The sequence below is a fragment of the Leifsonia sp. PARNA 1/14 genome, assembly GCF_055720965.1.
Window position 1 is genome coordinate 96,973 of sequence record NZ_JBVQSP010000007.1, and the last position, 57,496, is coordinate 154,468.

At 70.1% G+C, this 57,496-nt stretch carries 51 protein-coding genes and 1 pseudogene (1 of these 52 cut by a window edge); 15 read left to right on the plus strand and 37 right to left on the minus strand.

Going from position 1 to position 57,496, the window contains the following annotated elements:
• The first annotated feature begins 97 nt into the window (after positions 1-97).
• Entirely contained in the window at positions 98-595 is a 498-nt protein-coding gene (locus tag AC0HS0_RS17725) for an aminoacyl-tRNA deacylase (RefSeq protein WP_472965463.1), read from the plus strand.
• Between the two features lie 541 nt (positions 596-1,136).
• A complete protein-coding gene (locus tag AC0HS0_RS17730) occupies positions 1,137-1,640 on the plus strand; it encodes an endonuclease domain-containing protein (protein WP_472965464.1) in 504 nt (167 codons plus the stop codon).
• A 131-nt stretch (positions 1,641-1,771) separates the two neighbouring features.
• Here the strand turns inward: AC0HS0_RS17730 and AC0HS0_RS17735 are convergent, their stop codons facing one another.
• The 3 genes from AC0HS0_RS17735 to recO are packed head-to-tail and all read right to left on the minus strand — an operon-like array spanning position 1,772 to position 4,062.
• Positions 1,772-2,473 (minus strand): DsbA family oxidoreductase, encoded by a 702-nt coding sequence (locus AC0HS0_RS17735; protein ID WP_472965465.1) that lies wholly within the window; start codon positions 2,471-2,473, stop codon positions 1,772-1,774.
• 39 nt (positions 2,474-2,512) lie between these two features.
• Positions 2,513-3,325 (minus strand): isoprenyl transferase, encoded by an 813-nt coding sequence (locus AC0HS0_RS17740; protein WP_472965466.1) that lies wholly within the window; start codon positions 3,323-3,325, stop codon positions 2,513-2,515.
• Positions 3,322-4,062 (minus strand): DNA repair protein RecO, encoded by a 741-nt coding sequence (recO, locus tag AC0HS0_RS17745; protein WP_472965467.1) that lies wholly within the window; start codon positions 4,060-4,062, stop codon positions 3,322-3,324. The genes AC0HS0_RS17740 and recO overlap by 4 nt, the downstream gene beginning before the upstream one ends.
• Before the next feature lie 70 nt (positions 4,063-4,132).
• On the opposite strand from recO, the gene AC0HS0_RS17750 reads away from it, so the two are divergent.
• Positions 4,133-4,909 (plus strand): trimeric intracellular cation channel family protein, encoded by a 777-nt coding sequence (locus AC0HS0_RS17750; RefSeq protein ID WP_472965468.1) that lies wholly within the window; start codon positions 4,133-4,135, stop codon positions 4,907-4,909.
• Between the two features lie 66 nt (positions 4,910-4,975).
• Here the strand turns inward: AC0HS0_RS17750 and leuA are convergent, their stop codons facing one another.
• From leuA to hrcA, 15 genes are all read right to left on the minus strand, one after another.
• Positions 4,976-6,751 carry a 2-isopropylmalate synthase gene (leuA, locus tag AC0HS0_RS17755; protein WP_472965469.1) on the minus strand — a complete coding sequence of 592 codons (1,776 nt, stop codon included), beginning with the start codon at positions 6,749-6,751 and terminating at the stop codon, positions 4,976-4,978.
• Positions 6,752-6,888: 137 nt separating this feature from the next.
• On the minus strand, positions 6,889-9,531 hold the full coding sequence (locus tag AC0HS0_RS17760; RefSeq protein WP_472965470.1) for a bifunctional lysylphosphatidylglycerol flippase/synthetase MprF: 2,643 nt from the start codon (positions 9,529-9,531) through the stop codon (positions 6,889-6,891).
• Entirely contained in the window at positions 9,528-10,808 is a 1,281-nt protein-coding gene (locus AC0HS0_RS17765) for an alpha/beta hydrolase (RefSeq protein ID WP_472965471.1), read from the minus strand. Before AC0HS0_RS17765 ends, AC0HS0_RS17760 begins: the two co-directional genes overlap by 4 nt.
• A gap of 144 nt (positions 10,809-10,952) precedes the next feature.
• Positions 10,953-12,389, minus strand: a complete 1,437-nt coding sequence (locus AC0HS0_RS17770; protein ID WP_472965472.1) for an ABC transporter permease — start codon at positions 12,387-12,389, stop codon at positions 10,953-10,955.
• Entirely contained in the window at positions 12,386-13,138 is a 753-nt protein-coding gene (locus AC0HS0_RS17775; protein ID WP_472965473.1) for an ABC transporter ATP-binding protein, read from the minus strand. The genes AC0HS0_RS17770 and AC0HS0_RS17775 overlap by 4 nt, the downstream gene beginning before the upstream one ends.
• A 98-nt stretch (positions 13,139-13,236) precedes the next feature.
• Positions 13,237-13,926, minus strand: a complete 690-nt coding sequence (locus AC0HS0_RS17780; RefSeq protein WP_472965474.1) for a response regulator — start codon at positions 13,924-13,926, stop codon at positions 13,237-13,239.
• Positions 13,923-15,803: a sensor histidine kinase gene (locus tag AC0HS0_RS17785; protein ID WP_472965475.1), complete on the minus strand. Its 1,881-nt coding sequence runs from the start codon at positions 15,801-15,803 to the stop codon at positions 13,923-13,925. Before AC0HS0_RS17785 ends, AC0HS0_RS17780 begins: the two co-directional genes overlap by 4 nt.
• Positions 15,804-15,883: 80 nt before the next feature.
• Positions 15,884-16,777: a GTPase Era gene (gene era, locus AC0HS0_RS17790; RefSeq protein WP_472965476.1), complete on the minus strand. Its 894-nt coding sequence runs from the start codon at positions 16,775-16,777 to the stop codon at positions 15,884-15,886.
• Positions 16,774-18,081, minus strand: a complete 1,308-nt coding sequence (locus AC0HS0_RS17795) for a hemolysin family protein (protein WP_472965477.1) — start codon at positions 18,079-18,081, stop codon at positions 16,774-16,776. The genes era and AC0HS0_RS17795 overlap by 4 nt, the downstream gene beginning before the upstream one ends.
• A gap of 6 nt (positions 18,082-18,087) precedes the next feature.
• The gene (gene ybeY, locus AC0HS0_RS17800; protein ID WP_472965478.1) at positions 18,088-18,549 is read right to left on the minus strand and encodes an rRNA maturation RNase YbeY; all 462 of its coding nucleotides are present in this window, start codon (positions 18,547-18,549) and stop codon (positions 18,088-18,090) included.
• A complete protein-coding gene (locus AC0HS0_RS17805; RefSeq protein ID WP_472965555.1) occupies positions 18,546-19,568 on the minus strand; it encodes a PhoH family protein in 1,023 nt (340 codons plus the stop codon). Before AC0HS0_RS17805 ends, ybeY begins: the two co-directional genes overlap by 4 nt.
• An 88-nt stretch (positions 19,569-19,656) precedes the next feature.
• Positions 19,657-20,022: a histidine triad nucleotide-binding protein gene (locus AC0HS0_RS17810; protein ID WP_472965479.1), complete on the minus strand. Its 366-nt coding sequence runs from the start codon at positions 20,020-20,022 to the stop codon at positions 19,657-19,659.
• Between the two features lie 39 nt (positions 20,023-20,061).
• Positions 20,062-20,790 carry a 16S rRNA (uracil(1498)-N(3))-methyltransferase gene (locus AC0HS0_RS17815; protein WP_472965480.1) on the minus strand — a complete coding sequence of 243 codons (729 nt, stop codon included), beginning with the start codon at positions 20,788-20,790 and terminating at the stop codon, positions 20,062-20,064.
• 16 nt (positions 20,791-20,806) lie between these two features.
• On the minus strand, positions 20,807-21,922 hold the full coding sequence (gene dnaJ / locus AC0HS0_RS17820) for a molecular chaperone DnaJ (RefSeq protein WP_472965481.1): 1,116 nt from the start codon (positions 21,920-21,922) through the stop codon (positions 20,807-20,809).
• Between the two features lie 48 nt (positions 21,923-21,970).
• The gene (hrcA, locus tag AC0HS0_RS17825; RefSeq protein ID WP_472965482.1) at positions 21,971-22,987 is read right to left on the minus strand and encodes a heat-inducible transcriptional repressor HrcA; all 1,017 of its coding nucleotides are present in this window, start codon (positions 22,985-22,987) and stop codon (positions 21,971-21,973) included.
• A gap of 228 nt (positions 22,988-23,215) precedes the next feature.
• Between hrcA and AC0HS0_RS17830 the strand changes: the two genes are divergently transcribed.
• Positions 23,216-23,716 carry a magnetosome magnetite crystal formation protein family gene (locus tag AC0HS0_RS17830; protein WP_472965483.1) on the plus strand — a complete coding sequence of 167 codons (501 nt, stop codon included), beginning with the start codon at positions 23,216-23,218 and terminating at the stop codon, positions 23,714-23,716.
• A 98-nt stretch (positions 23,717-23,814) separates the two neighbouring features.
• A complete protein-coding gene (locus AC0HS0_RS17835; RefSeq protein WP_241701756.1) occupies positions 23,815-24,198 on the plus strand; it encodes a DUF4870 domain-containing protein in 384 nt (127 codons plus the stop codon).
• 20 nt (positions 24,199-24,218) lie between these two features.
• Here the strand turns inward: AC0HS0_RS17835 and hemW are convergent, their stop codons facing one another.
• Genes hemW through AC0HS0_RS17855 form a run of 4 tightly spaced genes read right to left on the minus strand, consistent with a single transcriptional unit; the run spans position 24,219 to position 29,274 of the window.
• Positions 24,219-25,448, minus strand: coding sequence for a radical SAM family heme chaperone HemW (gene hemW, locus AC0HS0_RS17840; RefSeq protein WP_472965484.1), 1,230 nt, complete (start codon positions 25,446-25,448; stop codon positions 24,219-24,221).
• On the minus strand, positions 25,448-26,095 hold the full coding sequence (locus AC0HS0_RS17845) for a DUF1990 family protein (protein ID WP_472965485.1): 648 nt from the start codon (positions 26,093-26,095) through the stop codon (positions 25,448-25,450). The genes hemW and AC0HS0_RS17845 overlap by 1 nt, the downstream gene beginning before the upstream one ends.
• Before the next feature lie 55 nt (positions 26,096-26,150).
• Complete coding sequence (lepA, locus tag AC0HS0_RS17850; RefSeq protein WP_472965486.1) at positions 26,151-28,001, minus strand: translation elongation factor 4; 1,851 nt, start codon at positions 27,999-28,001, stop codon at positions 26,151-26,153.
• Between the two features lie 52 nt (positions 28,002-28,053).
• On the minus strand, positions 28,054-29,274 hold the full coding sequence (locus tag AC0HS0_RS17855) for an amidohydrolase (protein ID WP_472965487.1): 1,221 nt from the start codon (positions 29,272-29,274) through the stop codon (positions 28,054-28,056).
• Between the two features lie 57 nt (positions 29,275-29,331).
• Here AC0HS0_RS17855 and AC0HS0_RS17860 point away from each other — a divergent pair, with 57 nt between their 5' ends.
• A complete protein-coding gene (locus tag AC0HS0_RS17860; protein ID WP_472965488.1) occupies positions 29,332-30,219 on the plus strand; it encodes an NAD-dependent epimerase/dehydratase family protein in 888 nt (295 codons plus the stop codon).
• 171 nt (positions 30,220-30,390) lie between these two features.
• Complete coding sequence (gene rpsT, locus AC0HS0_RS17865) at positions 30,391-30,651, plus strand: 30S ribosomal protein S20 (protein WP_472965489.1); 261 nt, start codon at positions 30,391-30,393, stop codon at positions 30,649-30,651.
• Positions 30,652-30,758: 107 nt separating this feature from the next.
• On the opposite strand, the gene holA is transcribed toward rpsT, so the two are convergent.
• From holA to AC0HS0_RS17890, 5 genes and pseudogenes are all read right to left on the minus strand, one after another.
• On the minus strand, positions 30,759-31,649 hold the full coding sequence (gene holA / locus AC0HS0_RS17870) for a DNA polymerase III subunit delta (protein ID WP_472965490.1): 891 nt from the start codon (positions 31,647-31,649) through the stop codon (positions 30,759-30,761).
• Positions 31,650-32,206: 557 nt separating this feature from the next.
• Positions 32,207-34,351, minus strand: a pseudogene (locus AC0HS0_RS17875) (ComEC/Rec2 family competence protein); the annotation flags it as partial.
• Entirely contained in the window at positions 34,246-34,890 is a 645-nt protein-coding gene (locus AC0HS0_RS17880; RefSeq protein ID WP_472965491.1) for a helix-hairpin-helix domain-containing protein, read from the minus strand. The pseudogene AC0HS0_RS17875 and the gene AC0HS0_RS17880, both read right to left, overlap by 106 nt.
• A gap of 137 nt (positions 34,891-35,027) precedes the next feature.
• Entirely contained in the window at positions 35,028-37,616 is a 2,589-nt protein-coding gene (gene leuS, locus AC0HS0_RS17885; protein WP_472965492.1) for a leucine--tRNA ligase, read from the minus strand.
• 83 nt (positions 37,617-37,699) lie between these two features.
• Positions 37,700-39,106, minus strand: a complete 1,407-nt coding sequence (locus tag AC0HS0_RS17890) for an anthranilate synthase component I family protein (RefSeq protein WP_472965493.1) — start codon at positions 39,104-39,106, stop codon at positions 37,700-37,702.
• Positions 39,107-39,178: 72 nt separating this feature from the next.
• Between AC0HS0_RS17890 and AC0HS0_RS17895 the strand changes: the two genes are divergently transcribed.
• The gene (locus AC0HS0_RS17895; protein WP_472965494.1) at positions 39,179-39,964 is read left to right on the plus strand and encodes an aminotransferase class IV; all 786 of its coding nucleotides are present in this window, start codon (positions 39,179-39,181) and stop codon (positions 39,962-39,964) included.
• A gap of 1 nt (position 39,965) precedes the next feature.
• Here AC0HS0_RS17895 and cydC read toward each other — a convergent pair whose 3' ends face one another.
• From cydC to AC0HS0_RS17915, 4 genes are read right to left on the minus strand one after another with little or no spacing between them, the layout of a single operon-like run.
• Positions 39,966-41,717 (minus strand): thiol reductant ABC exporter subunit CydC, encoded by a 1,752-nt coding sequence (gene cydC / locus AC0HS0_RS17900; protein ID WP_472965495.1) that lies wholly within the window; start codon positions 41,715-41,717, stop codon positions 39,966-39,968.
• A complete protein-coding gene (gene cydD / locus AC0HS0_RS17905) occupies positions 41,704-43,332 on the minus strand; it encodes a thiol reductant ABC exporter subunit CydD (protein WP_472965496.1) in 1,629 nt (542 codons plus the stop codon). Before cydD ends, cydC begins: the two co-directional genes overlap by 14 nt.
• Position 43,333: 1 nt before the next feature.
• A complete protein-coding gene (gene cydB / locus AC0HS0_RS17910) occupies positions 43,334-44,359 on the minus strand; it encodes a cytochrome d ubiquinol oxidase subunit II (protein ID WP_472965497.1) in 1,026 nt (341 codons plus the stop codon).
• Positions 44,360-44,371: 12 nt separating this feature from the next.
• Positions 44,372-45,784, minus strand: coding sequence for a cytochrome ubiquinol oxidase subunit I (locus AC0HS0_RS17915; RefSeq protein ID WP_472965498.1), 1,413 nt, complete (start codon positions 45,782-45,784; stop codon positions 44,372-44,374).
• Positions 45,785-45,879: 95 nt separating this feature from the next.
• Here AC0HS0_RS17915 and AC0HS0_RS17920 point away from each other — a divergent pair, with 95 nt between their 5' ends.
• From AC0HS0_RS17920 to AC0HS0_RS17935, 4 genes are read left to right on the plus strand one after another with little or no spacing between them, the layout of a single operon-like run.
• The gene (locus tag AC0HS0_RS17920) at positions 45,880-46,245 is read left to right on the plus strand and encodes a BlaI/MecI/CopY family transcriptional regulator (protein ID WP_472965499.1); all 366 of its coding nucleotides are present in this window, start codon (positions 45,880-45,882) and stop codon (positions 46,243-46,245) included.
• Positions 46,246-46,250: 5 nt separating this feature from the next.
• On the plus strand, positions 46,251-47,192 hold the full coding sequence (locus AC0HS0_RS17925; protein ID WP_472965500.1) for a M56 family metallopeptidase: 942 nt from the start codon (positions 46,251-46,253) through the stop codon (positions 47,190-47,192).
• Positions 47,193-47,219: 27 nt separating this feature from the next.
• Positions 47,220-47,810 (plus strand): TetR/AcrR family transcriptional regulator, encoded by a 591-nt coding sequence (locus tag AC0HS0_RS17930; protein ID WP_472965501.1) that lies wholly within the window; start codon positions 47,220-47,222, stop codon positions 47,808-47,810.
• Positions 47,807-48,478, plus strand: coding sequence for a DedA family protein (locus AC0HS0_RS17935; RefSeq protein WP_472965502.1), 672 nt, complete (start codon positions 47,807-47,809; stop codon positions 48,476-48,478). The genes AC0HS0_RS17930 and AC0HS0_RS17935 overlap by 4 nt, the downstream gene beginning before the upstream one ends.
• 26 nt (positions 48,479-48,504) lie before the next feature.
• Here AC0HS0_RS17935 and AC0HS0_RS17940 read toward each other — a convergent pair whose 3' ends face one another.
• The 5 genes from AC0HS0_RS17940 to AC0HS0_RS17960 form a co-directional block, all read right to left on the minus strand.
• On the minus strand, positions 48,505-49,437 hold the full coding sequence (locus AC0HS0_RS17940; protein ID WP_472965503.1) for an ABC transporter substrate-binding protein: 933 nt from the start codon (positions 49,435-49,437) through the stop codon (positions 48,505-48,507).
• A gap of 72 nt (positions 49,438-49,509) precedes the next feature.
• Entirely contained in the window at positions 49,510-50,253 is a 744-nt protein-coding gene (locus AC0HS0_RS17945) for an ABC transporter permease (protein WP_472965504.1), read from the minus strand.
• Positions 50,250-50,939, minus strand: a complete 690-nt coding sequence (locus AC0HS0_RS17950; RefSeq protein WP_472965505.1) for an ABC transporter permease — start codon at positions 50,937-50,939, stop codon at positions 50,250-50,252. The genes AC0HS0_RS17945 and AC0HS0_RS17950 overlap by 4 nt, the downstream gene beginning before the upstream one ends.
• Positions 50,936-51,847, minus strand: coding sequence for an ABC transporter ATP-binding protein (locus AC0HS0_RS17955; RefSeq protein ID WP_472965506.1), 912 nt, complete (start codon positions 51,845-51,847; stop codon positions 50,936-50,938). The genes AC0HS0_RS17950 and AC0HS0_RS17955 overlap by 4 nt, the downstream gene beginning before the upstream one ends.
• A 210-nt stretch (positions 51,848-52,057) precedes the next feature.
• Entirely contained in the window at positions 52,058-52,717 is a 660-nt protein-coding gene (locus tag AC0HS0_RS17960; RefSeq protein WP_472965507.1) for a TetR/AcrR family transcriptional regulator, read from the minus strand.
• Positions 52,718-52,923: 206 nt separating this feature from the next.
• On the opposite strand from AC0HS0_RS17960, the gene AC0HS0_RS17965 reads away from it, so the two are divergent.
• Genes AC0HS0_RS17965 through AC0HS0_RS17975 form a run of 3 tightly spaced genes read left to right on the plus strand, consistent with a single transcriptional unit; the run spans position 52,924 to position 56,229 of the window.
• A complete protein-coding gene (locus tag AC0HS0_RS17965; RefSeq protein ID WP_472965508.1) occupies positions 52,924-53,991 on the plus strand; it encodes an App1 family protein in 1,068 nt (355 codons plus the stop codon).
• 55 nt (positions 53,992-54,046) lie between these two features.
• On the plus strand, positions 54,047-55,123 hold the full coding sequence (locus AC0HS0_RS17970) for a winged helix DNA-binding domain-containing protein (RefSeq protein ID WP_472965509.1): 1,077 nt from the start codon (positions 54,047-54,049) through the stop codon (positions 55,121-55,123).
• A gap of 32 nt (positions 55,124-55,155) precedes the next feature.
• Positions 55,156-56,229, plus strand: a complete 1,074-nt coding sequence (locus AC0HS0_RS17975) for an FUSC family protein (RefSeq protein WP_472965510.1) — start codon at positions 55,156-55,158, stop codon at positions 56,227-56,229.
• A gap of 52 nt (positions 56,230-56,281) precedes the next feature.
• Here the strand turns inward: AC0HS0_RS17975 and AC0HS0_RS17980 are convergent, their stop codons facing one another.
• Positions 56,282-57,496, minus strand: partial view of a proline--tRNA ligase gene (locus AC0HS0_RS17980; RefSeq protein ID WP_472965511.1) — the 3' portion only. The gene runs 552 nt beyond the window's last position; 1,215 of the gene's 1,767 nt are visible here — the last part of the coding sequence; its start codon lies beyond the right edge, outside the window; its stop codon occupies positions 56,282-56,284.

Genomic DNA, 57,496 nt, shown 5'->3' on the forward strand with positions numbered 1-57,496 from the left:
GCGGGCCGATGGTCAGGCTCGGGCTCGTCTCCGTGCGGGAGGCTAGGGTTGCGGTAGTAGACATCTGCATCGATTCTCCCAGAAAGCGTGCTGATACATGGCCGAGAGCCCGGAAGCTGTGGAAGATCGCGCCGGACGTCGGCGTGTGGAGGACGATGCCCGCTCCCGCGGCATCCCGGTGCGGATCGTCGAGCGGCCGGCCGCCCGCAGCCTCGAGGAGGCCGCGGGACTGCTCGGCATCGAACCGGCCGACATCGTGAAGACGCTCGTCGTCAAGCGCAGCGACGACACCTTCGTGTTCGCGCTCGTGCCCGGCGGGCGCAAGATCTCCTGGCCCAAGCTGCGCGCCGTCCTCCACGTCAACAAGCTCCAGCTGCCCGACGCCTCGGTCGCGTTCGCCGCCACCGGTTACGAGCGCGGGACGATCACGCCGTTCGGCAGCACGACCGCGTGGCCCGTGATCGCCGACGAGACCGTCGCCGGCCGCACCGTCTCCATGGGCGCGGGCGAGCACGGCTACTCCCTCTTCGTCGACGCCGATGCGCTCCTGGCCGGCTTCGCCGCCACCGTCGCCGACATCACCGACCCCGAGTAACGGCAACCATTCGTCCCGACACGCCGCCCCGGACCCAGCACGGACGGCGTGTTGGGACCACCAGTTCTTCGGGGTTGTGGATAACGGCGAGAGCGCCTCGCGGGTGGGCAAGGGTGTGGGGATGGTGCAACCACGACCGCTTCCGGTTCCGCTCGGGAATCAGCCGTTCTCGACTGGACTCGCCCAGTGCGCAGGGGTGTCGCGCTCACGACTGAGACGCGGAGATCTCTCCGCGCCCTTCCACGGCTCACGGGAGGCGGCCTCCAACACGGCGATCGACGTGGAGTCGCGCTGTCGTGCATACCTTCCCGTGATGCATCCGTGCGCATTGTTCAGCCACTCGACTGCAGCCGAGCTCTACGGACTTCCCCATCCGGTAGCGGACGACTTCGCACTGCACGTCACCACGATCCATCCAGTCCGGGCGCCGAAGGGGCGAGGCGTCGTCGGCCATAGCGTCGTGGGCGAACGCGAGCGATGCGTTCTCCGCGGGCTGCCTGTATCGACACCGGTCGAGGTATGGGTTCAGCTCGCTTCGCTCGTGACGACCGACGAACTCGTCATCATCGGCGATGCGCTTACTCGGCGCACGGCCCCGTACGCCGGGGTCGACGACCTCGAGTCCGCCGTTGCGGACGCGGCAGGACGTCCCGGAGTCGCTCGGTTGCGCGATGCGATCACCTACGTGAGACCGAGAACCGATTCTCCGATGGAGACGCTGCTCAGGCTCGCCATCGTCCGGACAGGCCTGCCGGAGCCATCCGTCAACCATATGATCCGGGGACACGACGGCCGTGTGATCGCCCACGGCGATCTGGTCTTCTTCGCCGAACGCGTCGTCGTCGAGTACGACGGCGACCATCACCGAACAGACCGAGAGCAGTACAGGATAGACATCGACCGGCTGTGGAGAATCGAGTCGCTCGGATGGCGCGTCATCCGCATCAACCGCACCCACATGCGCGACAACGCACGCGAAGCCCTCTACCGAATCCGAACAGCCCTATCCATTCGTCCCAACACGCCGCCTTGGCCGAGGCGCTGACGGCGTGTTGGGACCAATCGTTCAGTGGGACGGGAGGGCGCAGGAGTCGCCGTCGCAGGCGGCGGCGGACGGGTCGCCGAGAGGCGTGAGGAGCGGGCTGGGCGCCGTGGGCGCTGTGGCGGCCTCGGCGTTCATGCGCCGACTCCGGCAGCGCCGGCGACCGCGGTCTCCGCCGCGGCGCGCTCGGACCAGACCTGCTCCAGCGCCTGTGCGAACGTCGCCGACTCCTGTGCGCCCGAGACTCCGTAGCGGCCGTCGATGACGAAGAACGGGACACCGTTGATGCCGAGCTCGGCAGCCGTGCGCTGGTCGTCGCGCACCGCCGCGAGGTACTCGCCCGACTCGAGGGCCGCCCGCGCGGCGTCGCGGTCGAGGCCGACCTCCGCAGCCAGGTCGACGAGGTCGGCGGCGCGGCCGACGTGGCCGCCTTCTACGAAGTACGCGCGGAACAGGCGCTCGGCCAGCTCGAGCTGCATGCCGTTCGCCTTGGCGAAGTGCAGGAGCTCGTGGGCCTTGATCGTATTGGTGTGCTTCAGGGCGTCGAAGTCGTAGTCCAACCCGACGGAGGACGCGATACCGGTCACGCGGTCGAGCATCTGGTGCACCTGCTCGGCCGGCATGCCCTTGTGGCCCGCGAGGAAGTCGACCTCGGTGCCGTCGAAGTCCACCGGGGTGTCAGGCGACAGCTCGAACGAGTGGTACTCGACCTCCACCGCACGGCCGTCGCCGGCCTCCGCGAAAGCGCTGCTCCCGCTCTCGAAGCGGCGCTTTCCGATGTAGCACCACGGGCACGCGATGTCTGACCAGATGTCGATCTTGATGGGTTCGCTCACGACAATGGCCAACGCTGCAGTGCTGCAGTTATTCCGGAGTCAGAGCGCCACGTCGTCCGGCGTGTCCACCGCCCCGCCGAACCGCCGGTTGCGGCGCGCGAAGATGTCGACCGCGTTCCACAGGTCGGTACGCGAGAAGTCGGGCCATAACGTGTCGAGGAACACCATCTCGGCGTAAGCGCTCTGCCAGAGCAGGAAGTTGCTGGTGCGCTGCTCCCCCGAGCTGCGCACGAAAAGGTCCACGTCGGGCATGTCGGGGATGTACAGGTGGCGCCGGATGGTCTTCTCCCCCACCGCGGACGGCTTCAGCCTCCCGGCGGCGACCTCCTCGGCGATCGTGCGCACGGCGTCCGCGATCTCGTTGCGTCCGCCGTAGTTGACGCACATCGTAAGAGTCAGCACGTCGTTGCCGGCCGTCATCCGCTCCGCGAACTGCAGCTCCTTGATCACCGACGACCACAGCCGCGGCCTGCGGCCGGCCCAGCGCACCCGCACGCCCCACTCGTTGAGCTGGTCGCGGCGCCTGTGCAGCACCTCCCGGTTGAACCCCATCAGGAAGCGCACCTCGTCGGGCGATCGTTTCCAGTTCTCGGTCGAGAACGCGTACACGCTCAGGTGCTTGACCCCGACCTGGATCGCGCCCGCGACCACGTCGAGCAGCGCGGCCTCGCCGGCCCGGTGGCCCTCGATGCGCGTCAGGCCTTGGCGGTTCGCCCAGCGGCCGTTGCCGTCCATCACGATGGCGACATGCTCCGGCACCGCCCCGGCGGGGAACGCCGGCGGGTGGATGCCGGTCCAGTCGAGCGGGCGGTACTCGACCGCGTCCGGGTGCGTGTAGGGCTTGGGACTCATCCGCTCGCCTTCTGGTCGTGCTGAACGTGTTGCAGGGAGCGCAGGCCGCGCTCCAGATGCCACTGGGTGTACGCGGCGACGAGGCCGTTCGCCTTCGACCGGGTGCCGTCGTCCGACGCGTCGGCCATCGCCCAGTCGCCGGTGAGCAGTGCTCCGAGCAGGGCGATGGTCGCCGGGTCGATGCGCGGAGCACCCTGAGGCGCGCAGTCGTCGCACACGACACCGCCGAGTTGTACCACCACATGATCGTGCGGTCCCGCGGCGCCGCACCGCGAGCAGTCGAGGAAGCTCGGCGCCCAGCCGGCGAGCGACAGCGCACGCAGCAGGTAGGAGTCGAGTGTGAGCTGGGGGCCGTGCTCGCGACGCGAGAGCGACCGCAGCGCCCCGACCAGCAGGAGGTACTGCTGCAGCGACGCCTCCGCATCCGTCAGCCGGTCGGCGGCCTCTACCATCGCGTTGGCGGCGGTGTAGCTCGCGTAGTCGTCGGCGATGAGGGTGCCGTATGCGCCGATGGTCTCCGCCTGCGTGACGACATCGAGCGAACGGCCCTCGTACAACTGCACGTCGGCGACCATGAACGGCTCCAGCCGCGACCCGAACTTCGACGCCGTGCGGCGCACGCCCTTGGCGACGGCACGGATCTTGCCGTGCTGCCTGCTCAGCATCGTGACGATGCGGTCGGCCTCGCCCAGCTTGTGGGTTCGAAGCACGACGACTTCATCACGATAGACAGGCACCCCTCCAGTATCGCGCCTCATCCGCCCCGCCCTGCTCAGAACGGCCCTTCGGGCGTGATAGAAGTGACGGGTGACGACCGCCGCCTTCTCGATCCCGCTCTGGGGCGACCTGGTCGCCGTCGGCGTCGGCAGCCTCCAGGGCGCGATGTTCGCCTCCGGCTTCCGCGACCGCCGCCTCGACCTGCTCGGCGTCGCGATCATCGGCGTGGCGACGGGCGTGGGCGGCGGCCTCCTGCGCGACCTCCTGCTCAATGTCACCCCGGTCGCTCTGCAGTCGAACTGGTATCTGCCCGCGACCGTCGTGGCCGCCCTGCTCGGGATGCTGCTGGTCCGGCTGTTCCGCCGGCTGGATCCGATCATCACCTTCCTCGATGCGCTGACGATCGGGCTCTTCGGCGCGATCGGCGCCACGAAGGCCCTGTCGCTCGGGCTTCCGGAGGTGCCTGCCGTGTTCGTCGGGGTCGTCTCGGCGGTCGGCGGGTCGATCCTGCGCGACATGCTGCTGAACCTCCCCATCGCGCTGATGCACGTCGGTTCGCTCTACGCGGTCGCGGCGGGCGCTGGGACGATCGTCCTGGTGCTGCTTGTCGATTTCGGGACGCCGTTCACCGTCGCTGCGGTCGTCTGCGTCGTGGTCACCCTCGTCATCCGGCTGCTGGCCGTGCGTTTCGGCTGGAGCCTGCCGGAGCAGCGCGAGCTCGGGAGGCTGCGGGCGCCCCGGTGGATGGCGTTCGGGTTCGGGAGGCGGCCGAGCGTCGAGCACACGAACGAGCGCACCGATACGGGCGCGATCCCGCGTTACCGCATCGAGCGGCCCGCGGACGACGGAGGAGATCCGCCCGCGTGATCGTCTGAAAGGCGGTCAATGGAGGAGATCCCGGCGCACTGCACCGGGACCTCCTGCGTACGCGGCTCAGGCGCCGACGAGCTCGGCCTCTGCAGCGTGGCCGGCCGATGCGCGCACCGCGCGATTGACCGCCGACACGACCGCCTTGAACGACGCGGTCGTCGTGTCGCCGTCGATGCCGACGCCCCACAGGCGCACGCCGTCGACGTCCAGCTCGACGTAGGCCGCGGCCTGCGCCGACTCGCTCGCCGACAGCGTGTGCTGCGAGTAGTCGTAGAGGTGGGCGTTGATGCCGCGGGCGTTCAGGATGTCGAAGAACGCGGCGATCGGGCCGTTGCCCTCCCCCGTCGCCTTCGACACGGTGTCACCGTCGCGCAGAGCGACCGTGAGAGTGACGTGCTCGCCCGTCTCGTTGGTCGTGCTCGTGCTGCCGAGCTCGAACCGGCCCCACTTGGCGTCGGGGTTCGAGTCGGGCGCCGGCAGGTACTCGTCCTGGAAGATCGACCAGATCTCGCCGCTGGTCACCTCGCCGCCCTCGGCGTCGGTCTTGGCCTGCACGACGCCCGAGAACTCGATCTGCAGCTTGCGCGGCAGGTCGAGGGCGTGGTCGCTCTTCAGCAGGTAGGCGACGCCGCCCTTGCCCGACTGCGAGTTCACGCGGATGACGGCCTCGTAGCTGCGGCCCAGGTCCTTCGGGTCGACGGGCAGGTACGGCACCGCCCAGACCAGATCGTCGACCGAGACGCCCTCGCGCTCGGCCTGCGCGGCCATCGACTCGAAGCCCTTCTTGATCGCGTCCTGGTGCGAGCCGCTGAACGCGGTGAAGACCAGGTCGCCGCCCCACGGGCTGCGCTCGCCGACCGGCAGCTGGTTGCAGTGCTCGACGGTCCGCTTGATCTGGTCGATGTCGCTGAAGTCGATCTGCGGGTCGATGCCCTGGGTGAACAGGTTGACGCCCAGCGTGACCAGGTCGACGTTGCCGGTGCGCTCCCCGTTGCCGAACAGGCAGCCCTCGATGCGGTCGGCGCCGGCCATGTAGCCCAGCTCGGCGGCGGCCACGGCGGTGCCGCGGTCGTTGTGCGGGTGCAGCGACAGGATCACGTTCTCGCGGTGGTTCAGGTGGCGCGACATCCACTCGATCGAGTCGGCATAGACGTTGGGGGTCGCCATCTCGACGGTCGCCGGGAGGTTGATGATGACCTTGCGCTCGGCGGTCGGCTCGAAGACCTCCAGCACCTGGTTGCAGATGTCGGCAGCGAACTCCAGCTCGGTGCCGGTGTAGCTCTCGGGTGAGTACTCATAGTAGATCTCGGTGCCCGGGACCAGCGACTCGAACTGTCTGCAGAGCCGCGCGCCCGACAGGGCGATGTCGATGATGCCCTGCTGGTCGGTGCGGAAGACGACGTCGCGCTGCAGGATGCTCGTCGAGTTGTAGAGGTGCACGATGGCCTGCTTGGCGCCGACCAGCGACTCGTAGGTGCGCTTGATGAGATGCTCGCGCGATTGCGTCAGCACCTGGATGGTGACGTCGTCCGGGATGGCGCCCTCTTCGATCAGGCTGCGGACGAAGTCGAAGTCGGTCTGGCTCGCGGACGGGAAGCCGACCTCGATCTCCTTGTAGCCCATGCGTACCAGCAGGTCGAACATGATGCGCTTGCGCTCCGGGCTCATCGGGTCGATGAGGGCCTGGTTGCCGTCGCGCAGGTCGACGGCACACCAGCGCGGCGCGGCCGTGATGCGGTTGGCGGGCCAGGTGCGGTCGGGCAGCTCGACGCGGATCTGCTCGTGGAAGGGCCGGTACTTGTGGATCGGCATGGCGCTCGGCGCCTGGGTGTTCTTCATGGTCTGTCTTCTCCTCGCGGTGTGGTGTGGAGAGCCAACGACGAACTCCGCGACGAGGGAGGCCCGGAACTAGGACTCGTCGCGGCAGCTAAGGAGGAGCAGACCGTACACAGAAACCACGGTACCACGCGCGGCGATCACCCGCGTCCCACCGCCAGCGCGGCCGCTTGCCGCATCGAGAGATCGGGCAGATACGCGCGCACGAGGCCCACGCCGATGGCGGGCAGAGCGACCGGGTCGGGGTAGGCCATGATCAGCGGGTGCAGCTCCGGCTGGAACTTCTGCTTGAACTTGAGCAGTGACCGGAACCCATAGACAGGCTCCAGGGAGGTGCTGAGGTAGCCGAGCACACGGTCCATGCCGCTCTTCGCGTCATCGGGCGTGCCGGCCGTGTGCGCCAGCGGCGCTGCGGAGAGGCTCATGAACTCGATGCCGTCCTCCTTCATGCGCGTCGCGGCCTCGGCGATCAGGAACTCCATGACGCCGTTGATGCTTCCGGGGCGGCGGCGCATGAAGTCGAGCGTCCAGCCGACGACGTGGCCGTCCCGGTAGCTCGGCAGCCAGGAGGTGACGCCCTCCACACGGCCGGCCTCGTCGACCGCGAGCATGAGCCGGACGGCCGGGTCGTGGAGCTCGTCGAGGCCGCCGAGCGTGAAGCCCATCTCGGGGAGGTCCTTCTCGGCGACCCACTGCTCGGAGATGTCCGAGAGCTGCACGGCGGTGCTCAGCGGCAGCGCGGCGAAGGTCGTCCACTCCGAGCGGATGCCCGCGCGCTGGGCGCGGTTGATCGAACTGCGGACGTCCTGCCACTTCTTGCCCGTGGTCGCCCACTGCTGCGGGCGGATCACGGTCTCCTCCGCGACCGTCATCGTCGACCAGCCCATGCGGTCGAAGAGCGGCTGGTACTCGGCATCGACGCTGTAGAAGACGGGGATCCAGCCGCTGTCGTCGCAGAAGCGGGCGAAGCGCTCGATGATCCCGTCGTGCTCGCTCTGCGGCGCGCCGAAAGGCGCTCCGGTGGTCAGGGCCACACGACCGACGACCCGATAGGCCACCGCTCCCCCGCTCGCGGCGTCGAACCAGTAGGTGTTGCCCGGCCAGGTGGCCATGAACGAGATCGCGTCGCCGCCTCCGCGCTCGAGGAGGCCGCGCACCCGGCCGGCGTCGCCGCTCGACCGGCGCCACGCGCCGCGCCCGAACATGAAGGGCACGGCCGCGACGATCACGAGGAGCCAGAACACCGTGCCGATGTTGTGGTAAACGATGGTGGCCAGCGGTGTGGTCGGCAGGTACTGAACAGGCTCGCGGCGGAGGAAGCTCACGGGGATGAACCGCTCGAGTACGTCGTTCAGAAGGTCGCTGACGTCGATCGGCCGCGTGAAGCCCGTGTCCTTCTGCAGCCAGCCGACGAGCACGTAGAGGGCGATCAGTCCGATGCCCGTCAGCGCGACGGTCAGCGCGTATCTCCGCACCGAGCGTGCCGTCGCGAGCACGGTGAAGTGCCGCCGGTACACGACGAGCAGTACCGCCATCACCGCGGGCACCAGGGCCGACAGCGCGAGGATGACCGTGACCTCCCAGTACCGCGGCGAGACCGTCGGTCGCGCGTCGGCGAACGGGAGGATGCCGAAGTACAGCGCGGAAAGCACCGCGAGCAACGTGTTGACCGCGACCGCGAGCCACACCGCGAACCGTCGCCCGCGAAGCAACCCGTAGGCCGCGACGAGCAGAGCCAGCAGCGGGAGAACCGAGATCAGCACCGGCCCGAACCCGTTGATCCGCTCGAGGGTGAGGTCGTGGACGCAGTCGCGGGTGACCGCGAACGCCTGGCAGCGCTCCAGCACGCTGCCCCGGTCGGGCACGTCGTTCGAGAACAGCAGGCCGATCGGCGACAGCATCCCGAAGCGCGACTGGGTCAGGAGGCCGATCACCGGGCCGAGCGCGGTGATCGTCACGGCGGACGCGAGCAGCACCCGGACCTCGTGATGCGAGCTGCGGAGCCAGCCGGCCCTCCGCTCGTGCGGTCGCAGCAGCACCCCGAGCCCGAAGCCCGCGAACACGGCGAGCAGACGGTAGAGGTCGGCCGGCAGCCCGGAATAGAGCAGGTACATGATCGCCACGAGCAACGTGATGACCCGGATACGGCGACGCCAGAGCGTGCCGGCGAACGCGCTGGCGGCCATGATCGTCCCGGCGATGCCGGTGAAGACATCCAGAGCCACCAGGTGGTGCACGTTGCGCGACCACATCTCGCCGGTCTGCGAGCCGAGCAGCTGGAGGCCGACGCCTGCGGCGATGCCGACGGCGGAGGTCGCCACGAACGCGAGGGCCGTGCGCCAGGTGCCCATCAACTGCTCCGCGGCGCCCACCAGCACGACCGTCAGCACGAGCACCACGATCAGTTCTGCGAGGTTGTCCGTGAAGAGGACGGCGGTGATCGGTGACCACCAGTGACCGTCGAGCAGTTGCTGGGGCCCGGCGCCGAACCAGACGCGCAGTGGTCGGTGCGGCCCGTGGATCGGGCCGGTCACCAGTGCGAGCAGGAGGATCAGCACTGTGAGCCCGGTAGTGAACGGGTGGCTCGCGACGAGTCGGCCGAACCGTCGCAGCGTGCCCCGGAAACCCGAGGCCGGGGGCGCGGGAGGCTGTGAAGGAGCGGGAGGCTGTGAAGGCGCGGCATCCTGCTGCGGGCCGGCGTGCTGCCCCGGCCCGGCTTCGTGGCCCATGGGCGCTCCCGCTCCCCCTGTCGGCGTCCCTCCCGCGGTCAGTGCGTCGTTCACGGAGCCAGCCCCATCTGCGCGGCGACCGCAGGGAAGCCGTTCGTGAGTGTGTAGCGCACCGTGTTCCAATCGTGGGCCGTTCCCGGCGAGATCAGGAGTTCGCTGCGGATGCCCGCTGCGAGTGCATCGGTGTGCAGCGTCTTCGCGAAAGCAGTGTACTTGGCGTCGTTCTGGCCGGCTCCGAACACGATCAGCGAGTCGGCGTACGGCGCGTGCGCCTTCATCGCGGCGGCGGGCTGCGCGGCCGCGAACGCGGACGCCGAGTCTCCGAAGGCCGTGGCGATGGTCAGCGCCTCGTTGCCGAGGGTCGGCCCGAGTTCGCTGGAGGACGCGAGCGCCGATCCGAACAGGTCGGGGCGCTGCGTGGCGAACTGAACCGCGCAGGTCGCGCCTTGCGAATAGCCGAACACGCCCCACGCCGCCGGGTCGCTGCTCACCCGCAGGTGCGTGGTGACCCAGTCACGGACGTCCTTCAGCAGGTACGTCGCGGAATTGCCGTAGGCGCGCGAGTCGACGCACATCGGATTGCGGCCGGGGCCGCCGAGCTGGTCGGGTGCCACGACGATCGGTGCGTAGCCGTTGTGCTTGGCGGCGAAGGCGTCGAGGTAGGCGCCGACGCGGCCGGCCGTGAACATGTCGGCGGGCGCACCCGGCTGGCCCGACAGGGCGTAGAGCACCGGCAGCGCGGGCGGGTTCGGTCCGAGCGCGACCGGTGGGAGGTAGATCGCGGCCTTGCGCGCGGGGAACCCGCTGACCGTCGCCGGGATCTTCACCGTCCCGATCTCGCCCTTGGCCGGCGGGTCAGCCTGGTTCGTCGAGGACGACCAGGCTGTGCCGGTGACGACCTCCCCGCGCTCGGCGTGGAGGTCGAGGGCCTTGTACGGCACGACGCCGAGGGCGTCGTTCAGGTTGCGGTACTCGCCGAAGTCCACGTTCACGCCGGCGAAGGCGGTCAGCAGGAACACCGGGATGCTCACGGCGGCGACGACCTTCCGCCACCAGCGCGACCGGAAGAAGTTCGCGATCGCGAGCGCGACGCCGCCGAATCCGAGCGCAACCCACATCGTCGTCACAGGGGTGAGGCCGACGCCGAACAGGTTCAGGACATCGTCGGTCAGCCAGACCAGGAACCAGCCGAGAAGGCCGCCGCCGACGAACGCCAGCACACCCGCCAGCACCCGTCGCCACGTGGGGCGGACGAGCAGATAGAGGGTGAGGAGCGCCGCGATGACGTCGACGGTGATGAGGAACGGCGGTTTGTCGATCCTCAGGGTCATGAGCCAGTTCAGGGCGGTTCCTCTCGGCGGTGCAGGACGAGGTGCGGGACGCGGCGGCGCGGTCGGGGCGCCGGTCACTCAGTATCGGGCACTCAGCCTGCGGAGAGCTGAGGCTTGATGAGCGTTCAGGAAACCTGGAGGCCGTCAGTCGACCGCCAGTGCCTCCACGGGCGTGACGCGGGTCGCCCGCCGGGTCGGCGCGACGGACGCGCCGACGGCCAGTACGGCCGCGGCGATCACGATCGCACCGATGAACGGCCACGGCACGGCGGGCGCGATCAGCCCCGCCCCTGGCAGCTGCCCGAGCAGCGTCTGCGCGCCCACCCACCCGTAGAGCGTGCCCAGCAGCAGGCCGCAGACGACGGCCGCGACGACGAGTTGCGCGCTCTCGGCGAGGATCATCCTGCGCACCTGAACCGCGCTGAGTCCGAGAGCCCGCAGCAACCCGAGCTCCCTGCGCCGCTGGAGAACGGCGAGCGACAGGCTGTTGACCACGCCGACGGCGGCGATCACCGCCGAGAACCCGACCAGGGCGCTGAACACCAGCATCGTGACCGTGAGCACACTCTCAGTGCCCTGATACAGCTCCGGCTCCTGAGCGGCAGCAGCGCGGATGATGACGAGCCAGGTCTGGGTGGCGACGACGAACATGGTGATCAGGGTGACGCCGATGACGAGGCCGATCGCGGTCCGCGAGCTCCGCTCCGGGTTGCGCAGCGCGTTCGCCGCGGCCAGCCGCGTGGCGGCGCCCCGGCCGAGCAGCGAGCCGATACCGCGCAGCACGGCCGGGAGGAACAGCGGCGCCGCGACGATCACACCGGTGAACGACAGCAGGCCGCCGAGCATCGCGATCAGCACGCCGTAGCGGCCGAAGTCGGCGAGCACCGCGTCCGCGCGTGCGAACAGACCGAGGCCGAGCGTGAGCCCGAACCCGAGCAGCGCAGCACCCGGCACGATCAGCAGCAGAGCGGCCGCGACCCTGCCCCTGCTGCGCAGCCCGCTGGACGGCCGTTCCTCCGCGGCGCCGAGAGCCTCCACCGGCGCCACGCCGAGCACCCGCCTGCTGCCGATCCAGGAGGCCGACCACGTCGTGAGCACCACCACGACGGGCGGCGCCAGCAGCGACGGCGTGAGCACCGGGTACAGGGTGTCCGGTAGGACGCCGGCCCACACGAACGCGCGGACAGCGACGAAAGCGAGGACGACGGCGACGACGCCGCCGGAGGCCGCGCCGATCACGCCGACCGTGAAGCCCTCCCCCGCCACCGACCGGCGCTGGGCGCGGGCGGTCGAGCCGAGGAGGCGCAGCAGGGCGATGGTACGGGTGCGGCCGGCGATGACGGTGGCGAAGGTGTTGGTCGTCACGATGGCGCCCACGAAGACCGCGATCACGAAGAACACGCCGGCGACCAGCGCGAGCGCGAACTGGGCGGACCCGTGGCCGCCCACCTCGGTCGTGGCGATGTACGCGCCGAGCACGTTCGTGCACGCCAGCAGGGCGACCCCGAACGCCGAGCTCAGCGCAGCGACCAGGATGCTCGCCCGGTGATCCCGGGCGTTCGCTCGGAACGCGCGGATCACGCGCGCGCCTCCATGCCCAGCATGAACGCAGAGATCTCCTCCGCGGTCGAGCGCTCCCGCTCGGCGATCACGCGCCCATCGGCGAGGAACACGATGCGGTCGGCGTAGCTCGCCGCCACCGGGTCATGGGTGACCATCGCGATGCTCTGCCCGTGGAGGCGGGACGCCACCTGCAGCACGCCGAGCACCTCGCGCCCGGTGCGCGAGTCGAGGTTGCCCGTCGGCTCGTCGGCGAAGATCAGATCGGGCCGGGTCGCCAGAGCGCGCACGATGGCGACGCGCTGCTGCTGGCCTCCCGAGAGCTCGTGCGGGCGGTGGGTCAGGCGGTCCTGCAGCCCGAGCGATTCGATGAGGGCGTCCGTCCACTCGCGCTGCACGAGCGAGGGCCGACGGCCGTCGATCTCGAACGGGAGCTGGATGTTGGCACGGACATCGAGGGTCGGGACGAGGTTGAAAGACTGGAAGACGAAGCCGACGCGACGGCGGCGGAGCACCGTCAGCTCGGCGTCGCCCATCGCGCTGATCTCGGTGTCGCCCAGGAACACCCGGCCGCTCGTCACCGAGTCCAGCCCGGCCATGACGTGCATGAGCGTGGACTTGCCCGAACCGCTCGGTCCCATCACGGCGGTGAACCGGCCGGCCGGGATCCCCACTGTGACGTCATCGAGCGCGATGACCCGGTTCGGGCCGGATCCGTAGGTCTTCGTCGCCGCGTCGACGCGCGCGACCATGGTGGAAGGAGTGTCCATGCCTCCACGTTAGAAATCGACGGGCGGGAGGGGATCCGGCTGCAGGGTCATCCTCTGTCCGACCACAGGATGATTCGGCGGGTGATCCGCGGCGCGATTCAACCGGCGTCGCCGCCCGTAGGCGTGGTGAGCCCGTGCTCGAACGCGTAGACGACCATCTGCACGCGGTCGCGCAGGCCGAGCTTGGACAGGATCCTGCTGATGTGCGTCTTCACCGTCGCCTCGCTGAGGAACTCCGAGCCGGCGATCTCGGAGTTGCTGAGGCCGCGCGCCGCCAGCGCGAAGATCTCCCGCTCCCGGCCGGTGAGGGAGGCGAACTCCGCCGGCTCCTGCTTGGAGCGCTGGCTGTCGGAGAAGTACTCGAACAGCTCGCGGGTGGCGCCCGCCGCGATGACGGCGCTCCCGGCGTGCACGGTGCGGATCGCCGCGAGCAGGAACTCCGGCTCGGCGTCCTTGAGCACGAACCCGCTCGCCCCACCCCGGATGGCGCGGGCGGCCGCCTCGTCGAGGTCGAAGGTGGTGAGCACGATGATGCGCGCGGGCGTCCGGCCCTCACGCTCGGCCTCCTCGACGATGCGGCTGGTCGCCGCGATGCCGTCCATCACCGGCATCCGGATGTCCATGAGCACCACGTCGGGACGAACCTCGCGCACGAGCGCGACGCCCTCCCGGCCGTCGGAGGCCTCCCCCGCGAACTCCAGATCGGGCTGCGAGCCGACCAGCATCCGGATCCCGGCACGGAACAGTGCCTGGTCGTCGACGAGCGCGACCCGGATCGGCGCGCTCACGCGCGGACTCCCGAGACCACGGGCAGGAAAGCCTCCACCAGGAACCCGTCGGCGGCGGGACCCGCGGTGAGCGTGCCTCCCGCCAGCACGGCGCGCTCGCGCATGCCGGGGAGGCCGTGCCCGATGCGGGGCAGTGATCCTGTGGTCGTCGGTTCCGGTGATACTGACTTCATGCTGTTCCTCACGGTGATGGCGATGCCGGGTGCGCCGTCGAGGCGGCCCGCCTGGGCGAGCACGACGGTGACCGGTCTGCTGGTGTCGCCGTGCCGGAGGGCGTTGGTGAGCGCCTCCTGCACGATGCGGTAGGCGGCGATCTGCTGCGCCGAACCGAGCCCGTCGAGCCGGCCGCGTCGTTCCATCGTCACGGGGAGTCCGGCGGCGCGGACCTGTTCGACGGTGTGGTCGACGTCGGCGAGCGACGGCTGCGGTCCCTCCGGCTGGCTCTGCCGCAGCTCCGCGAGCAGCACCCGCACGTCGACGAGAGCAGACCGCGCCGTCGCGGCGATGGTCTCCAGTGCCGTGTCGACGGCGTCGGGGTCGGCGTGGCGTGCGTACCGCGCACCGTCGGCCTGGGCGATGACCACGGCGAGCGAATGCGCCACGACGTCGTGCATGTCGCGGGCGATGCGTGTGCGCTCCTGCTCGACGACCACGACCTCCTCGGCACGGTTGCGGTCGAGCTCGGCGGCGATCTGCGCGTGCCGCGAGGCCCGGGCGTTGCGCCAGGTGCGCACCAGCAGGCCGAGCACCCACGACAGCCCCAGCACCGTTGCGCTCACGACGAACAGGAACGCGAACTGCAGCGCCAGGCCGGTGAGCTGCGTCGACAGCAGGTCGAAGTAACCCTGACCGAGGGCGGACGTCAGGGTCAGGTACAGGGATGCGACCAGCGCGCCGATCCCCGCCGAGATCAACCCCGCGTAGCGCACGACCTTGTCGCCGTAGAGCGCCGTCGCGTACAGCACGATCAGCACTGCGAGGTCGCTCACGAGGATGTTGTGCCCGGTCGTCATCTGCACGACGGCGGCGAGCCATGCAATGGCGAGGGAGACGGCCGGAGACATCCGCCGCAGTGCGACGGCCACCGCGAACACGATCAGCACCAGGAATGTGGACCGGCCGCTGGCGTTCGGCATCAGGCTGGAGGCGAAGTCGGCGATCAGGCAGAAGAAGACGTAGGCGACGGCGCCGCCGATGTCGAAAGTGAGTTGGGGCCGGGTCAGCCGGCGCACGAGCCCGGGCTCGTCGTCGCCCTCCTTCAACGGGGCGGCGCCGGACGAGGCGAGCCAGACCAGCACCGACGGCCTGGCCGAGTTCGACGCCGCCGAGGCCGACGCGGAGGCCACGCGCTGCCGGGCCACCAGGAAGCCGAGCAGCCAGGCCGTGACGAACACCACGGCCAGCAGCAGGCTCATCATCAGCAGCCCGACACCCTGGCTGGTGTAGTAGCCGCCGATCACCGGCCCGAACTGCGGGAACTTCACCTCGCCCCGCACGGTGAGCAGGAAGGCCTCCGCAGGCGCCCAGAGGATCGCCGACGCGAATGCGAACCACCGCGACACCCGGCCTCCGTGCGACGCGATCCCGAAGATCGCGATCACGACGGCCGTGGTGGCGAGCAGGCGGTGCGGCAGCGGGAGCGAACCGCCCTCGGTGAGCTCCGCGATGACCGCGAGCCACGCGATCTCGAGGGCGACGACGGGCAGCACCCGCGACAGGGCGACGGCCGCGCAGTACAGCAGCGCGGCCAGAGCGCCGGCGAGATCGAACGGGAGGCCGGTCAGCAGCCACAACCCGAAGAGCACGACGGCGAGAGCAGGCTCGAGCACCCAGCGGTGTGGGGCGAGCGCGCTCAGGAGCCGCGAGCGATCCGACATGCTTCTACGGTACGGGCAGGCGCCGGTCCGTCCCGCATCCAGCAGGACCAATCATCCTTGCGATGTACGCCCCCAACGCCTCAGAACCCCAGGCGGCCGAGCTGTTTCGGGTCGCGCTGCCAGTCTTTCGCGACCTTCACGCGCAGCGAGAGGAACACCTTGCGGCCGAGCAACTCCTCGATCGGCTTCCTGGCCTCTGCGCCCACATCGCGGATGCGCGAGCCGCCCTTGCCGATCACGATCGCCTTCTGGCTGTCGCGCTCCACGAACAGATTGGCGTAGACCTCCACGAGGTCTTTGTCGTCGCGCTCGATGATGTCGTCGATCGTCACGGCCAGCGAGTGCGGCAGCTCGTCTTCGACGCCCTCGAGCACGGCCTCCCGGATGTATTCCGCGATCCGCTCTTCCAGCCCCTCGTCGGTGATGGCGTCGTCGGGGTAGAGCGGTCCGGGCGATTCCGGCAGCAGCTTGAGCAGCTCGGTCGTGAGCGTGTCGAGCTGGATGCGGCTCGTAGCCGAGATCGGGATGATCGCCTCCCACTCGCGCAACGCGGAGACCGCGAGCAGCTGCTCGGCGACCTGCGTCTTGCCCGCCGCGTCGATCTTGGTCACGATGGCGACCTTCTTCGCGTTCGGGTAGTCGTCGAGCTGCTCGTTGATGAACCGGTCGCCCGGCCCGACCTTCTCGTCGGCGGGCACGCAGAATCCGATCACGTCGACGTCGCCGAGCGTGGACTGCACGAGCGTGTTCAAGCGCTCGCCGAGGAGCGTGCGCGGACGGTGGATGCCCGGCGTGTCGACCAGCACCAGCTGGCCGCCGCGCTGGTGGACGATGCCGCGGATGGCGCGACGGGTGGTCTGCGGCTTGGAGCTCGTGATCGCCACCTTCTCGCCGACCAGGGCGTTGGTGAGCGTCGACTTGCCCACGTTGGGCCGGCCGACGAACGAGACGAATCCGGCGTGGTAATCGGTCACCTGCGGGCCTCCTTGTGTTTGATCTGCTGCGGTTCCGGCTCGGGCAGGAGCGCCGTATCCCGCTCCACCAGCACCGTGCTCACGTGCTTGTGGCGGCCATCGATCCGGTCGACGGTGAACCGGAGGCCGTGCACGGCGACCGTGGACCCGACCTCCGGCAGGCGCCCCAGGGCCTTCGCGACCAGACCGCCGACACTGTCGACGTCCTCGTCTTCGATCTCGAGGTCGAACAGCTCGCCGAGATCGTCGATCCCGAGCCGGGTCGCGACCCGGTAACGGCCCGCGCCGAGCTCCTGCACGAGAGCGACCTCGTGGTCGTATTCATCCGAGATGTCGCCGATGAGCTCCTCGATGAGATCTTCGAGCGTCACCAACCCGGCGATCCCGCCGTATTCGTCGACGACCATCGCGAGATGGTTCTTCTCGCGTTGCATCTGACGCAGCAGGGCGTCGGCCTTCTGCGACTCCGGGACGAACAGGGCCGGTCGCGCCAGCTCGCCCATGGTCAGGGTGTCGGAGGCGAGGGCGCTCTCGAAGCTGAGCTTGGCGACGTCTTTCAAATAGAGCACGCCGGCGACGTCGTCCGGGTCGCCGTCGATGACGGGCATCCGCGAGACGCCGGTCGAGAAGAACAGCCCCATCGCGGTGCCGAGACCCGCCGAAATGTCCACCGTGATCATGTCGGTGCGCGGCACCATGACCTCCCGCACGACCGTGTCGCTGAACTCGAAGATCGAGTGGATGAGCTCGCGGTCGTCCTCCTCGAGCACGTCGAACTCGGTCGCCTCGTCGACGATGCTGAGCAGCTGCTCCTCGCTCGTGACCGGCGCCGAGCGCGCCCGGGAGGGCGTCACCCTGTTGCCGAGCGCGACCAGCCCGCCCGGGATCGGGCCGAGGATCACGCGGATGCCGCGCACGAGCGGCGCGGTCAGCCGCAGCAGCACGGTCGAGTTCGCCCTCCCGACGCTGCGCGGGCTCGCGCCGACCAGCACGAAGGAGACGCCGGTCATGATGGCCGCCGACAGGATCAGCGAGATCCACCACTCTTCGAAGGTCTGCTCGAACGCGAGCGTCACGAGCACGGCGGCGGTGGTCTCCGCGATGATGCGGCTGAAGTTGATCGCGTTGAAGTACGGCCCCGGGTCTTCGGCGATCGCGGCCAGCGACTTCTTGGCGCGAGAGGTCTCCGCAAGGTCGGCGATGTCGCCGCGCGACTGCACGGCGAGTGCCGAGTCGACCGCGGCCATCAGGCCGCCGAACGCCACCAGCACGAAAGCGACGACGAAGAACAGGGTCGCGAGCATGGACGCCTAGCGCTGTCGGTCGTAGCGCGAGAAGCCCACGAGGATGTCGCGCTGGATGCCGAACATCTGGCGCTCCTCGGCCGGCTCGGCGTGGTCGAAGCCCAACAGGTGGAGGATGCCGTGCGTGGTCAGCAGCAACAGCTCATCCATCAGCGAATGGCCGGCGGTCTCGGCCTGCACCTGCGCCACCTGCGGGCACAGCACGACGTCGCCGAGCAGCCCGGCGGGCGCGGGCTCCTCTTCGGTTCCGGGGCGCAGCTCATCCATGGGGAAGCTCAGCACGTCGGTGGGGCCCGGCTCGTCCATCCACTGCACGTGCAGCTGCTCCATGGCCGCCTCGTCCACCAGCACGATCGCGAGCTCGGCGTCGGGGTGCACATGCATGATGTCCAGGGCGTAGCCGGCGAGGCGCTGCAGGGCGGACTCGTCCACCTCGACGGACGACTCGTTGTTGATCTCGATGCTCATCGTGCAGGGCCCTGTCGTTTCGGAAGGTGGTCGCGAGGCGTGCCGGCACGGCGCTCGGCGCGGTTGGCGAACTCGCGCGCCTCTTCGCGCTCGTACTGCCGGGCCTGCTGCCGGGCGTCGAACTCGGTGTACGCGTCGACGATGCGGCCGACGAGGCTGTGACGCACGACGTCCTCACTGGTCAGCCGCGAGAAGTGGATGTCGTCGATGTCTTTGAGCACGCGCGTGACCAGCCGGAGGCCGCTCGCCGCGTTCGGCAGGTCGACCTGGGTGATGTCGCCGGTGACGACCATCTTGGAGTTGAAGCCGAGACGCGTGAGGAACATCTTCATCTGCTCCGGCGTCGTGTTCTGGGCCTCGTCGAGGATGATGAACGAGTCGTTGAGCGTGCGCCCGCGCATGTAGGCGAGCGGCGCCACCTCGATGGTGCCTGCGGCGAGCAGCTTGGGCACGAGGTCGGGGTCGAGCATCTCGTTCAGGGCGTCGTAGAGCGGGCGCAGGTAGGGGTCGATCTTGTCGGTCAGGGTGCCGGGCAGATAGCCCAGCCGCTCGCCGGCCTCCACCGCAGGGCGGGTCAGGATGATCCGGCTGACCTCTTTGCGCTGGAGGGCCTGCACCGCCTTCGCCATCGCGAGGTAGGTCTTGCCGGTACCGGCGGGCCCGATGCCGAAGACGATCGTGTTGTGGTCGATCGCGTCGACGTACTGGCTCTGCCCGAGGGTCTTCGGCCGGATGCTCTTGCCGCGAGCCGTGAGGATGGCCTGGCTCAACACGTCGGACGGGCTGAGGTTCAGGTCGCTGCGCATCATGCGCGCCGAGCTCGCGACCTCCGCCGGACCGAGCTCCTGACCGTTGCGCACCATCTGCAGCAGCTCCTCGAGCAGCGCGCGGGCCGCCGCGACCTGGGTCGGATCGCCGGTCAGGCTGATCTCGTTGCCGCGCACGTGCACGTCGACCAGCGGGTACTGGCGCTCCAGCGTGGTCAGCAGGCGATCCTGCGGTCCGAGCAGTCGGACCATCTGGATTCCGTCGACGCTCAGTCTCGCCTCGGCCGAGCCGGCCGGGGCTACCGGGCCCGACGCGTCCGCAGGCGGGGTCGGCGTCGGTTCACTCGTCGCCAAGGCTTCCTTCCTCGAGCCCGCCCTCGGGCGAGCCCAGAATGTGGGCGTGCACGTGGAACACGGTCTGTCCCGCGCCCGCTCCGGTGTTGAAGATCAATCGGAAATCGCCGTCGGCGTGCTCGTCGGCGAGCTGCTTGGCGGTCGCCACCAGTTCGGCGAGCAGGCCGGGGTCGCCGGCGGCGAGTTCCACGACGTCGCGGTACCGCTCGGTCTTGGGCACCACCAGCAGGTGCACCGGCGCCTTCGGCGCGATGTCGCGGAACGCGATGATCCGCTCGCTGTCGAACACGACGTCGGCCGGGATCTCGCCCGCGATGATGCGCGAGAAGATCGAGCGCTCCCCTGTCTCCATGTCATCCATCCTATTCGTCGGGCCGACAGTCGTCGCGGGCTACCAGCGCCCGAGCGCCGCGTTCAGCACGGCCAGCGCCGCAGGGCCCGCCGTGGAGGTGCGCAGCACCGTGTCGCCGAGTCGTACGATTTCGCCGCCGGCGGCGCGGAAGGCCTCCAGCTCCTGCGGGGAGATCCCGCCCTCCGGACCCACGACGAGCGCCAGCGGGCGGCCGTCGGGGCGGACCGACGTCAGCGCCTGCGTCGCACCGGGCTCGAGCACCAGCAGCCGATGCGTGGCGGCCAGGGCCGCCACCTGCTTCGTCGACGACAGCTCGCCGACCTCCGGCGTCCAAGCGCGGATGGACTGCTTGCTCGCCTCGCGCACGATCGACGCCCAGCGGTCGCGGCCCTTGGCCACCTTCGGCCCCTCCCAGCGCGACACCGAGCGGGAGGCCGACCACGGCACGACCGCGTCCACACCGAGCTCGGTGGCCGCCTGCACCGCGAGCTCGTCGCGGTCGCCCTTGGCGAGCGCCTGCACCAACGTGATGGCCGGATCGGCGCGCGGGACGCGCTCCACGGCCTCCACGTCGATGGTCAGCTCGCTGCTCGTGGCGACCAGCACCTCGCCGGAGGCGACCAGGCCGCGACCGTTGCCGATCAGGACGCTCTCGCCGGGGCGGGTGCGGTTCACGGTCGAGGCGTGCTTGGCCTCCGCACCGGTGAGGGTCAGCCGCGCGCCGACCTCCACGTCGGCGAGGTCTTCACGCAGGTACAGCGAACTCATCGGTCGCGCCGCTCGCTCAGAGGTTGAGGAACCGGTCGCGGAGCTTGGCGAACAGCCCCTGCTGGAACCGCGCGAGCGAGGGCTCGGCGCTGTGGTGGGTCGACGCGAACTTCTTGATCAGTTCCTTCTCTTTGTGGTCGAGCTTGGTGGGCGTGACCACCTGGATGCCGACCCGCAGGTCGCCGCGGCCGCTGCCGCGCAGATGCGTGATCCCGCGATCCTTCACCGAGACGATGTCCGCGCTCTGCGTTCCGGGCTTCAGCTCGAGGCGGATGTCGCCGTCGAGCGCCTTCACCGTCGCCGTGGTGCCGAGGATGGCGTCGGCCATCGACACCTCCAGCGTGCACAGGAGGTCGTCGCCGTCGCGGCTGAAGACCTCGTGGTGCTTCACCTTGATCTCGAGGTAGAGGTCGCCGTTCGGGCCGCCCGCGGGGCCGGCCTCGCCCGAGCCCGGCATCTGCAGGCGCAGACCCGTCTCGACGCCGGCGGGGATGTCGACGGGAACCGTGCGGCGGGCGCGCACGCGGCCCTGACCCTGGCAGGTCACACACGGTGTGGCGATCACCGTTCCGTAGCCGCGGCAGCTGCCGCAGGGGCTGGACGTCATCACATTGCCGAGGAGCGAGCGCACCGAGCGCTGGATGCTGCCTGTGCCATGGCAGATGTCGCAGGTCACCGGCGCCGTGCCGGGCTGGCAGCACGAGCCGTTGCAGGTCTCGCAGACCACAGCCGTGTCGACCTCCAGGTCGCGGTGCGTGCCGAAGACGACCTCGTCGAGTTCGACCTCCACGCGCAGCAGGGCGTCCTGACCGCGCTCGCGACGCGACCGCGGACCGCGCGTCGCCCCGCCACCTCCGCCGAAGAACGTCTCGAAGATGTCGCCGAAGCCGGCGAAGTCGCCCGGGCCTCCTGCACCGCCGAACCCCGTCGGGCCGCCCAGGTCGTACTGCTGACGCTGCTGCGGGTCGCTGAGGACGTCGTAGGCGTGCGTGACGAGCTTGAAGCGCTCCTGCGCCTCGCTGCTGGGGTTGACGTCGGGGTGCAGCTCGCGCGCGAGCCGGCGGTACGCCTTCTTGATTTCGTCGGGGGTGGCGTTGCGGTCAACGCCGAGTACTTCGTAATGGTCGGCCAAAGTAAGGCTGTTCCTTCTGTTCGTCGCGTCGTGTTCGTCAGGTCGGTGTCAGTCGCCGAGGAGGCGGGAGAGGTAGCGGGCCACGGCGCGCACCGCGGCCATGTTGCCCGAGTAGTCCATGCGGAGCGGGCCGAGGAGGCCGACCCGGGCCAGATCGGAGCCGGAACTGTAGGTGCTCGACATGACGGAGGTCTCCGTCAGCCCGATGACCGCGTTCTCGCGCCCGATGCTCACGGCGACGCCGTGCTGGTCGAGCGCCATCTCGTCGAAGAGCCGCAGCAGGACCACCTGCTCCTCGATGGCCTCCAGCACGGGGGTGATGGAGCCGGGGAAGTCGGTCTCGGTGCGTGCCAGGTTCGCCGCGCCCGCCATCACCAGCTTGTCCTGGCGGTTGGCGGCGATCTGGTCGAGCAGCGCTCCGGCGACCGGGGCGACCAGCATACGGGTGCGGTCGCTCAGGTGGTCGGGCAGCTGCCTCAGGCGCGCGGCGGCGTCCACGAGCGACAGCCCGGCGGCCGCGCCGTTGATCGCGCCGCGGATCTCGGCGATCTCGGTGTCGTCGAGCTCCTCCTGCAGCTCGATCACGCGCTGCTCGACCGCGCCCGAGTCGGTGATGAGCACGCTGAGGAGGCGGCGCGGAGCGAGGGAGACCAGCTCGATGTGCCGGATCTTCGAACGCGCGACCGACGGATACTGCACCAGCGCGACCTGGTTCGTGAGCTGCGACAGCAGCCGCACCGTGCGCGAGAGCACGTCGTCGACGTCGACGGACTGCCCGAGGAACGTCTCGATCGCGGTGCGTTGCGCCGCGGACAGCGGACGCGCCTCCGCCAGGTGGTCGACGAACAGCCGGTAGCCCTTGTCGGTGGGCACCCGGCCGGAGGAGGTGTGCGGCGCGGCGATCAGCTGCTCCTCCTCCAGAAGAGCCATGTCGTTGCGGATGGTCGCGGCGGACACACCGAACGAATGCCGCTCCACGATGCTCTTGGAGCCGACCGGCTCCCGGGAGGCGACATAGTCCTGCACGATGACGCGGAGCACTTCGAGACTGCGTTCAGAGACCACGCCAACCGCCTCCTGTCGTCGCTGGGGCTCGAGGTTCGAGCGTACGGATCGAGCACGGGAAGGACCCCGGGCGGGCTGGCACTCGGAGATCCTGAGTGCTAATCATATCGCGTCCGCGTCGGAGAACGCTCAACGCGCGACACCGATGATTTACGCCGCGCCGCCACGGCTGTACGGTATGCGCACCGGCTCGGAAAAGCCCGCAGCCGACCACGAAAGGGTTTCCTCATGACAGACCCGACCCAGCCTCCCGCCGACGGCGACAGCGGACTCCCGCCGCAGCAGCCGTACGGCGCCCCCGCCGGCCAACCCGCCGGTCAGCCCGCCGGCGCGGTGCCTCCGCAGCAGGGGTACGCGGCGGCGCCGGCCGCTCCCCTCGACCCGGCCCAGGACAAGCAGTGGGCCTCCTTCGCCCACCTCGGCGGGATCCTCTGGTTCCTCCCGTCCCTCATCATCTGGCTCGTCTTCAAAGACCGGGGCGCCCTCACCAACCAGGAGGCCAAGGAGGCCCTCAACTGGCAGATCACGTGGATCATCGCGTGGGCCGTGTCCCAGGTGCTCGGGGTCATCATCGGCACGTTCACCTTCGGCATCGGCTACCTGCTGTTCAGCCTGCTCATCCCGTGGGCGCTGTACATCGTGAACCTCGTGTTCTCGATCCTCGGGTTCGTCAAGGTGAACAGCGGCGGCAGCTACCGCTACCCGATCAACTTCCGGTTCATCAAATAGCCGCCAGAAATCGGTCCAAGGCTCTCGGCTGCTTCTCAGGATCGGCCTCCGACCCCTAGGCTGAGACGCGTCATTACCCCATCGGAGGAGACAACACCATGTCCGCAACGCCCCCACCCCCGCCGCCTCAGCAGCCGTACGGAGGTCAGGCGCAGTCGCTGAGCCCGGCCGACGAGAAGCTCTGGGCCACCCTGATCCACATCGGCGGCATCCTGTTCAACTGGATCCCCGCTCTGGTCGGCTACCTCGTGCTCAAAGACCGCGGCCCGTTCATCCGGTCGCACACCGCCACCGCGCTGAACTTCCAGATCACGCTGTTCATCGGCTACGTGGTCGGCTGGATCCTCAGCATCGTCGGTATCGGCCTGATCATTCTGCTCGCCGTCTGGGTTCTCAACATCGTGTTCAGCATCATCGCGGCCATCAAGGCCAACCAGGGGCAGTTCTACACCTACCCCATCGCCATCAAGTTCGTGAGCTGAGACCGGAACCGGTCACTCGATCACTCCTCGGCGAGAAGCCGTCTCACGACGGCGTCCGCCAGCAGCCGCCCTCGCAGGGTCAGCACCACCGACCCGGCGAGGGCGGCTTTCGCGTCGACCAGGCCGTCGGCGATCAGCCCGGCGACGGCGCGACGGCCGGCAGGCTCCAACTCGTCGGTGCTCACGCCCTCCCGGATGCGGGTGAGCAGCAGGACGCGCTCGACGCGGCGGGTCTCGGCGTCGAGGGTCTCCCGGCCCGCGGCGGGCGACTCCCCCGCCAGAACGCGCTGGGCGTAGGCCGCCGGATGCTTCACGTTCCACCAGCGAACACCGCCCACGTGACTGTGCGCGCCGGGGCCCACGCCCCACCAGTCGTGCCCGAGCCAGTAGGCCAGGTTGTGGCGTGACCGGTGCGCGTCGTCGGTGGCCCAGTTGCTGACCTCGTACCAGCCGTAGCCGGCACCGGCGAGCCGCGCCTCGGCCAGCTCGTACATGTCGGCCTCGAGGTCGTCGTCCGGCTCCTGCACCGCGCCCGAGCGGATCTGGCGCGCGAGCTTCGTGCCGGGCTCGACGATGAGGGCGTAGGCGGAGACGTGGTCGGGCTCGCACGCCAGCGCCGCGTCGAGCGAGCGTGACCAGTCGTCGAGTGTCTCCCCGGGCGTGCCGTAGATCAGATCGAGGCTCACCTGGAGGCCGGCCTCCCGTGCCCACCGCACCACGAGAGGGACGCGCTCGGGGTCGTGCGTGCGCTCCAGGGTCGCGAGCACGCTCGGAACGGCGGATTGCATGCCGAACGACACACGCGTGAACCCCGCGTCGGCGAGCCGGCGCAGGTCGTCGGCGTCCACCGAGTCGGGGTTGGCCTCCGTGGTCACCTCGGCCCCGCCGGCGATTCCCCACGCGTCCCGTACGGCCCCGAGCATCGACCCCAGGTCGTCCGGAGGCAGCAGGGTCGGCGTGCCGCCCCCGAAGAAGACGGTCGACACCTCCCGGGCGGGCACACCGCTGCGCTCGAGCGCCTCCGCGGCGAACGCGACCTCCCTGACCGCGTGACCGGCGTACTCCGACTGCGAGACGCCGCGCAGCTCGGTGGCGGTATAGGTGTTGAAGTCGCAGTAGCCGCAGCGCACCCGGCAGAACGGCACGTGCAGGTAGACCCCGAAGTCACGGGCGTCGGCGCCGACGGCCGCGGTGCCGGGCAGGACGCCGTCGGCGGGCGCCGGGTCGCCCAGCGGGAGGGCGCCGGGCATCAGGCCGACCGCGCGGGCAGGAGCGAGCGCAGGTACTTCTTGGTGTACGCGTTCTGGGTGGCGCGCAGCACCGGGTAGCCCAGCCGGTAGAAGCCGTTGGCGGGCCGGGAGAACGCGCGGACGACGAACCAGACGGTCCCGTCGTCGCGCAGCTCGACGAGGAACGCCTCCTCGCCGCTCTCGGGGTGCCCCTTGAGCGTGCCGTAGGCGAAACCGCGACGGTGCGGCTCGTCGATGACGTAGACCACCCGGCACGGCGCCGACACCCTGAACGGCCCGAACGGGATCTTCAGCACGGCGGTCATCCCGTTGCGGATGAACGGCGTGCCGTCGTCGGTGAAGACATCCTCTTCGACGCGGTGCTCCCGCATCCCGCGCGGTGTGCCGTCGTCGTCGAACTCGATGCCCTCGTACTGGACGCCGGTACCCTCCTCGACCTGCGTGACGCGGATGCCGCTGCCGCGCTGCACCCCCCAGCTCATCAGAGCGGCCGTAGCCGACTCGAACCGCTCCTCGCCGCTGCCCAGCCGCACCTCGCGTTCCAGCGGCCGGTAACCCTTCGGCGGGTAGTACAGAAGGTCGGCGGCCTGCGTACCGCCGACGGACCCGTACGTGACGGGCTGGTCGGTGAAGCTCGTGCGGCGCATGGGAACTATCCTCCGTCAATCGGCAGCGGAGCGCGAACCGGAGGCCGCGTCGGCGTTACTTCTTGTCCTTCTTCTCGGTGTCGCCCGACAGCGCCGCGATGAAGGCTTCCTGGGGGACCTCGACGCGGCCGACCATCTTCATGCGCTTCTTGCCCTCCTTCTGCTTCTCGAGCAGCTTGCGCTTGCGGGTGATGTCGCCGCCGTAGCACTTGGCGAGCACGTCTTTGCGCATCGCGCGGATGTTCTCGCGCGCGATGATGCGGGCGCCGATCGCGGCCTGGATGGGGACCTCGAACTGCTGGCGCGGGATGAGCTCGCGCAGGCGGCCGGCCATCATCGTGCCGTAGGCGTAGGCCTTGTCGCGGTGCACGATCGCACTGAACGCGTCGACCGTCTCGCCCTGCAGGAGGATGTCGACCTTCACGAGGTCGGCCTCCTGCTCGCCGAACGGCTCGTAGTCGAGGGAGGCGTACCCGGCGGTGCGGCTCTTCAACTGGTCGAAAAAGTCGAAGACGATCTCGCCGAGCGGCATCGTGTAGCGGATCTCGACGCGGTCCTCGCCGAGGTACTCCATGCCGAGAAGGGTGCCGCGGCGGCCCTGGCAGAGCTCCATGATGACGCCGACGTAGTCCTTCGGCGCGAGGATGGCCGCCTTGACGACCGGCTCCTCCACCTTGTCGACCTTGCCGCCGGGGAACTCGCTCGGGTTCGTGACCGTGACGACCTTCTTGTCCTCCGTGGTGACCTCGTAGATCACGCTGGGAGCGGTGGTGATCAGGTCGAGGCCGAACTCGCGGGAGAGGCGCTCGGTGATGATCTCCAGGTGCAGGAGGCCGAGGAAGCCGCAGCGGAAACCGAAGCCGAGCGCGACCGACGTCTCGGGCTCGTACACGAGCGCCGCATCGGAGAGTTTGAGTTTGTCGAGGGCCTCGCGCAGCTCCGGGTAGTCGCTGCCGTCGATCGGGTACAGACCGGAGAACACCATCGGCTTCGGCTCGGTGTAGCCGGCGAGGGCGTCTTTCGCGGGCTTGACGGCTGTGGTCACCGTGTCGCCGACCTTCGACTGGCGCACGTCCTTCACACCGGTGATGAGGTAGCCGACCTCGCCGACGCCGAGACCCTTCGACGGGGTCGGCTCGGGCGCGGACACGCCGATCTCGAGGATCTCGTGGGTGGCTTTCGTCGACATCATCTGGATGCGCTCGCGCGGTCCCAGCTTGCCGTCGACCATGCGCACGTATGTCACCACGCCGCGGTAGCTGTCGTACACGGAGTCGAAGATCATCGCCCGCGCAGGAGCGTCGGCCACGCCGACCGGCGCGGGGATCTCTTGGACGACCCGGTCGAGCAGTGCCTCCACGCCCATGCCGGTCTTTCCGGAGACGCGCAGCACGTCCTCCGGACGCCCGCCGATGAGGCTGGCGAGCTCGGCCGCGTACTTGTCGGGGTCGGCGGCAGGGAGGTCGATCTTGTTGAGCACGGGGACGATGGTGAGATCGTTCTCGAGCGCGAGATACAGGTTCGCCAGCGTCTGGGCCTCGATGCCCTGCGCGGCGTCGACGAGGAGGATCGCGCCCTCGCACGCGGCCAGCGACCGCGACACCTCGTAGGTGAAGTCGACGTGCCCCGGCGTGTCGATCATGTTCAGCGCGAAGGTCTCGCCCTCGAGCGCCCACGGCATCCGCACGGCCTGGCTCTTGATCGTGATGCCGCGCTCGCGCTCGATGTCCATGCGGTCGAGGTACTGCGCGCGCATGTCCCGGTCGGAGACCACTCCGGTGATCTGCAGCATGCGGTCGGCCAGCGTCGACTTGCCGTGGTCGATGTGCGCGATGATGCAGAAGTTGCGGATGGAGGCCGGGTCGGTCGCGGCGGGCTCGAGGGGCTTCAGGGCTCGTGGTGACATTGTGGGCTCATTCTCCCATGAAGCGACCACCGCGCGCCGCCGTGGCCGGCGCTCAGGCGAAGCGTTCGCCGCGCTCGACGACGTGGCCGGCGCCGTCCTGCCAGCGGTAGACCTCGGTGCCGTCGATGAAGACGCGCTCGGCGCGCGAGTTGACGTCGAGCGGGTCGCCGGACCACACCACGATGTCGCCGTCGCGGCCGGCCTCGAGCGCGCCGACGCGGTCGTCGAGGCCGAGGAATGCGGCGGGGTTCACCGTGAGCGCCTCCAGCGCCGTCTCACGAGGGAGGCCCTCCTTGACGGCGAGCGACGCCTGGTGCACCAGGAAGTTGATCGGCACGACCGGGTGATCCGTCGTGATGGCGACCCGCACGCCGGCGGCGGCGATCAGGGCGAGGTTGCCGATGGCGCGGTCGCGCAGCTCCACCTTGGAACGCGACGTGAACATCGGGCCGAAGATGACCGGGATGTCGCGCTCTGCGAGCACGTCGGCGATCTTGTGCGCCTCGGTGCCGTGGTTGACGACGAGCTTGTAGCCGAACTCGTCGGCGAGACGGATCGCGGTGGCGATGTCGTCGTGACGGTGGGTGTGCTGATCCCAGACCAGCTCGCCGGCGAGCACGCGCGCCAGCGTCTCCTTGGTCAGGTCGCGCGAGAAGGCTTTGCCATCGCGCTCGGCCTCGGCGCGGGCGGCAGCGTAGTTCTGCGCGTCGACGAACGCCTCGCGGATGATCATCGCGACGCCGAGACGGGTGCTCGGCGTCTGGTTCTTGCCGCCGTAGACGCGCTTCGGGTTCTCGCCCAGCGCCGACTTGACGCTCACCGCCTCCTTGATCACCTGCTCGTCGATCGTGCGGCCGCCCCAGCTCTTGATCGCGACGGTCTGACCGCCGATCGGGTTGCCGGATCCCGGCTTGACCACGATGGCGGTGACGCCGCCGGCGAGGGCGTCCCTGAAGCCCTCGTCGTCGATGTTCACGGCGTCGATGGCGCGCACGGCAGCGGTGTTCGGCGTCGTCATCTCGTTGGTGTCGTCACCGGCCGGGCCGTTCGCCTCCTCGTGGATGCCGACGTGACCGTGGGCCTCGACGAACCCGGGGAGGACCCACTTGCCGCTCGCGTCGACGACGCTGACGCCGGACGGCACGGTGATCTCCGACGCGGAGCCGACCGCGGTGATCCGACCGTCTTCGACGATCACCGTGCCCTTCTCGATCGGTTCCCCGGCGACGGGGACGACGTACGCGTTGACGATGGCGATGCTCGATGCGGTCATGGGCTCGAGCCTACGCTCGCCGGGAACGCGGTCGCAGACGTCGTGTTGACTGGAGGTATGACCATTCTTCTGACCGGCGCGACCGGCTACATCGGATCCTCCGTCCTCCCTCGCCTCCTCGACGAGGGGCACGCTGTGACCGCGCTGGTGCGCGACGAGTCGAAGGCGCAGCTCGTGCGCGACGCCGGCGCGACCGCGATCGTGGGCGACGCCACCGACCGAGCGCTCGTGACGCGGCTCGCCCGCGAGAGCGACGGCGTCATACACCTGGCCTCGAGCCGCGACGTGGACCCGGTGTTCATCGCGGCGGTGCTCGACGGGCTCGGGGACAGCGGCAAGCCCTTCGTGCACACCGGCGGCATCTGGACCTACGGCTCGAATGCCGACATCGCCGAGGACTCCCCCGCGGCGCCTCCCGCCCTCACGGCCTGGCGCGGGGAGAACGAGGCCGTCGTGCTCGCCACTCGGGGCGTGCGCGGCTCGGTCGTCGTGCCGTCGATCGTCTACGGGCACGGCAAGGGGCTGGCCCGGCAGATCGTGGACGCCCCGCGCGGTTCGGGGGTCGCTCCCGCGCTGCAGCTCATCGGCGACGGCTCGCAGCACTGGGCGACCGTCCACGTCGACGATCTGGCCGCGCTCTATGTGCTGGCACTCGAGAACGGAGGCGCGGGCGAGGTCTACATCGCCGCGGGCGGCGCCAACCCGACCGTCCGGGACCTCGGCGAGCTTGCGGCGCGTGCGGCGGACGTCGCGGGCGGCGTGGAGGCCGAGACCGTCGAGCAGACATCGGAGCGGCTCGGCGCCGGGCTCGCCGAGGCGCTGCTGCTCGACCAGCAGGCCCGCGGGGCCAAGGCGCGCATCGACCTGGGCTGGGAGCCGAACGGCCCGACGCTGGCGGACGAGATCGCGAGCGGCAGCTACGCTCCGGAGCTGTCGCGCAGCTGAGGCTCCCGCGCTCCGGACCGTTCGCCGGTTCTCCCGCGTTTGGCGTGGAGGCCGCCCGCTGCTAAAGTTGTTTGTTGGCTTGCGTGTGGGTTCGTCCGCACGAACGCCGCGAGGCGCCCTCTCTCGCTGAGCGGCACATCCGTTACTCACTTCGAACGAAAGTACTCATCCGTGGCAAACATCAAGTCGCAGATCAAGCGCAACAAGACCAACAAGAAGGCGCAGGAGCGCAACAAGGCGGTCAAGAGCCAGCTGAAGACGGCCATCCGCGCCACCCGCGAGGCCGTCGTCGCCGGCGACAAGGAGAAGGCGACCGCGGCGCTGCGGCTCGCCGCGAAGAAGATCGACAAGGCGGCCAGCAAGGGCGTCATCCACAAGAACCAGGCGGCGAACCGCAAGTCGGCCATCGCCAAGCAGGTCGCCGCGCTCTAAGCAGCGACCACTCGCGGGACCTGTCCCGCGCCGCGACGAGCCCCCGCCCCGTGAACAACGGGGGCGGGGGCTCGCTGCGTGTGCAGGCCCCTCCCGCGAGGACGCGCTCAGCCGCGGCCGCGGGCGCTGACGATGCGAATCATGCGTTCAAGCGCGAACACGGGGTCGCGTCCGCCGCCTTTGACGTTGGCATCGGTCTCGGCGAGCACCTCGATGCAGCGCCCGAGGCCGTCCTCCGTCCAGCCGGCGAGATCGCGGCGGGCACGATCGACCTGCCAGGGCGCCAGGCCGAACTGCTGAGCGAGCTGCCCGGAGCCGCCGCGGGCGCCAGAGAGCTTCGCCATGGTGCGGATCTTGCTGGCGAACGCCGCCACCATGGGCACCGGGTCGGCGCCGGAGGCGAGTGCGTGGCGCATCGTCACCAGGGCCTCGCCGTGCCGGCCGGCGATGGCCGCGTCGGCGACCTGGAACGCGTTCGTCTCGACCCGGCCTCCGTAGTACTTGTCGACGGTGGCCTCGGTGATCTGCTCCGCGGCGTCGGAGATCAGCTGCTGGCACGCCGCGGCGAGCTCGGCCAGGTCGTCGGTGAACGCCGACGTCAGCGATCTCAGGGCGCCCGGCGTGATCTTGCGGCCGGCCGCCGTGAACTCCGCCTGCGCGAAGTCGTACTTCTCGGCGTCCTTCTTGAGCTCGGCGCAGACGATCTCGATTCCGCCTCCGGTACCCGCACGGATGGTGTCGAGCAGCTTCTTGCCGCGGACCCCGCCCGCGTGCCGGAGAACAACGACGGTTCCCTCGGCCGGTGCGGAGAGGTAGTCGAGCATCTCGGCGAGGAAGCCGTCTCCGGTCTTCTCGACCGCGTCGACCCGGATCAGACGCGGCTCTCCGAACAGGGAGGGGCTCGCGAGCGTGAGGAGCTCGCCCGGCGCGTAATCCGCAGCCGAGACGTCGCTGATCTCGAGGCTCGGATCTTCCTGCTTGAGGAGGTCGCGCAGCATCCGTGTGGCGCGATCGGCGAGGAACCCCTCCGTTCCCGACACCAGCACGACCGGGGCAGGACGGATCTGGTTCCACGGCAGCTGCGGGATCGCGCTCTTCGCGGTCGTCGTGCCCGCCCGGCCTCGCGAGCCGCCCCTGCTGTTGCTTCGTGTCGCCACGTTCCTCCTCGTCCGTATCCAGGATACGGGGGACCACCGGCACTCCCCTCCTCCGGACGCTCGACCCACAGCGCCGGGCCCGAGGCGTTCGACGACACCAGCAGCATCCCGGAGCGATCCGTACGCGCCGCGGCTGTGCCTACCTCCTCGAGCATCGACAGAGCCCGCCGGGTCGGATGACCGTATCCGTTGTCCACGCCGACGGAAACCAGCCCGAGGCGCGCACGGAGGTCCTGGTAGAGCCGCGGGCTCTGATCGGCGGAGCCATGATGCGCGACCTTCACCACATCCACGGGCTCGGTGCCATGCGCGTGCAGCGCATCCTGCTCGGTCTCGCCGAGGTCGCCGAGGAAGAGCGCGCGGAGACCATGGCCCTCTGAGCGAACGACCAGACTGCCGGCGTTGCCGCTCAGCGAGGCAGCGCCCGGCGCGGGCGCGGGCGGCCAGACGATCCGCCAGGATGTTCCGCCGAGGTGCCCTGACATCCCCTCGGCCCCGGACTCGACCGTCATGCCCGCCTGCCGAAGCCTTTCCAGCAGCGCGTGGTCGGCCGGACGGTCAGGCGCCCCGACGATCGCCCGGTCGGTGCGACCGAGCACCGCATCGACCCCACCCACATGATCGGCGTCGAAGTGCGTGAGCAGCACCCAGTCGAGACGGTCGATGCCGAGAGCGTCCAGGCAATCCGCGAGCGGCTGGGGCCGCCGCCCGACGTCGATGACCGCGCTCCTGCCGCCGTCACGGAGGACCAACGCGTCGCCCTGACCGACGTCGCATGCGGCGATGACCCAGTCCGGCGGCCGGCCGAGCGCGAGGCCTATCTCGCGGCCGCCGAGCGAGCCCGCATACACGAGCGCTCCCCCGACCAGCGCCACGGCCGCCGACGTGGCGACCGCCTTCGGGAGCCTTCGCCGCGATGCCACGACCGCGACTGCGACGAGCACGGCAGCGCACAGACCGACCCCGAGGAGTCCATCCGGCCACGGCAGCGCCGCGCCCGGAAGACCGGACGCGAACCGCGCGACCTGTGAGATCCAGGCAGAAGGCGCCCAGGCGATCCAGACCAGGAGCTGCCCGACGGCCGGCGTCCACGGCAGCAGGAGGCAGGCCACGCAGCCGAGCACCGTGGCGACAGGCGCCGCCGGTTCGGCGACGAGGTTCGCGGGGACGCCGAAGAGCGGCAGCGTCGGGCTGAGCAGGATGAGGACCGGCTGGCACGCGAGCTGCGCCGCCGTCGGCACGGAGAGGGCGAGCGCGATCCCTCGCGGGAGCCATCGCGCCAGGCCGTGCGCCAACGGGCGCGCGAGCAGCAGCAGCCCCGCGGTCGCGAGAGCCGAGAGCGCGAAGCCGTAGTCGCGTGCGAGCCACGGATCGTGGACGAGCAGCACGATCACGGCCAAGGCGAGTGCCGGGAGGCCGTCTGCGACTCGGCCGCGAGCGAGCCCGACGAGCACGACGGTCGCCATCGCCGCGGCACGCAGCACGCTGGCACCCGGCCCGACGAGCGCGACGAAGGCCGCGAGCGCGGTGGCGGCCGCGACGATGCGCGCTCGGCGCCCGAGGCCGACGCCGCGTGCGAGCAGGAAGACGAGTCCCGTGACGAGCGCGCAGTTCGCCCCGGAGACCGCGGTCAGGTGGCTCAGCGAGGAGGTCTTCATCGCCTCGTCGAGGTCGGAAGTGACGGCGGTCTCGTCGCCGATCGCCAGACCCGGCAGCAGGTCGCCGCCATCGCCCGGCGTGGCGGCAGCGGCCGCCGCGAACGCGTTGCGCACGGGCGCCGCCCACGCGAGCCAGACGGGCGGACCCTCGCGCACCGTCGGGGTCGCAGAGGCTCGCAGGGAGAAGGTCGTCGCCTCCCCCGGGTCGTTCGGCTGCACCGATACGTCTGCCGCGATGATCGAGCCCAGCGCGAAGTCACGCACGGAACGGACATCGCCCGGCACGACCAGCGACACCGGAACACCGGCTGCGACCGCGGGCCGGTCACCCACGGCCGATGGACGCGGACTCTCGCCGGCGCTTTCCACCGTCGTTCCGCGCAGCCGCCAGCGCTCGACCCCGTCGAGCCCGGCCGCTGACCGTCGCGGAGCGCTCTCGACCCTGACGGCGACCTCCACTCGGTGATGAGTCTCGGCGACGGACTCGAGGGTCGCATCGGTTCGCAGCGGCGCTTGCGCTCCGATGGCCGCTGCGCCGAGTGCCGCCGTCGCCAGTGCGACGGCGACCGTCGCGAGACCGCGGAGTAGGGGGAAGACGCGTCCGCTGCCGCGTTGCGGCCGCCACGCACGATGGCCGGACCACACGGCTGCGACCAGAGCCAGCACCGCGAGCGCCCCCGCGCACACGGCGACGACGGGCATCGTCGCCGTGACCCCGATGCCGATGCCGCAGCAGAGCCACAGAGCAGTGGCGGGTATCGCCAGCCGGAGGTCGGGCATCACACGGTTACTCGGTCTTTGAGCGCGTCGAAGATCTTGTCTCCGACGCCCGACACGTTGCGGAGGTCGGTCACTGCGGCGAACCGTCCGTTGGCTTCGCGCCATTCGATGATGCGCTGCGCGAGCGCAGGGCCGATCCTGGGAAGCGTCTCGAGCTGCGCGGTCGTCGCACGGTTGAGGTCGATGAGGCCGCCGGCTCCTTCCGAACCCGCCTCGGGCGCTCCCTCGCCCTGCGGCGGCCCCTCGCCGACGACGGGGACCCGCAACTGCTCTCCGTCTTGGACGAGCCGCGCGAGGTTGACTCCCGCGTGGTCCGCGGTGTCGGCGAATCCCCCCGCGGCCTCGATGGCATCCACGACGCGCGAGCCGGCGGCCACGCGGATCAGCCCGGGCCGAATCACCGCACCCGAGACGTGGACGTAGAGCTCGTCAGCGCCTGCCGTCGCCGAGGGACCGGAGGACGGTGGGATCGGCGACGACGGAAGCGCTGACGCCGTCGGCAGCGGCACGTTCCGTCCACCTGCCATCCCGGACACGAGGACGGCGACGACGAACGCGCCGACGAGCAGCACGGTCGCCGCCCCGACGCCGACCCTCAGCCGACGCGACGGAGACCGTTCCGTATCTGCCGCCCGATGTCGCATCCCCTCACGTTAGGAAGGGATGCGGCCGCGCCACGGGCCGATGCCCGGATCCGTGGACAACACGAGCGGCGGTCCTCCTGGGGAGGACCGCCGCTCATCGTCGCGCCAGCGGAACAGACCGCGACACCGATCGGGACTCAGCCGCGCGTGGCGATGTTCACCAGTCGCGGGGCACGCACGATCACGTTCACGATCTCCCGGTCGCCGACCGAACGGGACACGGCCTCCGAGCCACGGGCCAGAGCCTCCAACTCGTCGCTGGTGATCTTCGGCGAGACCTCGGCCCGGTCGCGCACCTTGCCGTCGACCTGGAACACGGCCGTGACAGCCTCCTCGATCAGCAGCGTCGGGTCGGCCTTGCGCCACGGCACCAGCGCCACCGAGGGCTCGTAGCCGAGCTTCTGCCACATGTCCTCGGCCGCGTACGGAGCGAAGAGGTTCAGGGCCATCGCCGTGACCTCCGCCGCTTCGCGGACCGCGGCGTCGGCCGGGCCGGGACCGCCGTCGATCGCCTTGCGGGTCGCGTTCACCAGCTCCATCAGGCGGGCGACGACGACGTTGAACTTGAACGCCTCCACCAGACCCGGCGCGTCGGCCAGGAACCGGTGCGTGACGCGACGGAGCGCGGGGTCGCCGGTCTTCCAGACCACATCCGGCGCGCTCGTCACTTCGTGCGCGACGCGCCAGGCGCGCGCCAGGAACTTGGCGCTGCCCGCCGGCGACACGTCGGCCCAATCGATGTCGTCCTCCGGCGGCCCCGCGAACGCCATGGTCAGGCGCACCGCGTCGACGCCGTGCTCGTCCAGCTGCTCGGACAGCTTGACCAGGTTGCCGCGCGACTTGCTCATCGCCGAGCCGTCCATCAGGACCAGCCCCTGGTTGAGCAGAGCGGTGAACGGCTCCGTGAAGCTGATCGACCCCATGTCGAACAGCACCTTGGTGATGAAGCGCGCGTACAGCAGGTGCAGGATCGCGTGGCTCACGCCGCCGACGTACTGGTCGACCGGTGCCCACTTCTCCGCCTCCTTGGGGTCGAACGCCTGCGTCGAGTCGTTCGGGTCAAGGAAGCGCAGGAAGTACCACGAGCTGTCGACGAACGTGTCCATCGTGTCGGTGTCGCGCGTCGCCGGGCCGCCGCAGTCGGGGCAGGAGACGTTGACCCAGTCGGTCGCGCCCCCGAGCGGGCTGGTTCCCTTCGGCTGCAGGTCCAGGCCCTCGGCGGGAGGCAGCAGCACCGGCAGCTCGGACTCGGGCACCCGCACTTCGCCGCACTGCTCGCAGTGGATGATCGGGATAGGCGTGCCCCAGTACCGCTGACGCGAGATCAGCCAGTCGCGCAGGCGGAAGTTCTTGGCGGGAGCGCCCAGCCCCGACCCTTGCAGCGCCTCGGTGACACGACGGATGGCGTTCGACTTGCTCAGGCCGTCGAACGGCCCCGAGTTGATCAGCCGGCCCTCGCCGGTCAGGGCGACGCCCGTCTCCGCGGGGCTCTCCAGCGGGGCGTCCTCCGGCAGGATCGGCTCTCCCGTGACCGGGTCGGTGTGGATGACCGGGATGGCGCCCGTGACCGGCTGCGTGGTGTCGACGACGACGCGCACCGGCAGGTCGAACGCCCGGGCGAAGTCCAGGTCGCGCTGGTCGTGCGCGGGCACGGCCATGATCGCGCCGTGACCGTAGTCGCTCAGCACGTAGTCTGCCGCCCAGATCGGGATGCGCTCGCCCGTCAGCGGGTTGACCGCGTGCCGCTCCAGAAACACGCCGGTCTTCTCGCGGTCGGTGCTCAGTCGGTCCATCTCGGTGGTGCCGCGCACGGCCTCCAGGTACTGGTCGAAGCGGGCCTGCACCTCCGGACGCACGTCTGCCACCAGCTCGGCCGCGAGGTCGGAGTCGGGCGCGACGACCATGAAGGTCACGCCGTACAGCGTGTCAGGACGCGTCGTGTAGACCGTCACCGGCTCGTCGCGGCCTTCGATCGCGAACTGCACGTCGGCGCCGGTGGAGCGGCCGATCCAGTTGCGCTGCATCGACAGCACCTTGGACGGCCAGGCGCCCTCCAGCTGATTCAGGTTGTCCAGCAGCCGGTCGGCGTAGTCGGTGATGCGGAAGTACCACTGCGTCAGCTTCTTCTTGGTGACCAGGTTGTCGCAGCGCTCGCAGCGGCCGTTGACCACCTGCTCGTTGGCCAGCACGGTCTGGTCGAAGGGGCACCAGTTGACCTGGGAGGCCTTGCGGTACGCCAGGCCCCTCTCGTGCAGCTTCAGGAACAGCCACTGGTTCCAGCGGTAGTAGGCGGGGTCGCTCGTCTGCAGCACGCGGTCCCAGTCGAAGCTGGGGGCGTAGCGGCGCATGGAGGCCTTCTGCTGCGCGATGTTGTCGTTGGTCCACCCGGCGGGGTCGAGCCCGCGCTTGATCGCGGCGTTCTCGGCGGGCAGGCCGAACGAGTCCCAGCCGATCGGATGCAGCACGTTGAAGCCCTGCTGGCGCCAGTAGCGGGCGACGACGTCGCCCAGGGCGTACGCCTCCGCGTGACCCATGTGCAGGTCTCCGGAGGGGTAGGGGAACATGTCGAGCACGTACTTGCGCGGACGCTTGTCGTCGGGGTCGGCGGTGGAGAACGGCTTCAGCTCGTCCCAGATCGGAAGCCACTTGTTCTGGATCTCGGCGAAGTCGTAGTGCGCTCCGGCCTCGCGGACCGGTGCTGTACCTGAATCGTGCTCGTGTGCCACTGGACTCTCTCTCGGATGTCGCTGCGGCCGGACCGGCCTCGCAGCGAGAAGGCGTCGGGCGCGCAGCCCGAGCTTCCAGGGTACTAAACGTTCGCGCCTTCCGATCCGTTCCCTGGGAGGCGGCCGGGAGCTCGCAGACCGGCCGCTCGGAGGAGAGCGCCGGCCTTCACTCGCACCTCTTCGAGCTCCTCCTCCGGCACCGAGAGCGCGGTGATGCCGCCTCCCGCACCGATCGTCACGGTGCCGCCGCGGAACCGGAGGCTGCGGATCACCATGGCGAGGTCGGCGGAGCCGTCGGCCGCGAGCACGCCGAAGCAGCCGGCGTAGACGCCGCGGGGGCCGTCTTCGAGGCCGGCGAGGATGCGCATCGCCGAGAGCTTCGGCGCGCCCGTCATCGAGCCGGCCGGGAACGCGGCCGCCAGCGCGTCCACCGCGGTGAGGCCGGGCAGCAGCCTCCCCTCGACCGTGCTCACGAGCTGATGCACCTGCGCGTAGCTCTCGACCTCCAGGAGGTGGCGGACGCTCACAGTGCCGGTGACGCTCACCCGACCGAGGTCGTTGCGCATCAGGTCGACGATCATGACGTTCTCGGCCTGCTCCTTCTCGCTGGCCTCCAGCTCGGCGCGGAGGCGGAGGTCGTCGGCGAGGGTCGAGCCGCGCGGCCGCGTGCCCTTGATGGGCTTGGTGCGCACGGCGCCGTCGGCGGTGACGAGCAGGAACTGCTCGGGCGAGGAGCTGACCAGAGTCTCTCCGGCGATCCGGAGGAAGCCGGCGTGATGGGAGGGGCTGGCGCGGCGCAGGCGGAGGTGCACGGCCAGGGGGTCGGCGTCGGTGCGGGCCGTCGCCGTGTTGGTGAGGCAGAGCTGGTAGGCGTCGCCCGCGCGGATGGCCTCCTGGCACGCGACGATCATGGCGAGGTAGGCGGCGTCGTCGTGGCGCCACGACACCGGGACGGACTCGTGCGGTCCGATGACGGGGTGGGCTCGTCCGTAGGCTTCGGCTGCTCCTGCGGACGCGTCGAGTGCGGCGGCCGCCTGCGCGAGCCAGGTGCCGCCGTCCGTCGCGTCGACGAGGGTGACCGTGCCGTCGGCGTGATCGAAGGCGATCAGCCGGTCGATGAGGAGGAATGCCGCATCCGCCCCGTCGCCGGCGCGAACTGGGACGCCCAGCGGCACGGCCCCGGCCTCGTAGCCGAGCCAGCCGGTCCAGCCGAGAGGGAAGCCCGCGGTGTCCTCGCCCGGGGCGGTGCGTTCCCGCAGCAGGTCGAGGATGTCGCCCTCTCGAGTGGATGGCCCGTCGGTGACGGTCCGGGCCGCCACCGACGCCGTGATGACGCGCGAACCCGTGCCGAGGAAGCTGCGCCCGCTCTCGGCGCCCGGTCCGGCGTCCAGCCAGACCGCGTCGCGCCCGTCGTCGCCGAACAGCGCGACGAAAGCGTCGGCCGGGTCGACGGCGACGTCGAGCCGGTGCGTGCGGGGCGGGAGGAGCACGGTGACCAGTCTGCACTAGCCCGCTGCCTCGCCCGCACCGGCCTCGCCCGCCCTCTGCATTAGCCTGGGCGGATGGAAGCGACGGCCACCCTCTTCGACTGGGCCGCGGGCGCGCTCGCCGTGCGCGACGACTGCGACGTCGTGGAGACCGAGCTGCTGGCCGCCGACTCGTTCCTCGTGGCCTCGGGCCGGGCGCTCGCGCTCCCGCTGCACCGCGAGCGGTTCGCCGAGACCGCGGCGCTCCAGGGATTCCGCGATCGAGCCTCCCTCGACGCGTTCTGGGAGGCCGGCATCGCGCTGCTCCCCGACGACGGCCGCTGGTTCCCGCGGTTCGAGCTCGTGAGCGCCCGGGAGGCGCTGCGGCTCCGCTTCCGGCTGCGGACGGCTCCCCCGCCCGGAACCGACCTGGTGGTCGCGACCGCGGCGACGGACCCGCGGCAGGCTCCGCATCTCAAAGGTCCGGACATCGACCGCCTCAACGCGCTCCGTCAGCGTGCGCAGCGCGACGGCGCTCAGGAGGCCGTGCTGCTCGACGAGGGCCGGGTCTCCGACGGGACGACCACGGCATTGCTCTGGTGGCGCGGGGAGGTTCTCTGCGCCCCGCCGTTCGTACTCGCGCGGGTGGACAGCGTCTCGGCGCGGACGGCGCGCGGCATCGCCGCGGCGCTGGGCGTCCCCGTCGAGGAGGAGGCCGCGCGGCCCTCCGAGCTCGAAGGAGTGACACTCTGGGCGGTCAATGCTCTGCACGGCATCCGCGACGTCACCGTCTGGGTCGACGGCCCCGCGCTCGGTCACGACCCCGCGCGCACCGCCGCGTGGCGTGCGCGGTTCGGCGCGCTCTCGCGTCCGCTGCGCTGACCTAGGCGACCAGCGTGCCGGCCTCCAGGCGGAGGCGGCGCGTGACGAGGTCGTCGGGCACGTCCGTGTGGGAGATCAGCAGCACAGTGCGTCCATCGTCGGCCGCCGTGCGGAGGATGTCGCTCACGATCCGCTCGGCGACGGCGGAGTCCACGTTGGCCGTCGGCTCGTCCACGACGAGCACCCGGAAGTCGGCCAGGAGCGCCCGAGCGAGCGCGATGCGCTGAGCCTGGCCTCCCGAGACGAGGGCGCCGCGTTCGCCGACGGGCGTGCCCAGGCCGCCTCGCGAGCGCGTCCACTCCCCCAGGCCCACGCGATCGAGCACCGCCAGCAGCCCGTCATCGGTCGCGGTGTCGCGCGCGAAGAGCAGGTTCTGGCGCAGGTCGGAGTCGAACAGGTACGGCTGTTGCTCCACCAGCCCGACGACGCGGCGCACGTCGTCCTGGCGGGCGGCGCGGACGTCGGTGCCGTCGATCGTGTACGACCCGTCGAGGTCGAGGAACCGGGTCAGCACGTGCGCCAGCGCGGTCTTCCCCGCCCCGGTCGAGCCGGTGAGCACCACCCGCTCGCCCGCGCGCAGGTCGAGAGCGACGTCGTTGAGCACCGGCGACGAGGAGCCGGGCCAGTGCGCCAGCGAGACTCGCAGCCGGAGGTCGGGCACGCCCTCCACCGAGAGCGCCCCCGCATCCGCGACGTCGACCGGAACCCCGGCCGGAACCGTCGCCGGAACCGTGTCGGCGATCCGCTCGGCGCTCGCTCGGACGCGCCGCCACGCGCCGAACGCCAGCGGCAGCGTCCCGAACACCTCGAAGACCGCGAGCGGGAGGAGGGCCACGACGGCGAGCGCCGGACCGTCGATACGGCCCTCCTGAAGAGCAGGGATGCCTCCCGCGAGGGCGAGCAGCGTCGCCCCGCCGGCGAGCACCGACACCGCACCGGCGGTCAGACCGAGGCCGGCAGCGCGCGCGCGCATCGCCGCGGTCAGCTGCGCGCTCGCCGAGCGGACGCGCTCTGCGGCCGCCGCCAGGCCGTCGAAGGCGATCAGCACGTCGAGGTTCGTCACCAGGTCGTTCACTGCGGCCGACACCTCGGCGCGCAGCGGCGCGACCCTCCGCTCGGAGGCTCCCGCGGCCCACCGGTTCACCAGCGTCCCGACGACGAACGCGACGGCGAGCGTCACCAGCAGCGCGATCCCGGCCGCGGGGAGCAGGAGGAACGCCGCGACGACGCTGGCCAGCACGACGATCCCGCCGGACACCAGGGGCTGCACCACGCGCAACGCGAAATCGGGCAGTTCGTCGACGTCGTCCGCCAGCCGCGTCAGAAGCTGGCCGCCGCGCGCGCTCCCGTCGCGGCGGCCGTCCGCGTCGTGCCGCGCGCCGATGCCGTCGGGCCCGAGCGGCACCAGGCGTGCGAACAGGTCCGACCGGATGGTGCCGAGGCGCCCGAACGCGGCGTCGTGCCCGGCGAGGCGCTCCACGTAGCGGAAGAACGCGCGTCCGAGTGCGAAGGCGCGCACGCCGACCACGGCCATCGAGATGTACATGAGCGCGGGCTGCTCGGCCGCGCGGGTGATGAGCCAGGCCGACACCCCGAGCAGAGCGACGGCGCACGCCCCGCTCAGCGTTCCGAACGCGATCGCCACCCAGAGTCGGCGCGCCGGAGGCAGGGCCAGCCGGAGGATGCGTCGCGTCTGCTTCTGCTCCTCGCGTGTCTGCTCCTCCCAGGACCGGGTCCGTTCAGCGAACGACATGGGACAGCACCCCCGTCTCCAGGATCTCGTCGGCGGCCGCCACGACGGCCTCCCGGTGGCTGACGACGAGCACGGCCACACCGCTCTCGGCGACCCTGCGCAGGGAGGCCAGCAGCTGCGCCTCGGTCGCCGTGTCGAGGGCGGAGGTCGGCTCGTCCAGGATGAGCACCGGACATCCCCGCGAGCGCTGCCGGTAGAGAGCGCGGGCCACGGCGACCCGCTGCGCCTGCCCGCCGGAGAGCCCCGCGCCGCCGGCGCCCACGACCAGGTCCGGCGAGATCTCGGTCGCCGCCGCCGCAGCCAGTGCCTCCGTGATACCGCGCGCCGACGGCTCGGGGTCGCCGAGCGCCACGTTCTCGCCGACCGTGCCCGCGAGCAGGCCCGGCCGCTGGCCCGCCCACGCGATCGCGTCGCGACGCCCGGCGGCGTCCTCCCGGCCGCCCGCGGCGATCCTTCCCCCATGTACCACGAAGCTGAGGGCCGCCGCGATCAGGCTCGACTTTCCCGCCCCGCTCGGCGCGCTCAGCACGGCCAGCGTGCCGAGCGGCACCTCCGCCGTGAACGCCGACACGACCTCCCGACCCTCGTACACGACGCCGACGCCGTCGAACACGAGCCCGGAGGCGTTCGCGCCGGCGACCGCGGGTTCCGTCGGCACGTCGCCCGCCGCGTCGAGCACCTCGAACGCGTCGGCGGCCGCCTGAATGCCCTCGGTAGCGGCGTGGTACGCCGCGCCCACGTTCCGCAGCGGAAGGAACGCCTCGGGCGCCAGCAGGAGGACGAAGAGCCCCACCGACAGGTCGAGCGAGCCGCCGAGCAGCCTCAGCCCGATCGCCACGGCGATGAGCGCGACCGACAGGCTGGCGGCGAGCTCCAGCACGAAACCGGAGAGGAAGGACATCCGCAGGACCTTCATCGTGCGCGTGCGGTACTCCTCGCTCACCTCGCGGATGTGCGCCTCCTGCCGGTGCTGCCTCCCGAACAGCGTGAGCGTCGGCAGGCCGGCGACGACGTCGAGGAAGCCCTTCGACAGCGTCGCGAGCGCAGTCCACTGCCGCTTCTGGGCCGCCTGAGTCGCCCAGCCGACCAGGACCATGAAAAGCGGGATGAGCGGCAGGGTCACCACGAGGATGATCCCGCTGGTCAGGTCTTGCCAGCCGATCACCAGCACGAGCAGGGGCATGGCCACAGCAGTGGCGATCAGCTGAGGGAGGTAGCGGGCGAAGTAGCCGTCGAGGGCGTCCATCCCGCGTCCCGCGACGAGGGTCAGCTCCGCGCTGCCGCGGCCCGCGAGCCCGCGAGGGCCGAGCCGGCCGAACGCGTCCACGAGTTGCGAGCGCAGCTGACCGACGACCGTCGCCCCGCCCCGCGCGGCAACCGCCTCCGCGAGCCACAGCAGCGCCCCGCGTCCGATCACCACGAGCACGAGCCCGGCGAGCAGGCCGCTCAGCTCGGTGAACGGATCGCCCGCGATCGCGCGCACCACCAGCTGCGTGACGAGCCAGGCGAACGCGACCACGGCGGCGGTCTGAGCCAGGGTGACGAGCGCACCCGCCGCCAGCGTCGGCCGGGTGGCCGACGCGTAGCGGAGCAGGCGGGGATCGAGCGGGCGCATGTCAGACGGCTGCCGGCTCGGGTTCGGGGTGGTCGTCAGGGATGTGGGCGCGGGTCACTCGCTTGCGGAAGACCCAGTAGGTGAAGCCCTGGTAGAGCAGGATCAGCGGGAGGAAGATCACCGCGACCCAGGTCATGATCGTCAGCGTCGTCTCCGAGCTGGATGCGTTCGCGATGGTCAGGCTGTTCTCCGGGTTCGGGACCGACGGCATCACATCCGGGAACAGCGCGCTGAACAGGGCTGCCACGGCGAGCGCGATCGTCGCCGCCATGAATCCGAACGACCAGCCTTCGGCGCCGCGCAGGTTCAGGATCCAGGAGGTCACCAGCGCCACGGCCGCGACCAGTGCGAGCACCAGGAGCACGACCGAGAAGTGGGCGATCACGGTCCACGCGAGGAACGCAGCGGCGACGACGATCGCGAGCACGCCGGAGCGGGTCGCGAGCCTCCGTGCCCGGAGGCGGATGTCGCCCTCGGTCTTGAGCGAGACGAAAACAGCTCCGTGCGTGAAGAACAGCAGCAGCGTGGTGAGGCCGCCCAGGAGGGCGTAGCCGTTCAGGAGGTCGAACAGCGTCCCCGTGTAGTCGTGGTGCGCGTCCAGCGCGACGCCCTGCACGATGTTGGCGAAGGCGACTCCCCAGAGGAAGGCCGGCACAGCCGAGCCGATCACGATCATGGCGTCGAACCGGCGCTTCCACTGCGACTCCGGCCGCTGGTGCCGGTATTCGAACGAGACCCCGCGCAGGATGAGCGCGATCAGGATGAGCAGCAGCGCGAGGTAGAAGCCGCTGAACAGCGTGGCATACCACTCGGGGAAGGCGGCGAACAGCGCGGCGCCCGCGACGATCAGCCAGGTCTCGTTGAGGTCCCAGACCGGGCCGATCGTGTTGATGAGGACGCGCCGGTCGGTCTCGTCCCTGCCGAGGAACAGCAGGGACATCCCCACGCCGAAATCGAAGCCGTCGAGCACGAAGTAGCCGATGAAGAAGAAACCGATGATGCCGAACCAGAGAACTGCGAGATCCATTGCCGTCTCCTCCTAGTAGACCGTCGCGACCGGGACGTGCTTGCCCTCCTCGTCGAGGTGTTCCTCGACGGGGGCCGGTCCCTTCTGCGCCGCGCGCTTGATGAGCTTGAACTCGACGACCGCGAGGGTGCCGTAGACCGCAGTGAACGCCAGCAGCGAGATCAGGACTTCGAGTCCGGTGGTCCCGGGCGAGACGCCGTCTTGCGTCTTCATCAGGCTGAAGACGATCCAGGGCTGCCTGCCCATCTCGGTGAAGATCCAGCCCACGATCATGGCGGCGAGCGACAGCGGGAACGCCCAGATCGCGACCTTCCACATCCACGCCCACGGTGGGGTTCGTCCCTTGCGGGTGAACCAGAGGCCGACGACGGCGACGAGCACGTGCAGGAGGCCGAGGCCGATCATCCAGCGGAACGCCCAGTAGGTGACCCAGATGATCGGTGTGTAGTCACCGGGCCCGAACAGTTGCACGTACTGCGCCTGGAGGTCGTTGATGCCCTCCACCGTGCCGTCGAGCGTGTGCGTCGACAGGAACGACAGCAGGTAGGGCACGCGGATCGAGAACAGCTCGTGGACGCCGTCCGGTGTGCCCAGGGTGAAGATCGAGAACGACGCGTCGGCGCCCGTCGAGGTCTTGTAGAGCGCCTCGGCGGCGGCCATCTTCATCGGCTGCGTCTCGACCATGGCGAGGCCGAGCTGGTCGCCGCTGATCACGCTGCCGAGGCCGGCGACGACCATCATCCAGAGCCCGAACTTGAGGGCGGGGCGCATGGTCTCGAGGTTGCGGTTGCGTGAGAGGTGCCAGGCCGCGACCGCGATGATGAGGCCCGCGGAGACCATGAAGCAGCCGAAGATCGTGTGCGGGAACGCCGCCAGCGCCACCTTGTTCGTCAGCACCGCCCAGAGGTCGGTCAGCTCGGCGCGTCCGCGGGCGGGGTCGAGCTTGTAGCCGACCGGGTTCTGCATGAACGCGTTGGCGGCGAGGATGAAGTAGGCCGAGAGGATCGAGCCGACGGCGACGATCCAGATGCAGGCCAGGTGGATGCCGCGCGGCAGCTTGTCCCAGCCGAAGATCCAGAGACCGATGAACGTCGCCTCCAGGAAGAAGGCGAGCAACCCCTCCAGCGCGAGCGGCGCCCCGAAGATGTCGCCGACGAAGCGCGAATAGTTCGACCAGTTCATGCCGAACTGGAACTCCTGCACGATGCCGGTGACGACGCCCATCGCGAAGTTGATCAGGAACAGCTTGCCGAAGAAGTGCGTGAGCTGGAGGTAGTGGACCTTTCCGCTGCGGTACCAGACGGTCTGGAAGATCGCCACGACCGTCACCAGGCCGATGGTGAGCGGGACGAAGAGGAAGTGATAGATGGTCGTGAGTCCGAACTGCCAGCGCGCCAGCAGCAGCGGATCGAGGATCTCGTTCACGCAGCCCACCCTTCCGGTCAAGTTCTACAGCCTGTAGAACTGCTACTTCTACAGAGTGTAGAACATTCACAGGCACTTCGCGCTACTCTGGAGACGTGGCCAATCTCGGAGAACTCGAACGAGCGGTGATGGACGCCCTCTGGTCGGGCGCCTCCCCCATCACCGCAGGCGAACTGCGCGACAAGCTAGCGGCCTCCCGCACCGACGGCAAGACCCCGGCGCTCACCACCGTGCTCACCGTGCTCTCCCGCCTAGAGCAGAAGGGCTTCGTCGACCGCGACCGCGACGCCCGCCCCCACATCTACTTCGCGACCCTCACGCGCGCCGGCCACGTGGCCGACCTGATGCGCGAAGTGCTCGACACCTCCTCCGACCGCACGGAAGCGCTCGCCTACTTCGTGGGCTCCGTCGACGAGTCCGAGGCGCAGATGCTGCGCCGGCTACTCGACGCCCGCAGCTGACCGGGATGCCCGTCGACTCGACCGCCGTCGTGCTCGGCGTGCTCGCGCTGGCCCTCGCCTGGCCGGTCCCGCTCCTCCTCGCGCGCGCGAAGTGGCCCGCCGCCGCCCCGGTGCTCGCCCTCGCACTCTGGCAGTCGATCGCCCTTGCCGGAGGCATCTCGATGATCGGCTCGCTCCTGCTGGCCGGACTCGAGCCGTTCGGGCACGATCTGGCGAGCCGCGTCTCGGGCGCCGCCGCGACTCTCTTCTCCGGCCCCTTGCCTCCGGACGTCTCGCTGCTGCACACGTTCTTCCTCAGCGCGGCGGTGCTGCTGACCGCACACCTCCTGCTGAACCTCGCGCTGACCTCCGTGCGCAGCCGGCGCCAGCGACACAGGCACATGGAGCTGCTGCGCCTCCTCAGCTCGCCGCTGCCCGACGAGCCCGCCACCCGGATCATCGACCACCCGGCCCCGGCGGCGTACTGCCTCCCGGGCGCGCGCAGCGTCACCGTTCTCTCCGAAGGCATGATCGAGCTTCTCAGCCCCGACGAGCTGGAGGCCGTGATCGCCCACGAGCGGGCCCACCTGCGCCAGAAGCACCACCTGCTGCTCGACGCCTTCCGTTCGTGGAAGCGTGCGCTCCCGTGGTTCCCGATCGCCACACGCGCGCAGGACGCGGTCGCGCTGCTCGTGGAGATGCTCGCCGACGACACTGCGCGGCACGCCTCCGGTGACGCGGTGCTGGCCGACGCCATCCGCATCGTCGACTCGACCGGATCGGCCGGCACGGCCCTCGGCGCACCGAAGGACCCGCGCACCCCGGAGCAGCGCCGCACGGCCCTGATCGCGCGCGAAGCGCGCCTCACCGCCGACCACCGCACGGTGGGGACCGGCGTACGCCTGCTGGTCGTCGTCGCGATCGTGCTGCTGGTGATCGTGCCGCCGGTGCTCGTCCTCACCAGCTGATCAGCGGCGTCCCACTAGCCTTGACCCATGCCGGAGAAGCGTGGATACGCCAAGGGAATCGCCAAACGTGAGGAGATCCTCGCGCGTGCCCTGGAGGTGTTCGCCGACAAGGGCTACCGCAAGGCATCCCTGCGGGAGATCGCCGACTCGGTCGGTCTCAGCCAGGCCGGCCTCCTGCACCACTTCTCCTCGAAGGAGGAACTGTTCGCCGAGGTGCTGCGCAAGCGCGACGAGGTCGACTCCGCCGGCGGCGACCTCGCCTCCGACTGGACGGGCGCCTTCGACGGGCTCGTCGGCATCGTGCGTCACAACGCCGAAGTCCCCGGGCTGGTGCAGCTGTACGCCACCATCTCCGCCGAGGCGGCTGACCCGGAGCACCCGGGTCACGACTACTTCGTCTCACGCTACGAGCAGATCGTCGGAGGCCTCGAGCAGTACCTCCGCGCCGAACAGGAGGCCGGACGCGTCCGCCCTGAGGCCGACCCGCGCACCCTCGCCCGCCTCGCCGTCGCCGTCGCCGACGGGATGCAGGTGCAGTGGATGCTCGACCCGAGCGCAGACATGGCCGACGCCATCGAGGCCTACTGGTCGCTGATCCGGTCGGCCCCGAGGCCGTGAACGACGCGCTGACCTGGATCCTCGACCTCGTCCAATCGGTCGACCCGGTCCTGCGCACCCTCCTCGCGGGCGTGGGGATCCTGCTGGAGACCTCGATCCTCATCGGGCTGATCGTGCCGGGCGACACGATCGTGCTCGTCGCGTCGACCGCCGTCGGGAGCCCGGTGGAGTACGCCGCGCTCGTGATCGCGGTCATCGTCGGCGCCCTCTGCGGCGAGTCGATCGGCTTCGCGCTCGGCCGCTACTTCGGGCCGCGCATCCGCGGGAGCCGGCTCGGCCGGAGGCTCGGCCCGCAGAACTTCGACCGCGCGGAGGCCTATCTCGCCAAGCGCGGCGGCATCGCCGTGTTCCTCTCCCGCTTCCTGCCGGTGCTGCACTCGCTCATCCCGCTGACGGTCGGAATGAGCCCGATGCGGTACAAGACGTTCATGGCGTGGACCGCACCCGCCTGCGTGATCTGGGCCTTCGCGTATGTCAGCGTCGGCGCGCTCGCCGCCGGCAGCTACCGCGAACTCTCGCGGGAGCTGCACTGGGCCGGCTATGTCTTCGTCGCCGTCATCGCGCTGTTCATCGGGGTGGTGTTCGTGGTGAAGAAGGTCCTCCAGAAGCGGGAGGCCGCACACATGGATGCGGCGGCCCGGTCGCCCGAGCCGCCGCACGCGGAGTAGCAGGGAGGCTCAGCCTCCCGCGCACCCTACTTCTTGATCGGGTGCTCCTGGAGCCACTTCTTCGCCACAGCGTCGGGCTGGGTCTTGCTGGCGCCCTGGTTCTCGCTGTTCATGGTGATGAGGTCGTCCGTGGTCAGCTCGGCCGAGACCTTGTTGAGCACCGACTTGACGGTGTCGGAGGCCTTCTTGGTGTTGATCAGCGGCAGGATGTTCTGCGCGGCGATCAGGTTCTTCGGGTCCTTCAGCACGACGAAACCGTTGTCTTTGATGGCCGGGGTCGTCGTGTAGATGTCGGCCAACTGCACGTCGCCGTTCTTGAGGGCGGTGACGGTGAGTGGGCCGCCCGAGTCACTGATCGGCTTGAGCGTCGCCGTCACGCCGTACGACGACTTGAGCCCGGGGATGCCGTAGGGGCGGGTGGCGAACTCGGGGTTCGCGCCCACCGTCAGCGGCACCGTGACCTTCTTGAGGTCTTCGAGGCTCGTGACGCTGTACTTGTCGGAGAACTCCTTGGTGACGTTGTAGGCGTCGGCGTCTTCCGCCTTGGCCTGGTCGAGCACCTCGAAGCCCTTCGGCAGGGCGTCGTTGAGGGCGGCGTAGACGTCGTCACTGGAGCTCGCGGTGCTGTTCTTGTCGTAGAACTGCAGCAGGTTGCCCGAGTACTCCGGGATGAGGTCGATCGAGCCGTCCTGAAGCGCCTTGAGGTAGACGTCGCGCTGGCCGATACTCGGCTTGTAGTTGACCTTGACGCCGTTGGCGGCCAGGGCCTGGCCGTAGATCTGCATCAGGATCTCCGACTCGCCGAACGCGGCGGAACCGATGGTGACACTGTCGCTGGACGAGGAACTTCCGCTGGTGCTGAACGCGCCGCCTCCACCGGACGAGCACGCGCTGAGGGCCAGGAGCGCCCCCGCCGCGAGCACGCCGGCCGCGATGCGGCCCTTCTTGGATCCGAACATGTGATTCTCTCTCTTCTGTGTGCGATGGGTCTGTGTGAGCAGGTCTGTGGAGCCGGAAGGCGAACCGGGGGGTCAGGGAACGGGCTGCCGCCCGGGGACGGTTATTCCGAACGCGCGCCAGGGGTCCTTCGCCCGATCGGCGCGGACCTTGCCGGCCGCGACGCCGCGTGGCACGACCAGCCGCTGCGTGAGCGCGAACAGGCCGTCGACGACGAGCGCCAGAACGACCACGATGATCGACCCGCCCAGCATCTCGGGATAGTTCTGAACGGCCAGCCCGTCGAACAGGAACCGGCCGAGGCCGCCGACCGGCAGAATGGCCGCGACCGTCCAGGTCGCGATGACCTGCAGCGCGCCCGAGCGGAGTCCGCCGAGCACGAGCGGGAGCGACAGCGGAAGCTCGACCTTGGCGAAGATCTGCCACTCGGTCATCCCGATCGCGCGCGCGGCGTCGATCGTGCTCCGGTTCACCGACTCCAGGCCGGAGTATGCGCCGGCCAGCAGCGGCGGAACGGCCAGGATCGTGAGCGCGATCAGAGGAGGCACGATCGAGATGTTCGCCATGATCAGCGCGAGGTAGACCACGAGGCCCAGTGTCGGCAGCGCGCGCAGCGCACCGGAGAGGCCCACCGCGAGTCCGCGCAGCCTCCCGGTGTGACCGATCAGGAAGCCGATCGGCAGGGCGATGATGCTCGCGATCAGCAGCGTGAGCAGCGTGTACACGATGTGCTCGCCCGTGCGCGCAGGGATACCGCCAGGTCCCGCCCAGTTGACGGGGTCGAAGAGCCACTGGAAGGCGGCGAAGAAGTCGGTCATGCGCCGGTCACCGCCTTCATCGCCGCCGAACGCCGCAGGCGTCCGGTGCGTCGGTCGAGCCGCGACCAGGGCAGCAGCAGTCGCCCGAGCACCACGAGCACGAGGTCGAACACCAGCGCGACGACCATGATGAGGATGATGCCGACGGCGACCTCCTCCGGGTAGTAGCGGTTGAGGCCGTCGGTGAAGAGCTGCCCGAGGTTCGGCACGCCCAGCAGGGCGCCGACGCTCACGAGGCTGACCGTCGAGACCGACACCACGCGCAGGCCGGCGAGCAGCACCGGTCCGGCGAGGGGCAGCTCGACCGCCCAGAACCTCCGCCAGCCCGAGAACCCGATCGCCGTCGCGGACTGCACGACGTCACCGGGCACCGACGCGAGGGCGTCCGCCGTCGTGCGCACCATCAGCGCCACGGCGTAGACGCTCAGGGCGATGACCACGTTCGCCGGATCGAGGATCTTCGTGCCGATCAGCGCGGGCATCGCGAAGAACAGCGGCAGCGACGGGATCGCGTAGAGGATGCCGCCGATCGTGAGCAGCACCGGACGGCTCACCCGGTAGCGGTTGGCCACCCATCCGATGGGCAGCGACACCAGGAACCCGACCACGATGGGGATGGCGCTCAACCACACGTGGGAGATCGTGAGATTCCAGACCAGGCCGAGATTCGACCACAGGAAGTTCACTGCGGAAGCCGTGGAGGGGCGCCACCCTGCGTTACGGCGTCCGCACCACCCGCAACGGACACCGTCGCGGCCTTTGAATCTTCGGATGAGGAGTGCTCGGCAGTGAGGACACCCGCAGTGCGTCCCTCGCTGTCGACGAGAACCGACCCGGTTGGGGTCTGCTCGATGTGGAGTGCGCGCTTGCCGCGGTCGGCGCCCACGAAGGACGCGACGAAGTCATCGGCGGGCGAGGCGAGAATCTCTGCCGGCGTGCCCTTCTGGGCCACGATGCCGCCCTTGCGGAAGATGACGACCTGGTCGCCGAGCCGGAAGGCCTCGTCGATGTCGTGCGTCACGAACAGCACGGTCTTGCCGAGCTCGCGCTGCAGCCGCAGCAACTCGTTCTGGAGGTCGTCGCGCACGATCGGGTCGACCGCACCGAACGGCTCGTCCATCAACAGGATGTTCGGGTCGACCGCGAGGCCGCGGGCGACGCCGACGCGCTGCTGCTGACCTCCCGAGAGCTGGCTGGGGTACTTGTCGGCGAGCGATCGTTCGAGCCCGACCGTGTCCATGAGCTCGAGGGCCCGTTCGTGGGCGGCCTTCTTCTTCACTCCGGTGAGGAGCGGCACCGTCGCGATGTTGTCGACGACCTTGCGGTGCGGCAGCAGCCCGGAGTTCTGCATCACATAGCCGATGCGGCGGCGGAGGTGCACGGGCTTGAGCGTCTGCACGTCCTCGCCGTCGATCGACACGGTGCCGCTGGTCGGATCGACCATGCGATTGACCATGCGGAGGATCGTCGTCTTGCCGCTGCCCGACGACCCCACCAGGACGGTGATCTGATGTGACGGGATGACGAGGGAGAAGTCGTCGACCGCGACGGTACCGTCGGGGAACCGCTTCGTCACCGAGCGGAACTCGATCATCGGCCCTCGATTCGGGGTAGGTACGGCGCTTGCGCCCGGGGCTGCGGGCTGGTCACGATATTCAGGGCCATCGTTCCTACCCAAACAGCGTTTTCATCAATTCGCAATGAATTGAGTCGGTTTGTGGCAGAAACCCGGTCACCATGTGACAACCCTGTCGGGTACCACCGACATTCCCCATTCCCGATTCCTGGCACGGGCCGGAGGGCGTCAGCCCTTCGGGTCGTACCGCCGCTCCAGGTACTCGCGCGCCACGATGCGCGCCTCGTCGATGTAGCGCGCGTCGCCCATCGGGTCGTCGAGGAAGGCGCGGTTGATGAGGCCGTCCATGATCTCGACGACGATCTCCAGGCGGAACGCCAGGTCTTCACCCGCGGGCAGTCCGAACTCCTCCGAGAGGATGGACGCGAACTGGGAGGCGAAGGACGCGTTGCGCTCGATCTCCTCCTCGCCCGGCAGCCCCGACCGCTCGGCGTCGGTGAAGCGGATGATCCGGAATCCCGGCTCGGTGCGGAACATCGCGACGAACGCGTCGATCGCGCACTCCACGGCGTTCCACCAGTGCTCGGGGCTCTCGGTGTGGATGGCCTCGACCACGGAGTGCCGGTAGCGCAGCAGTGCGCGGTCGCGCAGAGCCTGGAGCAGCACGATGCGGTCGGGGAAGTACCGGTAGACCGTGCCGATGGAGGCGCCGGCGCGTTCGGCCACCATCGCGGTGGTCAGCCGGTCGAATCCGATCTCGTCGACCACCTCCGCAGCGGCGTCGAGGAGGGCGTCGATCCGAGCGGCGCTGCGCTCCTGGATCGGCTCCGTACGCACGAGCGGCGCTCCGACGGTGTTCTGCGCGGCGACCAGGTCGTTGATGGGCACGAGGGCGACTCCTTCTTTCTGTGTTCCACGATACGCGTGCGGGTCCCCAGCCCGGCGTCGGATTCTTTACCGACGCTCACTTCGGATCATATTCGTGGAAACCTCACCTTTGCTCGGGAAATGGCTCAGACACACCGAAGATTCGTCCCCCAGATCTGGGGGCTGCGGCTGGGTGATCCTTCACTCCATGAGAAACTGGTACCTCTATGACCGCTACCCCAGCCAAGCGCAGCGCGAGCGTCGACCCGATCATGCACCGCGCAGCGCGTCTCGAGGACGCCTTCCACGAGTTCCGCGCCCGCCGTGCGCGCAAGCGTGGCTTCCTGCCGACCGTCGTGCCGTACACCGGCTACGGCGCCCCGTCGTGGGTGCGCATCCTGGGCCGCGTCGTGCTGGCGAAGGAGCCGCGGCCGGGCAGTCGCGCGGAGCGCAAGCACCGCAAACGCGAGGAGTCCATCCGCGGCTGGAGGTCGTTCATCAGTGTTCCGGTCGCCGACGTGCCGGTCGTGATCGAGGTGGAGGGCGACCGTCACGAGGTCATGCCCGATCGCGGCGGCGTGATCGACACGGTGATCCCGGTGCAGCTCACACCGGGCTGGCACACGGTCACGATGACGGTCCCGGAGTCGGCGCGCGTCTTCGAGTCGCCCGTCTACATCGTCGACCCCAAAGCCACCTTCGGAATCATCTCGGATGTCGACGACACGGTCATGGTCACGGCGCTCCCCCGGCCGTTGCTCGCCGCCTGGAACACGTTCGTGCTCGACGAGCACGCGCGGGTGCCCACACCGGGGATGTCCGTGCTCCTGGAGCGGCTCGCCGCGGCGCACCCCGGCGCCCCGGTGATCTACCTCTCCACCGGCGCCTGGAACGTCGCTCCGACCCTCACGCGCTTCCTCTCCCGCAACCTCTTCCCTGCCGGGCCGCTGCTGCTCACCGACTGGGGCCCCACGCACGACCGCTTCTTCCGCTCGGGTCGCGATCACAAGCGCACCAGCCTCGACCGCCTGGCCGACGAGTTCCCCGGCCTCCGCTGGCTGCTCGTCGGCGACGACGGACAGCACGACGAGGCTCTCTACGGCGAGTTCACGACCGCCCACCCGGGCAACGTCGCCGCGGTCGCCATCCGCCAGCTGTCGAACGGCGAGGCGGTGCTCGCCGGTGGCCGCTCCAAGGCGGAGAAGCACAGCGAGATCTCGGGGGCGCCGTGGGTCTACGCGCCGGACGGCGCCGGCCTGCTCGATCAGCTGCGCGACCTCGACCTCCTGCCCTGACGACCTCCGCCTCCCGTTCGCGTCCGCTGTCGGCCGTCTGCATCAGACTGGGGTCATGACGTCCCGCGCCGACCTGCTCCGGATGCGCCGCCTGGCGCACGCCATCGACGGAGAGCGGGCGGCGACCCCCGGCGAGGTCGTCCGCCGCCTTCTCGCGGCACAAGCTCAGGACTTCGCCGCGGCCTGCTGGGCGCTCGCGCTGCGCACGGCGTCAGCGACGCGTGCCGATGTGCTCGCGGCGCTCGATGGCGGGAGCATCGTTCGATCGTGGCCGATGCGGGGCACACTGCACTTCGTCCCGCCGGAAGACCTGCGCTGGATGCTGGGCGTCACCACGGAGCGCATGGTGGCGGGCCTCGCGGCACGCCACCGTCAGCTGGAGCTCGAGTCCCCCGACTTCATCCGCGCCCGCGACCTGGTCACCGACGCCTTGGCCGGCGGCCGGAGCATCGGCCGCGCCGAGGTCATGGAGCTCTGGGAGCGTGCGGGCATCTCGACCACGGGCCAGCGCGGCTATCACCTCATTTACTTCCTCGCCCAGACGGGCGTGCTCTGCTGGGGGCCGACGCTCCGCACGCAGCAGGCGCTCGTCCTGCTCGACGAATGGGCGCCGACCTCGCGGCAGCTCGAGCCCGACGAGGCCTGGGGCGAGTTCCTGCTGCGCTACCTGGAGGGCCACGGGCCTGCCACGATCAAGGACTTCGTCTGGTGGACGAAAGGCACGGTCGCGGGGGCGAAGACCGCGCTGGCGGTGCTGGGCGACGCCGTCACCACCCTGGAGGTCGACGGCGTTCCGTATCTCGTGACGGCGGAACTCGCCGACCGTGCGGCCTCCACCCCGCCGGCTCGGCGGGAGCGGGAAGCCGTCCACCTCCTTCCGGCCTTCGACGAGTATCTGCTGGGTTATCAAGACCGCCGCGCGGTGCTCGACGACGAGCACTTCGAGCGGATCGTGCCCGGAGGCAACGGCATCTTCCAGCCGATCATCGTCGCCCGCGGCCGTGTCGTGGGCACGTGGCGCCGGCCCGGGGGTGACGGTCGGGTCGATCTTCAGCCGTTCGCGCCGCTCACCGCCACGCAGGAGCAGGCGGTAGCGCGGTCGGTGGAGGCCTACCGCCGCTACGCCGTCTGAGCGAGGCGCGCGCGGCGGGCTACGCTGGAGTCGTGGCTCCGAAGTTCCCGGTCAAGATCCAACTGCCCGCGAACATCCGGGCCTCCTCGAGGATTCCCTTCCTCCAGGTTGCCAAGACCGCAGCCGCGATGATCATCTCGTGGGGCATCGCGACGCTGCTCTTCCCGGGCGAGCTCCCGGTGTTCGCGGCGATCGCGTCCCTCCTCGTCGTGCAGCCGAGCGTCAACCAGTCCGTCGGACGCGCGATCGAACGCTCGATCGGCGTGATCTTCGGCGTGGTGATCGCGTACGTGGTCGGGCTGGCGTTCGGCAGCAACACCTGGATAGTTCTGCTCACCCTGGTCGCCTCCCTCCTCCTGTCCTGGGCGCTCAAACTCACCCCGGGCACGGCGAACCAGGTCCCGATCAGCGTCATGCTCGTGCTCTCGCTCGGCGCGGCGAACCTGGAGTACCCGCTCGCCCGGATCGTCGAGACGGTCCTCGGCGCCGCGGTCGGCGTGATCATCAACATCGCCGTGGTCCCCCCGGTGCTCACCGGCCCGGCTCGAACCTCGGTGCTCACCCTCGGCACGGAGATCGCCGCGACCCTCGACCGGCTGGCACGCGCGCTCACGAGCCGGCCGACACCCGGCGAGCGGGACGCCCTCCTGATCGAAGCGCGCCTCCTGCGCCCGATGGAGAAGAAGGCCGAGGCGGCGCTCACCGCCGCCGACGAGAGCCTCACGCTCAACCCCCGGCAGTCCCGCCATCGCGCCGTGCTCGAGCACGACGAGCAGCTCTTCGCCCGCCTGCGGCCGCTGATCACGCGCTCGCTCGGAATGACCCGCGCGTTCCACGACCACTACGACGACAGCCTCGCCGATGAACCGACCATCGCCGCCATCGCCGATGAGCTCGAGCGCTCGGCCCACGACCTCCGGCTGCTCTCGCGGGACCCCGACGCGCCCCCGGTCGAGCCCACGACCGAGACGGCGGGCATCCCGGTGCTGACGGCGCCGCTCGTCATCACCACCCCGAACCCCCGCCACTGGGTGCTCATCGGCTCGCTGATGGAGGACCTGCGCCGCATCCACGCGGAGATCACCGGAGACGACGACGCCGCCTGAGCCCTGCGCTCGGCGGGTCAGGCGGCGTCGCGGTCGTCGGTGCCGGTCGGGGTCAGGCGGTCAGTGCTGCGACGGCCTCCGCGAGCGGAAGGGTGGCACGCTCGCCCGTCCTGCGGTCCCACAGCTCGACCTCGCCGACGGCCGCGCCACGGCCGGCGACGAGCACGCGCGGGATGCCGATGAGCTCCGCGTCGCCGAACTTGACGCCGGGAGACACCTTGGGGCGATCGTCCAGCAGCACGTCGAGCCCCGCGGCCTCCAGCTCGGCGGTCGCCTGCTCGGCCACCTCGAAGGCGACGGCGTCACGGCCGGCGGCCACGACGTGCACGTCGAACGGAGACACCGAGGCCGGCCACACGAGCCCCTTGTCGTCGTTGTTCTCTTCGGCGATGATCGCCAGGATGCGGGTGACACCGATGCCGTAGGAGCCCATGGTCACCGTGACGAGCTTGCCGTTCTCGTCGAGAACCTTCAGGCCGAGAGCGTCGGCGTACTTGCGACCCAGCTGGAACACGTGGCCGATCTCCATGCCGCGTGCGAGCTCGACCGGGCCCGAGCCATCGGGCGCGGGGTCGCCTGCCTTGACTTCGGCGACCTCCACGACGCCGTCCCAGCCGAAGTCGCGACCGGCGACCAGGCCGAAGACGTGCTTGCCTTCGACGTTCGCGCCGGTGATCCAACCGGAGCCCTCGACGACGCGCGGGTCGACGACGTAACGGATGCCGGTGGAGGCCTCCTCGCCGAGCACGGCGCCGTCGGCCGACCAGGGGCCGATGTAGCCCTTGACCAGGCCGGGGTGCCTGCGGAAGTCGTCGTCGTTCGCGGCGTCGATGTCTGCCGGCGCGAACGCGACCTCCGCGCGCTTGAGGTCGACCTCCCGGTCACCGGGGAGGCCGACGACGACCAGCTCGCGGGTGCCGTCGAGGTGGGTGAGCGCCAGGACGACGTTCTTCAGCGTGTCCGCGGCCGTCCAGGAGCGGCCGTCGGGACGCGGGTGCCTCTCGTTCGCGACATCGACGAGGGTCTGGATGGTCGGCGTGTCGGGGGTGTCGAGCACCTCTTGCGGCGTCAGCTTCTCGTAGCCGCGCGTCGGGGGCGGCGTCGTCGTGAACGCCTCGACGTTGGCGGCGTAGCCCCCGCCGGACCGCACGAAGGTGTCCTCGCCGACGGGGGTGGGGTGCAGGAACTCCTCGCTGCGCGATCCGCCCATCGCACCGGCGTCGGCCTGCACGATGACGTACTCGAGCCCGAGACGCGAGAAGATGCG

Coding starts and splice junctions, on each gene's coding strand:
- AC0HS0_RS17725 (WP_472965463.1), top strand. CDS start 98: ATGGCCGAGAGCCCGGAAGCTGTGGAAGATCGCGCCGGACGTCGGCGT.
- AC0HS0_RS17740 (WP_472965466.1), bottom strand. CDS start 3,325: ATGAGTCCCAAGCCCTACACGCACCCGGACGCGGTCGAGTACCGCCCG.
- leuA (WP_472965469.1), bottom strand. CDS start 6,751: ATGAAGAACACCCAGGCGCCGAGCGCCATGCCGATCCACAAGTACCGG.
- AC0HS0_RS17765 (WP_472965471.1), bottom strand. CDS start 10,808: ATGACCCTGAGGATCGACAAACCGCCGTTCCTCATCACCGTCGACGTC.
- AC0HS0_RS17775 (WP_472965473.1), bottom strand. CDS start 13,138: ATGGACACTCCTTCCACCATGGTCGCGCGCGTCGACGCGGCGACGAAG.
- AC0HS0_RS17785 (WP_472965475.1), bottom strand. CDS start 15,803: ATGTCGGATCGCTCGCGGCTCCTGAGCGCGCTCGCCCCACACCGCTGG.
- AC0HS0_RS17795 (WP_472965477.1), bottom strand. CDS start 18,081: ATGCTCGCGACCCTGTTCTTCGTCGTCGCTTTCGTGCTGGTGGCGTTC.
- ybeY (WP_472965478.1), bottom strand. CDS start 18,549: ATGAGCATCGAGATCAACAACGAGTCGTCCGTCGAGGTGGACGAGTCC.
- AC0HS0_RS17805 (WP_472965555.1), bottom strand. CDS start 19,568: ATGGTCCGACTGCTCGGACCGCAGGATCGCCTGCTGACCACGCTGGAG.
- AC0HS0_RS17810 (WP_472965479.1), bottom strand. CDS start 20,022: ATGGAGACAGGGGAGCGCTCGATCTTCTCGCGCATCATCGCGGGCGAG.
- AC0HS0_RS17815 (WP_472965480.1), bottom strand. CDS start 20,790: ATGAGTTCGCTGTACCTGCGTGAAGACCTCGCCGACGTGGAGGTCGGC.
- AC0HS0_RS17830 (WP_472965483.1), top strand. CDS start 23,216: ATGACAGACCCGACCCAGCCTCCCGCCGACGGCGACAGCGGACTCCCG.
- AC0HS0_RS17835 (WP_241701756.1), top strand. CDS start 23,815: ATGTCCGCAACGCCCCCACCCCCGCCGCCTCAGCAGCCGTACGGAGGT.
- hemW (WP_472965484.1), bottom strand. CDS start 25,448: ATGCCCGGCGCCCTCCCGCTGGGCGACCCGGCGCCCGCCGACGGCGTC.
- AC0HS0_RS17845 (WP_472965485.1), bottom strand. CDS start 26,095: ATGCGCCGCACGAGCTTCACCGACCAGCCCGTCACGTACGGGTCCGTC.
- lepA (WP_472965486.1), bottom strand. CDS start 28,001: ATGTCACCACGAGCCCTGAAGCCCCTCGAGCCCGCCGCGACCGACCCG.
- AC0HS0_RS17855 (WP_472965487.1), bottom strand. CDS start 29,274: ATGACCGCATCGAGCATCGCCATCGTCAACGCGTACGTCGTCCCCGTC.
- AC0HS0_RS17860 (WP_472965488.1), top strand. CDS start 29,332: ATGACCATTCTTCTGACCGGCGCGACCGGCTACATCGGATCCTCCGTC.
- holA (WP_472965490.1), bottom strand. CDS start 31,649: ATGCTGCGCGACCTCCTCAAGCAGGAAGATCCGAGCCTCGAGATCAGC.
- AC0HS0_RS17880 (WP_472965491.1), bottom strand. CDS start 34,890: ATGCGACATCGGGCGGCAGATACGGAACGGTCTCCGTCGCGTCGGCTG.
- AC0HS0_RS17895 (WP_472965494.1), top strand. CDS start 39,179: ATGGAAGCGACGGCCACCCTCTTCGACTGGGCCGCGGGCGCGCTCGCC.
- cydC (WP_472965495.1), bottom strand. CDS start 41,717: ATGTCGTTCGCTGAACGGACCCGGTCCTGGGAGGAGCAGACACGCGAG.
- cydD (WP_472965496.1), bottom strand. CDS start 43,332: ATGCGCCCGCTCGATCCCCGCCTGCTCCGCTACGCGTCGGCCACCCGG.
- cydB (WP_472965497.1), bottom strand. CDS start 44,359: ATGGATCTCGCAGTTCTCTGGTTCGGCATCATCGGTTTCTTCTTCATC.
- AC0HS0_RS17925 (WP_472965500.1), top strand. CDS start 46,251: ATGCCCGTCGACTCGACCGCCGTCGTGCTCGGCGTGCTCGCGCTGGCC.
- AC0HS0_RS17930 (WP_472965501.1), top strand. CDS start 47,220: ATGCCGGAGAAGCGTGGATACGCCAAGGGAATCGCCAAACGTGAGGAG.
- AC0HS0_RS17940 (WP_472965503.1), bottom strand. CDS start 49,437: ATGTTCGGATCCAAGAAGGGCCGCATCGCGGCCGGCGTGCTCGCGGCG.
- AC0HS0_RS17945 (WP_472965504.1), bottom strand. CDS start 50,253: ATGACCGACTTCTTCGCCGCCTTCCAGTGGCTCTTCGACCCCGTCAAC.
- AC0HS0_RS17955 (WP_472965506.1), bottom strand. CDS start 51,847: ATGATCGAGTTCCGCTCGGTGACGAAGCGGTTCCCCGACGGTACCGTC.
- AC0HS0_RS17965 (WP_472965508.1), top strand. CDS start 52,924: ATGACCGCTACCCCAGCCAAGCGCAGCGCGAGCGTCGACCCGATCATG.
- AC0HS0_RS17970 (WP_472965509.1), top strand. CDS start 54,047: ATGACGTCCCGCGCCGACCTGCTCCGGATGCGCCGCCTGGCGCACGCC.